A 57,671-nucleotide genomic window follows, 5' to 3' on the forward strand; every position below is an offset into this window, starting at 1 on the left:
GGTGCAGGTTCGGAAATGCGTCATGCGATGGGTGTGGCCGTGTTCGCAGGTATGTTGGGCGTGACCTTCTTCGGTCTGTTCCTGACCCCGGTGTTCTACGTGCTGCTGCGTACCCTGGCTGTGCGTCTTGAGAAGAAATCCCCGGCGGCTGATACGGCCGTCCAACTGGAAGGGACCCACTAATGAAAAACATGATTGCAAAAGGCGTGGCCCCGCTGCTGGCAGCATTGCTGCTGACGGCCTGCGGTGCCCCGACCTTCAAGCAGCCGACGATTGAGACTCCGGCTGTGTTCAAGGAATCGCAGTCGGCTACCGCACCTGCGGGCGTGGTGACGGCTGCGGACGGCAGCCGCTGGAAGCAGGCGCAGCCCGCCGAGCAGCAGTCGCGCGGCGAGTGGTGGCTGTCGCTCAACGACCCGGCTCTGAATGAGCTGATCGCTGAAGCCACCAAGGCCAACGCCAACCTGGCCGTGGCAGCGGCCCGCGTCAAGCAGGCCCGCGCCATCGCGGGCATCGCTGAAGCGGACCGCATTCCGCAGAGCGGCGTCGGCGTGGGCGCCCAGCGCGGCCAGCAGTCGCCGACCGAGCTGGGTCTGCCGGCCGGCACCAGTGTGTCGCCGTCGACCGCCTACTCGGCGCGCCTGACCGCCAGCTATGAAGTGGATCTGTTCGGCCGCGTATCGTCCGACGTTGCGGCAGCCCGCAACGATGCGGCGACCGTGGAAGCGAACTACCGCTCCGTGCTGCTGTCCCTGCAGGCTGACGTGGCGCAGACTTACTTCAAGCTGCGCGCAACCGACGCTGAACTGGACACTCTGGCCGAAACGGTGCGTCTGCGCGAAGAGAACGTGAAGATCAACCAGCGTCGCTTCGACTTGGGCGATATCGGTGAATTCGACTTGACCCGCGCCAAGACCGAGCTGTCGACCACGCGTGCCGAAGCCATCGGCCTGCAGCGCCAGCGTGTGACGACCGAGCATGCCCTGGCGGTCCTGCTGGGCAAACCGGCCGCTTCGTATTCGGCTGGTCCGAGCCCGCTGCTGGATTCGACCTTGCTGCCTGCGATCCCGGCCGGCATGCCGTCGTCGCTGCTGGAGCGCCGTCCTGATATCGCGGCAGCGCAGAAGACCATGGAAGCGTCCAACGCCCGCATCGGCTTGGCGCGCGCGGCCATGTTCCCGGCGCTGACCATCAGCGGCAACGGTGGCGGCGTGGCCGGCACTTTCGGTGATGTGTTCAAGCTGACCAGCCGTTCGTGGATGCTGGGCGCCCTGCTTTCCGCGCCGATCATCGACGGTGGCCGCAACAGTGCCAACATCCGTCGCAGTGAAGCCGCGCTGGAAGAGTCGGTCGCTTCCTACCGCCAGTCGGTGCTGGTGGCCTTCTCGGAAGTGGAAGACAACCTGGCCGGCTTGCGCATCCTGAGCGGCCAGACCGCGCAGATCGACGATGCCCTGGTGTCGGCGCGCCGTTCGGCCGACCTGGCGAAGAAGCTGTATGAAGCGGGCCGTTCGAGCTATCTCGACCTGCTCGACGCGCAGCGCAATCTGGCAGCGGTTGAGCGCACCGCGGTGCAGCTGCGCGGCAACCGCGCAGTGACCACCGTGGCGCTGATGCGCGCTTTGGGGGGAGGGTGGGACACTTAGGCTCTTAATTGAAGTGTTGAATGCAGCTCTACTCTAACTTTTCGGCGAAACGTCGCTTTTGTCATAACGTCGCTAACGCGACAGATTGGAGACGGTTACGTGAATCCTGCTCCCGGCTCAGGCGTACGCTTATCTTATTTATAGTCGTGTATGCTTGCTGGGCGTATTCACAGTTCTGAAGCCGCCGGAATAAATCGCTAGAGCATTTGACCGAGGCGCTTGCCTAGGCAAAGCAGGGTTAGAGTAGGCGGCAGGCCCCATGGCGCAGGCAACACTGACGCATCACAGACATATAGTCCGAGCGTCGGTGTTTGCAGACTAGTGTCAACGCCTGCGCCGGTAGGGATTGTTCCGCCTGGATGTGCGGCAAAATGCCAGCTTTTGAATATATGCTTCGCACCAGCCGCTTTAAGCACACGCCGCGCGATAGCAATGCCTTCATTGAACTTGCGGCGGTCCGGCAGACTTAGGGTCTTATTTGCCCAGCGCGGACCAACACCACCGCCGGCTTCATCTCGTATTTTCACCATGACGCTCAACGTACGTTGATGCATAAGCAGGCGATCTAGGCGGCCCATCTGCATGGCGAAGGCTTGGTACATTGGCTTAGGCAGTGTGAGGTCAGAGATAGTTAGGCCGTGTTCAGGCAACGCCATGCCAGCAGCCATCGGCACCTCAGCGCCACCAGAAATGTCGTTCGCGCTACCCATCACAGCAATCACCGGGTCACTGAAAAAGGGCACGTTGCGTGGGCCCAGGCCAGACCTGTGCAACAGGCGCGGACTGCCAATGCCACCACTTGCCAGCACCAGCTTATTCGCACGGGCTGCGTGCATTTTGCCGTTACGCGTGAACTCCAAGCCGACAGCGCGGCCATTCTGGGTTAGCACGCGAGTTACGAGCGCTTTGTCTTGCAACTGTGCGCCGTAGCTAAGTGCTTCGTCTAGCAAATCGCGCGCCGTCCACTTTGCTCCATAAGGGCAGCCATAAACGCAACGCCAGCAGCCGGTGCGGCAGATTTGCGGACGAATCATCTTGTCTAGTTTCAGCCATGGTAGGCCAGCAGCTTGGGCGCCCTGCATAATGCGAGTGGCCAGGGGGCCAATCAGATTGTCAGGGAGCGGCGAAATAGGCAGTTCCGCGCGCCATTCGGCTAAAGCCGGCGCGAGGTCAATTCCTAATGCATCAAAGCGTGCCAAGGGTGGTGTGGAAGCTGTAGCGAAGTTTAGAGTAGAGCTCCCGCCAACAGTCAGGCCGCGTACCAGCAGCGATGCGTCGCGATGGAGGAAGGCACCCTTACCGGGGATGGCTGCCATGGACGCCATTTGCGTAAGCGTGCCGCTCACAGGGGCGGCGCTGCCCCGTTCAAGCACCAGCACGCGCATGCCTCGGCGCGAAGTTTCGCGCGCCACGCTAGCGCCCCCGGGACCGCTACCAACGATGATGACATCGTATTGCATTAGTTCAGAAGTCGCATGTCGTAAGGAAATGGATTGCAGGACCGTGCCCTATGAGCAGGCTACTGTCGTAATCAAAAATAGATTCAGTTGAAAGCTCCGTTGGCCGCTTAACTGCTCATCGCTCACTACTTGCGGCTAAACTCCAGTTAATCGGACTGAAATGCCAGATGCGATTTTTCCCAAACGCTACTCTAGGCGAGAACGAGCAGGTGACAGAGTCGAGCGCCTCATCTCTTGCCAGAATGGGAGAATTCCCAGCGTAGCAGAGCGACATATCGCGCGACAACAAGTCGTTAAAGCGCTCCGAAACTATTGCTTTGAATGCGGTCACAATGCTTTCGTTTGCCACGCGAGTTACATGACATTGCGATTTCTGGCTCAATCTAAGCATCAGTCATACTTTAGAATGAAACGAAGGATGTCCTGATCTATCTCGCCTAATTCTTGAGCAATCCGGTCTACCCACCCAACGGCACGTGAAAAGAGATATTTACCACCGGAGAGTGCCTTTACATAGCGGGCTTCTGAATTATCGGGAACTGCTTCGCGAGAGATCAATCCCAGCTTCTCCATCGGAATCACAATCCTTGCAAGTTCGGTCTGTGTTAATGCTAGCCTGCGTGCAAGCTCATCACGCTGGAGTCTGTCGCCTTCAGCAGAGCATAGATGAAGAAGCACTACAAAGTTACGGAAGCTAAGACCGTGGTATGCGGCTAACTCGTCCTCAAGCCGCCTCACCATATGCGTGTGGGCGTAGTCAAGTTTTAAACAAAATTTGAGATCGTCGGAAATCATTGTGCATCCCAACTGTAAGCGTAAAAACTAGTTTGGGGCGAGGGTGGTTACATAGAGCTGGAAAACGTGTTTGGACGCTCATCGTGTCACCAATAAATCGATCTCGCACTGTTTCGAGTCCAAAGTGCTACAGTTCACGGAGCTCGGTCAATTCGCTGAAGAGCTGAGCTCATCGCAGCTTTTGGTTTTGCGGTATGGAAGTTATCCGACGCGAAATTGTCTTGAGCATGCTCTCAACAATCCGTCGGCAGTTGGCAGTTCTCGTGGCCCCCAATCAATCCATTCATGTCGTTGCTCGGTATTGGTACTCTTGTATTTTCGCTCACGCGGCGTGATTGGACAGACAAATACTATGCGTTCTCTGCCACGGAGATCGCTCTTAGCTGGACCAAAGAATGGTTTTGTGCGACACAAAAAAACGGCGCCACATGGCGCCGCGAAAACTTACTTTAGGAACTAAAGTATTGCTTAATCCGCAGTTCTTGCGCTGCCAACAATCAATACAAACCTGCCAACCAAAACGGTATTAGTTTGGGCAAGGGTAGGTGTACGTATACCGTCCCCGCTGATAGCACTTGCGCTTACCATTGTTGGGTCAGAGGGGAGGTAGAGTTCTCCGGCCTGGGAGAAGGGCTCAATAGCTGTGAGTTTTGAATCTATTAACGGTATATCATCGTCGTTGCATAAGTGATCGTTGCGGTAGTTGGGGAACCCGTGCGGCTTTGCACAGACGGGCATCTAGTACATATTCAATCCACAAGTTAAGTCTGGAGCCTGAGAGCTGTCAGGTCCTTTTGGAGTGGCGTTCGTCTCATTGAGCTGCACTTACACTTGCATCTGTTTGCGAAAGATACTTGAGTTCAATTAGTGCATCATTGGACCAGCTATCGTCGTTTAGAGGCGGCAAATATGACGACTCCCGAATTTTGAGTTCAGCCGTACGATCGCCTTCATGAAGCACTGCGCCTGCGAGCTGATGAGAGGCGTCGAACCAAAACTGAGCTTTCTTCTGCTTGCACCAGTTGCGGCCGAGCAGGAACGTGCTAACGACCGCGCTCTTTAGGAAACCCACCTCTTGCTTGCCGATGGCAATCATCACTTGACATTCGAGCCTCAGGTCTCCCAGGCGCCGAACAGAATCGGGTAAGCCTGGAGTTCGCACCAGCGCCACTCCTTCAACAAGGCCCTTTCTTCTGTTGAGCATCACGTCCGCGTCTTCTTCCACCAAGGACTGCATGCGAGGAACGGCAAAGGTGTTATCCGTTGCAACATGGATGACAACTGGATTTCCCTTACCTCTAATACGTACAGTCAGCGGTTCACCATTTTCCAATGGTGGCTGACCACGTCTTTGGAGTAAGCGAAAGCGCAACTCGGGTGCTTCTGGGGCGAGCTCGCGATGCTCGTCGAAAGCAGCTAAGCCCGCAAAGATATTTCGATACGAACGGAGCTCCGGATTTCTAACTTCTTTCACCTCGACACTAGGCTCATCTTGCACGGGGTGATCCTGGGCCAGTCCGGCGTTCGAGATCATAGCAATCTGAAATGCGAGGAGGATAGAGCGATATCTTTTCATCTTCTATAGTAGCGCGACCTTGCAGCCGCTTCTATTACTGAACAACCCCTCTCCCCGGCATCTACTAGTGGTCAAGACTCGAATAAACGTGGATTAATCGTAGCTGCTATGCTGAATTCGCTAGAGTAAATTGCGTAAGTCGAGGCAATTATTGATGAGCCCCGAGCTTGGGACCATAGACGCTAACCGAAGGGAAGGGCGAATCGAAGAGGTCGGTGGCCCCATATTTGCTTAGCCACCGACGTCGCGAATTTGTTTAGGCTACCAGGATTAATTGGCCGGGTTGACTGGGTTGACGCGGCTTTGACATAGGTACGCGAACATTAGTCGCGCTACCAACTTCTACCTTAAAGAACCCAACTGCTCCAGATAGAGCTGCTGCTTGTTCTTGCAAGGCCTGCGATGCTGCTGCCGCTTGTTCGACCATAGCGGCGTTGCTCTGAGTGGTGTTATCCATTTCCGCAATTGCATGGTTGACCTGACCAATGCCACTGTGTTGCTCCTGAATCGAAGCATTGATTTCGCTCATGATGTCGCTGACGCGCTTGGCGCTGGCCACGATCTCGACCATTGTGCCGCCGGCTTGGTCGGCCAATTTACTTCCATGCTCAACACGTTCTACAGATGCATTGATGAGCACTTTAATTTCCTTTGCCGCATTCGCCGAGCGTTGAGCCAAGTTACGAACTTCCGAAGCTACAACTGCAAATCCACGTCCCTGTTCGCCAGCGCGAGCTGCTTCAACTGCCGCGTTAAGCGCCAGGATATTTGTTTGAAAAGCGATCCCGTCAATTACGCCGATGATGTCTCGGATCTTGTTAGATGAATCGTTGATAGCCCCGATTGTCTGTACGACTTCTGCGACAATTTCTCCGCCTTTTGCTGCAACGGTAGACGCGGTCGCTGCCAAGTCGTCGGCTTGTCGCGCGTTGTCGCCACTTTGCTTCGCCGCTGAGGTTAGCTGCTCGATCGACGCCGCAGTCTCTTCCAATGCCGCTGCCTGCTGTTCTGTGCGACGAGACAAGTCGATGTTGCCACTCGCGATTTCGCTGGTCGCCGAACTGATAGTGGTAGTGCCTTCGCGTACCCGCGAAACAATGTTCTTCAAATTATTATTCATCGTACTGAGCGCAGTTAATAAATTGCCGAACTCGTTAGTCGTTTCGACGGTGACCTCTTCCCGAAGGTCGCCTTCTGCGACGCGGTTAGCAACATCAATTGCCTGACGGAGTGGCCGCATAATCATTCGGAGGGTAAACGTGCCGAGCACAAGTGCCATCAACAGGCCAAGCACGAGGAGACTGGTCAACGTGTAGGAAGCAATGTCGATTTCCCGGCGGATTCCTTGAACGTTACTCTCAGCTCGCGCAGTAAGAAAGGTCGCAAGCTTTTCGGCAGCTTCATTGCCAGTTCTGTAGGTTGGATTGATTGATCGGATAAGGGTCTTTTGGGCTTCTTCCCATTGACCCTCTTCGATCGCGCGCGTTGCTGCTCCAATGCTGTCCATCCCGAGTTTGCCGCTAGCCGCATACCAATTGTTGCCTAACTCCTTCTCTTCTTGAGCGGTGACCTGAGACTGGTATTGATCCCAAAGATTGGCAATTTCTTCTGAATTCTTTTTTATGTTGTTGAAATGAACAGACAGAGGATGGTCATGCATCCGCGACCATTCGAGCGTCGGATTGTGTTGCAACGCTTGCAGAATTTGACTGCGATTGGATTCCATAAGGAGTCTAATCTTTCCGACTGTGAAGTCCTGGACGGAGAAGTCTCGCATTTCGTCAGCGACATTGCGCGCTGTTAGGATGCCTCCAGCACTACATATGGCAAGAAGGGCTGCCAAGATAGTAATGACTCCGATGAGAAGTGATTTAATTTTGAGGTTCTGCAGCTTGAACATGATGATTCCTTTAAGCTTAGGCGCCGAGTAACTGCGGCCGGGAATAAGGCATTTCGCAAAACGCCGAAAGGGACGTACGACCTGATGCATTGTTGTATCAACCTGAGTACGCCCCATTCCTCAGTGCCGACTCATCTAGGGATTTTCTGATGGCCCTTACCATCCAGCCACTAAGCTGATAAAACTATTGCAATCGCAGATAAAGAAAACTTTTGCTAAACTCGATCGGTGCATCATTAGTCGAGATCGCTGGCTTGAACTCGACGCAATTTTCGGCGGGTGAAGCATCGAGGGTTTTTTGAGCGCCTGTTTTTCCGATTGTTACTGATCCGTTTTCCTCAGCGAAGCAAGCCAACGCGCTTTCGAGCTTTGGGAGTATTAGGCGTAAATACCACGGTAGTTTGCCAAGGGCGTCGTTACCGATTTCAAGTGCTTTTCTCACATCGCTCATCTGAACTTGCCCTAAGTCTTCCGTATGTAGAGCAAGGAGAATTTCCATCTTCAGCGACCCTTTGCGCATATTTGATACAAACTCTGCATCAGGGTTTTCGCTTACCGGTAGCTCATCCAAAAGGATCAGGCCCGACCGAACCGGAATTTCCGTTTGCTTACCGTCAGCTAGGAAATTAATTCGCAAGTTGCGTGGAGCTTTTCCAGTGCGTCGATTCGTCACTCTTAAGGCGACGCGAATCGGTGTCTTGTCCAGATGCGAGAAGGCATTTCGGATCGTCACGACATCTTTGTATTCCATAAGCTCAGGATCGCGGAAACCGGTAACTTCGATTTTCGGTAAATTTGGATCAATAGCCTCTAATGTCTGCGCGCTGGTATTGACGAAGACAAGTTGAAGTGTCATCGCTAAAGCGGTTGCGCAGTTGGCGAAAGGAATTTTCTTTCTCATTTGCAGCCCTCTTCATTTGCAGTCACAATCTGCACACCATCTGGAATACGATATGGCCAGTCATATTCCATATACGCTGCCGTGGCATCAGCTAGTGCTTGGCCCTGCTGCTTGGCTAATGTGTAAAGCGACGCTTCAATTCCCATGGCGATCCCAGCGGACACCACAAACTTTCCGTTGTCTACTACCCTCGCATTGGGATGCAATGTGCAACCTGGTGCATCGTCTGCGAGCTCTGCAAGCGCAAGTTTGTGTGTGGTCGCATGTAATCCACGCAAGAGACCAGCCTTTGCCAACAACAACGCCCCCGAACATACAGAAACGACTTGGGTTGCCGAGTGGCTCTGCTTTCGTACGAAGTCCAAGACTTTAGGGTTGTGCTTTTCACGCCTCGTTCCTGGTCCGCCGGGAATTACGAAGATGTCAGGCTGCGGCATATTGTCGAAAGTGTAGTGAGGGATAATCACCAACTGGTTTCGGGCCAAAATCGGTCGCATAGACTCTGCAACCGTATAGACCTTGTAGAAGGGTGTATTGCCTCCTGCCACGCTGAAGACTTCGAACGGGCCGGCCATGTCCATGACTTCAACGTCATCGAAGATGTAGATTGCGACAGTTTTCACATTGGGCTCTTTGGTCAAGTTCTGAACTCTGGTGCTGGACGGCATCGCCGTTTTCTTATTTACGGAGGCACGAAGCAGAGTGCATTTCGCTGGGCAGTTCCGCGATATGTCATAAATTCCAAGGACGCATCATTGCGCAAACCCTGGGTACTCAAATTGAAGCGCGACACCGGCTGCTGTCTTTCGTCCATATTTGTCGGAAATCCCAATCAGTGCGTCGTCGAGCGCACGTGAGCCTGCGCCTTCTTCGAATGGTTGCAATGACGGCAAGGTGAAGTCGATGCCTCCAGTCAAAGTGGTGCTGTCCGGAATAATCAGAAGTCCGTTGCGAGTTCGCACGACGGCTTTGTTATCAGCGACGGAGTAGGCTTGACTGCGGCCTGTCCGCGAGTAAGCGTCTGCAGTGAAAGCTAAGGCGATATCATCAATACCGGCTGAAATCGGGACGCCGATACTATCGGTCTGATACAACCAAGCGTTGGTGTAGCGATAGGTAATGAAGGCAACCATGTTCACGCCAAGTTTCGGGAGGAATACTTCGCTATTGTGTTTTGTTCCCCATTCCGTAACTCCGAGCGATTTCGCGACGAACTCCGCACGATCGCGACCAGCGATTGCCTCAACCAAAGCAATGGAAGTCGGGAGCGCAGCGCTTATGCCTGCGCTCGAAATGATTTTTCCGTCTGCGACATACCGGACATTTTTCTGCCATTTGATATCCGTGTACTTGGAGAATCGCAGTTCTTCGGTGTCCCAATGCGCGGTTGCTCGGCGTCCTTTCATCAAACCGCTTTCGGCGACAACCAAAGCCCCATCACAGATGCTCACAATAGAAGACCCTTTGGTCGCTTGGGACTGGATCCACTTCAATAGGTCCGGATTGGTAAATTTTGTGACTGCTGGAACGATGACGTAGTCCGCTCCCTCGGGGTAGCGTTCGTCAAATTGTGTAATGGTCGCGTGAGGCTGGATCTGCAAGGCTCTGCGCATTTTTAATGGCCCCGTGTGAGTCGCGAGTGCTATGGTTTCGGCCACGCCGGCCTGTGTCAGCACGGCGTACGGAATAACAAAATCGGTGATCTCGGTGGTGCTATCGGGAGCGCTGTTTTCCCCGATAACTGCTACGACTGGACGGGGCCTCCCGAATCTCGCTTGATATCTATCAATCTTTCCATCTTTGCTCTGGGACACGCCGCCCAGAGAAGCCTGTGCGCCCGCAAAGTCGGATTCAGCAGCGAGCACTGGATGCAGAGTTGTAAGTAAGAGGGACAGGCAGAATAGGCCCGAAATAGATTTTTCATTTAAGCGATACATTAATTTCTCCGGTACTGGTACCTGCATGCATAACGCAGATATGGCCATGTTTAAAATTCTTCTAAAAAATTTGAGCCAATAATGTGGTGCGACGGTGTGGATAAAACCTTACTGTTACTAGCACAATCAGCATAAGCATGGCGACTGGCTTGCAGAAATCGTGAACGTCGAATTTGTTCGAAATTCGTCCTGATGTGTTGCAACATCACGCCGGCTCAATCCTTCTTGTGGCGGTGCTGGGTCCTGACCTTCGCAGCCACCCCCGCATGTCGCCGTCTTTAATAACAAAGCCTATTTCTTGGGAAGGGCAATTGCTTGTAGTTCGTGTCTACATGCAGGTGTTACTGCAGGCCACTTGGGGCGCCGAACTTCCGCCGATGATCCAGTCTGGTAATTTCTTTTCATTGCCAACTCCTTGTCGGGGGCTTGTGCTAAGAAGCTTCCAATCCTTGTCAACGCATGTCGCTAATTTAGGTGGCGCGCGAGGGGAAGGAGGGACAAATTCGTCCGAAATGCGGACAGGTGTTGGTTCGTTGCATTTCGGTCTGAGACTTCTGTTCAACTGATTGTCAGTCCATTGAGGAATGTTGTCCGTGTTCTATATGACCAAGCGCCACAATGTTGCCTGGCAAGTAGAGTTCAGAGCGGAACGGTCCGAACAATGCCGTTTGATGAGTTGTTTAGATGAGCTACTGTGTTGCGTTGGTGTCCAGCGCTATGAAGTAGCGGGAGACCGGGGAAAATGGATATATTGATTGGATTGTTTGTTTTTGTAATTTTGTTTGGGCTCTACTTTATCCCCGCAGGCGTGGCGCTCAACAAAAAAAGCCCCCAATTTGGCGCGATTTTTGCGTTAAACCTTTTGCTTGGTTGGACTTTCCTCGGTTGGGTTGTTTCACTAGTCTGGGCTATGGCATTGCACGACCATTCGAGTTGAGGTGCGCGACGAGGCGCCACGCGCTTGCATGGAAGCTGCCTCGCTCGGATGCATGAACTTGTGAGTGACCTTCTGATGATGCATGCAGGAGAGTGCGTCGGACTTGTATTCCTGCAACATGAGCCTCATGAGGGGCAACGCGCGACGATGGCGTGTTCTCTGGCTGGTAACAAGTCTAAGGGACGTCTTCGGACTAGTTCGTTGTGCTGCAGGGTGAGTGATTTGAGGGAGTGAGCAGCTAAGCGCCCAAACATTTGGCAGAGTTGCTGCAATTGCTGTCCGTAGGGCGATTCTTCCGCCGTCGATAATGGTTCATGTTGGTGCCATTGACCTTTCATCGAAATTTAAGGAGCAGCTCATGTTTAGCAAAATTCGTCATTCTCTTTTTGTTCTCGGCGCGCTGCTGGGCTTGCTCACAGGTTGTTCGATGATGTCGCCCCCGGAGAACTTGGATCTTCGGTTGTCGAAGGCAAGTGCGGCCAGCGCATATTCCGTGACGGTGCGACCATTGGTCGAACCTGTTGAGATTAATAAGATCCATTCCTGGGAGCTTCAAGTCGCCAATGCTTCAGGCGATCCGGTCAAGGGCGCGAAGATCTCAGTGGATGGGGGCATGCCTCAACATGGTCATGGGTTGCCAACGAAGCCGCGCGTAACGGCTGAGCTTGCCGATGGTCGATATCGCGTGGATGGTGTTAAATTCAGCATGACCGGCTGGTGGGAGTTGAAATTCAAGATTGACGCCGATAAGGGTAGTGACCAGATTACTTTCAATCTTGTGCTGCCCCAAGCGAGCGACAAGCTGAGCGCGCGATGAAAACGGCCTTGAAGGTACTTGGAGTGCTCGCGATAGTCGCATCAGCTGCGGCTGCGCACATCGTATTGGGTACCGAGCTCTCTTCTCCTATTAGTCGTGACGATTGGACTGCAAAGGAGATCGAGATCCTGCGTAGTTTGCGTCTCGATGAGCTACCTAAGGCGCCGGCTGATCCGTCCAACAAATATGAAGGCCTGCCTCAGGCAGCAGCGCTTGGCAAAAAGATCTTTTTCGACCAGCGCTTCAGCTCAAATGGGAAGATTGCCTGTGCGAGCTGTCATTCGCCGGAACTCAAATTTCAAGACAACCGTGCGTTAGGCCAGGGAATTGGCACCGGACTGCGACGAACTATGTCGATTGTGGAAAGCGGCCGCGGCGTTTGGCAATTTTGGGATGGGCGAAAGGATAGCCTTTGGTCTCAAGCACTGGGACCAATGGAGGATCCTCTTGAGCATGGAGGCAACCGGACAGCTTTTGCGAAACTTATGATGCTGCACTATCGAAGCGAGTACGAAGCGATATTCAAGCGTTTGCCTAGCGTTGATGGCTTACCGGACGCCGCTAGTCCCAACGGTTCTCCGCAAGAGCGTGCTGCCTGGGAAAAGATGAGTCTGGAGGAACGTAAGAGTGTTTCGGAAGTGTATGCAAACATCGGTAAGGCGATTGCTGCCTATGAGAAGAATATTCACTACGGCCCTTCCAAATTAGACACCTATGTCGCGGCAACGTTGCAGGGGGAACCGGACGCACCGGGGAGATTGAGCCAGGCCGAGAAGCGAGGCTTGCGGATCTTTATCGGTAAGGGTCAATGCGTCACATGCCATGCCGGCCCCCTCTTCACCGACCAGCATTTCCATAATACCGGTGTGGCACCTCGTAACCCGGGCTCTGTCGAGAAGGGCCGTAGCGCTGCAATAGCAAAAGTGCTTCAGGATGAGTTCAATTGCCTTGGCCCTTTTAGCGATGCGAAGCAGGGCGCGTGTCAAGAATTGGAGTTCATTGCTAGCGATGACCCGCATATGGAAGGAGCGTTCAAGACTCCCGGTTTGCGCAATGTAGTCGAGCGAGCCCCATATATGCATGCAGGACAGATTCCTACAATCGTTGATGTTATCCGCCATTATTCTGCTGCCCCGAAAGCGAAAGCAGGAAAAAATGAAAGACAGCCCTTAGCGCTTAGCGAAAGTGAAGTAACTGACCTTGCGAAATTCCTTGGAACATTGTCTGGGCCAGTTCTGGACAGTACAGGCAGGTGAAGAGCTTTGTTGGCGTTCGGCTAGTCAAGTGACGACCTGAGCAGGCTTCGCGGTTGACTAATCTCGTGCGCTGGTTGCTAGTGTCGGCGCCCAGGATTCGCCGTTATGCCGGTAAGGGCAGCTGAATACATAGCGCAGTACCGAAAGAGCTAATTGGAGTGTGAGGCATCATGTTGCGAATTAAGAGAGGACATCGCCGACCGCTAGCTCTAGGGATCTTGGCTTCTGTAATCACGGTTACTGCTTGGTTGGCAATCAATGCGTTGCAGGCGGCGGACGAGGAGTGGGGAGGGCTCCATCGGCAGACCCAAGTCAAGAACAGCGCTATCGTGCGTGCCCATTCGGCGCTGGACAACAGTGGAAGAAGGTTAGTCGAAGGCGACGCAGTGCAAGAAGAGAGTGCGATCGCCCAGGAACAGTTGGCGCGGGCAATGTCGAGTCTATTTCAGGCATACAGCGAACTCGGTGCATTGTCGCGCGAGGAATATGAATACTTGGCAGAGTTGCGCGTCGCGGGGGCCGCTTATCGATCAGCTGCAATGCGTGCGATGGCTCAGGGAGGCAGCGGCGAAGCTGCTGAGGTGCGATCCCTGCTGATTCGTAGCGCGATGGATGCCAGTTATCCGTTTGCAGAGTCACTACACAAGCTTCATGAGGCCAGCACTGCTGCCATGCAGAGGATTGACTCCTCTGTGGCGCAACGAAGCCGGCAGGCTCGAGTTATCGTCGGAGGTACGATCACTGCAGCTCTGCTCCTTTTGCTGCTTTCGACCGCAAGAATTTGGCGGTCCCCATTGCTGTAAGCAAGGGAGCTTCACTGGGTCCGTAGTTTAATCAATATCGCCCGTTATCACCTAGCGTTTATTGCTCAAAGTAGGAAACGCAATGTTCTCTGGTGCCGAAATCAAACTCGATTCAACAGATACCTCACCTTTGTATATGCAGATCGCTCGCAAGTTGAATGAGGACATAGGAGTGGGGCGGTATCAGGTCAAGCAGGCGCTTCCATCAGAGCGCATACTTTCAGAGCAATTCAACGTATCCCGTGTGACGATACGCAAGGCAGTTGAAGAGCTAGTTAAGCTTGGGGTGGTTGTGTGCATTCAGGGCTCGGGCACTTTCATCACGCGACAACTTAAGCGGCCCTTGTCCAAGCTGTCGAGCTTCACGGAGCAGATGCGGTTGCGTGGGTACGATTCAAGTTCACGGTGGCTAAAACGCGCCATCGTCACTTCTTGTCCTAAAGAGCAAATGAGTCTTGGCTTATCGCCTAACGACAAAGTAGTGCGCCTGGAACGCCTGCGATTGGCTAATAGCAAGGTCATAGCCTATGACCTTAGCATACTGCCCCTGAGCGCTGTGCCGAACCCCAATGTGATCGGGGACTCGCTGTATCAATATCTTGAATCCGTCGGTAATGCGCCAGCTCGCGCCCTGCAGCACATCCGGGCCACGAACGCCCCGGAGGATGTATCCGAGTACTTAGGATTGGCGGCAGGCCAAGCGGTTCTACTTATTACCCGAATCGGCTATTTCAATTCAGGCAAGGCCCTAGAGCTGACACATTCCTATTTCCGGAGCGACTATTATGATTTTGTCGTCGAAATGCGACGTTAGGCGGGATTGGCCAGCTATTTTGCATGGCCCGTAAAGGATAAATTTGAGTCATCACCCTTAAAGTGACATGGATAATTACTGAGTGCGAATGGTTTCTATTTGTGTTTTTGCATTACCTAGGTATGAAATTTCGCCGATCGATCACCTGCGAAAGCCATGTACTTTCGGTTTCGGTAGTATTTTAAAAAGCTCCGTCCAGGCTAATTGCTTAAATTATAACTAGCGAAGTACGAGCAAAAAAACCGGTGCGCAAATGCACACCGGTAGACCGAAAACAATTGGAGTGGTTCAGTCTGACCTAAGGTGGGATGCTCGTGCTGCCAATTTTGTTGGATTTGCGGCCATTGCTGATAGAGGGAGAAGGTGCGTACGTGTAATCAATAGAGGAGAGTTTGCAAAATAGGATTGGATATTGTCTTCTCAGAATTTACAATCTCTCTTCTGGTGATAGGGTGAATGTACCTAAATTCACAGGTTCTGAGGTACTGAAAGTGGCGGTGTCGCCAAATATAGATTCTGTTGTTTTGGATTTTTTTTCGTGGTAGCGTTGTAATGACGGTTAACTGCTGGTGGTATACTCACTAACTTAGTTTATGCAAGTATGGCAGCGTGAATCATAAGTTTTGAGGGTCATTGAACAGACAGGTCATTACAATGTCAAATCCACGTCGTGTAGTAATTGTCGCGTTTCCACCAGTCCAGATGCTCGATGTCGCTGGGCCGCTTGATGCATTGGCAGCAGCGAATTCCGCGCTTATGGAATCGGGCAAACCTGCAGCTTACCAGGTCTTACTGGCTGCACCCAATGGCGGAGTTGTGGAGACCACTTCTGGCATATCTATAAACGCCACAGTTGATCTTTTTGAGCCAAGTTTAGCGGCCGATATCCTAATTGTCGCGGGCGGACCCGGTGCCCGCGCGATGATCAATTCCCCAAAACTTGTCAGTGCTATGCAGGCCCTTTGTCAGAGATCGAGACATGTAGCGTCAGTCTGCACAGGCGCGTTTGCGCTAGCGTCAACGGGTGTGCTAAACAAGTCCCGTGCTACGACACATTGGGCTCATTTTGACGAGTTCGCGGAAGCGTTTCCTGAGATCGACGTTGAGCGTGACGCTTTATATTTGAGCGAAGGGAAGTACCACACTGCAGCTGGTGTATCGGCTGGGATTGATTACACGCTGGCCCTCATTCAGCACGATTTAGGCAGGCAAATGGCGTTGAGGACCGCACGTGATTTGGTTGTCTTCCTAAAACGACCAGGTGGGCAAAGTCAATTTAGTGCTCACCTTGCGGCAGAGGTCCGGGCCGAGGACCCCGATAAGTTCGGGGAGCTGAGCAGATGGATGGAAGCAAACATTGCGGATGACATCTCGGTAAGCATCATGGCAGACCGAATGGCGATGAGCCCGCGTAACTTTGCGCGTAGATTTAAACAGGCGATGAATGTCACTCCCACGGCACATTTGCAAATGTTGCGGGTCGATGCAGCCAGGCGGCTGCTCAGTGAAAGTACCTTGTCTATCGCTAGAATTGCGAAACGATGTGGTTTCGCGTCCGCAGCCGCGATGCGTTCAGAATTCTTATCGCATGTTCACGTAACACCAGAGGACTTCCGTGCTCGCTTCCAGACCGCCGGCAGAAAATTTGTCGACGTAAGTAACAATCCGGGACTTGCTAACGAAGCGCTTGAAGAAGAGTTGATGTGACCATTAAATTTGAGTCACGAATCGCTGCTGGGCTTGCGTACTGAACCCGAGAGGAAAGCCAAATTTCTGCTCAGTCATATTTGCCGCGAGGATCAGGTTTGCTCTAGCAAACGCGGCCACCTATTTGGGCGGTACCCAAATAGGCATCTCGTGCATATAACATGGAACTCGTGTTGCTGTCGTGATGACCACTTGGCGAGCAAACCTATTGCTCCTGTGATCAAAGCGCCTGTAGCGCTCAGAAGTCAACGCTCCCCCGTAGATAGAGCGCGCGTCCTCCCGGATCGGTAAAACGCGGGTCGTAGCCTTGCTGGAATGTCGAACCCTGGTTGGTAAACGGCGGATCCCTGTCGAATAGGTTTTTGATGCCGGCTGTCAGCGTTAGGCTTTTAGAGGCGGCATAAGTTCCAGACAAGTTCCACAGCTGGTAGGACGATACTCGGTTGAACAATATTGGATCGACTTGGTTCTGATCCACATACCCTGTTCGGAAGTTCTGTGACAACGTAGCGCTCCACGTCGTACTCCGCCAGGTCAGCGATAGATTATGCTTCCAGCGAAATATAGGGAATAGGTCCGCGTAACGTCCCACGTTTTGGATGTAGTCGCCGTCGCGCTCGTTCTGGTACTCGTACTTGTGCACCCAAGTGCCATCGATCTTCAACGAGAAGTCGCCGTAATCCATGTGGCGGGTGGTCCCGGTCAAGCTTAAGTCAACGCCATTGGTACGGACCTTGCCCAAGTTTTCGTACAAGTCCAAGACAGCGAAAGGCGATCCATCTGGATTACGCAGGAAGCGCGCTCTGTATCGCTCGAAGTTTCCAAAGAGGGTCAGTTCGGGCACATTACCTATCTTGTCCTTCAGGCTAATAGCCCAGTAGTCGATGGCTACTGTCAAATTGCTCGCAGGTTCGATTACTGCGCCTACCGAGAAGGTCTTCGATTTTTCTGGCGTTAAGTCAGGATTTCCGCCCTGTAGCTTAAACTGCTGAAGGCCGCAATCGCGCAACGGATTAGCCCCTGGCTGCGGGACACCACTGGGGCACAAGATTGGATCATTAAGGGAATTGTTAGTTTCGTTCCTTGATTGCGGCGCATTCCTCTCGAAGAGTGTCGGCGCGCGAAAACCGGTGCTGGCGGAGCCGCGTAGCATGATCCGCGGAGACGGCTGCCAGCGTACTCCGACTTTCGGATTGGCTGTCCTGCCCACGTCGTCGTAATCGTCATAGCGCATGGCAGCTTGGACATCGACCTTCTTCATGACGGGGATACTCAACTCGCCGAAGACCGCCTTGATATTGCGCGAACCATTCTTGGAAAGGGAGCCGGACAGGCCGGAGCTACCCGCCTGACCTGCAATATCGCGATTGACGTTGAAGTCGGACTTTTCGTGGCGGATCTCAGCTCCCAACGCCATCGCGAGCGGGCCGCCTGACAGACGTATCAATTCTCGGCTAGCCTTCAGGTCGAAGGCAGTAGTGGTGGCCTTCGCATCCTGTACCTTGCCGCGTAGGGCCACACTCTCTAAATAGGCCTTGCCGGCGGAGTTCTGCAAACCGAATGGATTGAGGATGCCGTTTAGCACACCAGCCGCGAATCCCGAGTCCTGAACATAACCGCCAGCGAACACTTCTTCAGACTTGTTGATTGAGTGACTGAGGCCGCCTTTGTAATCCCAACCCGCAACCAGGCCCTCTAATGCGGCGACGAGACGATCGCCCTCTCCCTCGGAGTTGATTTGACGCTGACCGGCTTCAAGCGGACGCCAGCTTACATTTAGCGGCTCCCCGGATAGATTCGGCTGGGCAGGTACACCACCTGAATTGCCAGGATAGTAGGGACTCGTTTTGGGCAGGAACAATGCAATCTGCGGCGGTGGCGCAGTATGCGAAATGACCTTATTACGCGAATGAAGATACTCAAGGCTGGCCGTGTGGTCGCCAAATTTCTTCGTCGCCCGGCCGAACAAGGCCAACTGCTCCTGTTCTGGCAAGTCGTCGATCTGGCGCGTGTAGTCCTGGCGACACGTGCCTCCACTGCCGATAGGCAGTGAGAATGGCGCGTTACAACCAGATGGATATCCTGGATTCCCAGTCGTTTTGGTGACTGGGTCAAAGTAGTTGCCTGGGAATGTTACGCCAGAAGTTCTGCTCAACCCGAGGTTGTTACGTACGCCGGTATTTGAAAATTCCCGCTGCTGCGAAGTTAGCGCGTCTTCGTTGTGGTAATCGAGCACGCCGAAGACACTCCAACCATCAGCATCAAGTTCCCCGATGCCGCTGATTATGTTGGCGCGCTTTTCCTTTCCGCCAGACTTCTTTGGAATCACCGATTCCGCCACGAGCGTAGTCCCTCTGACACTGCGGCGCGTGATGAAGTTGATGACACCGCCGATGGCGTCTGTACCATAAATCGCAGATGCGCCGTCGCGCAGCACTTCCACTCGCTCTAGTGCCGCGATTGGAATCAGATTCAGATCCACGCTGGCGCTGTCATACGGGTGGTTTGCGATGCGGCGACCGTTCAACAAAACTAGCGTCTTGTCGCCACCTAATCCACGCAGGTCAGCCACCGCTTGGCCTCCTGTGGGGAGGCTGCTAGCGTTGCCGCCGATGGTATTGCCGGCGCCCATGTTGGTTTGGTTGGAGGGGATCCGATCCAGGACTTCCCGTGCCGTGGTGAGGCCTTGCTTGGTGAATTCTTCCGCTTTAAAGACGGTGAGAGGCTGGGATGATTCGGAAACAAGCCTCTTGATCGAGGACCCAATGACTTCTACGCGGACCATGTCCTCTTCACCGGCCGTTACTTGAGCTACGGAAGGGCGCGCAACCAGAAGACTCCAGACGCAAAATACCCATACGCGAAAGTTCATCCACTGATTTCCTATTGAAGTGTGACTCGGCACCTTCGGGACATTAGCCGCTCGTCCGTGTAAGGTTAAATTAGTCTACTTGAACTTTAACGATTGGCAAGACAGTGTTGTAACTGCCTCACAAAAAGGAGTCCGGAGCTTCCGCCCCCGCCGTGTTGGGGGCGGAGGTGCTCAAGACGTATCGACCGCAGAACGAATAAAGGGCGTGACCTCGCCCAATTCAGCTAGGTTGTTCGTTGAATAGTGCTCTGAGGTTTAAGAAGACAGACGGCTGGCGGGCCTTGTAATCTGTCTTTCTCATTTAGAACGTCTCCCAATCGTCACCCAACTCCACAGCCTGCGGTGGGCGTCGGTTTGGCTTCGCGCTAGGCGCCGCAGTTTTCTGGGAAAGCGTAGGCTTCGTCGTCCAGATAAATACTGGCTCCTCAGATTTCGTGCTTTGCGGAGGCATCAAAGGTCTTGGAGACTTTGCCGGTATGTTTCTCGCGTCTTGTGGCATCTCGGTAGATTGCAAGCAAAATTCATCAATGATTTGGACGAGACTGCTCGCTTGCTCCTCGAGACTTTCAGTAGCTGCCGCGGCTTCCTCCACAAGTGCCGAATTTTGCAACGTCACACCATCTAACGCACAAATCGCCTCGTTTACCTGTTTGATTCCAGAGGCTTGCTCAGCACTTGCCATTGAGATCTCATCGACAATCTTTGCTAGTGTTGCCACTGAATTCACGACCTCATCCATAGTTCCTCTGGCATCTACCACAAGGCTCGCTCCGGACTCTGCATGCTCTACGGATTGATCTATCAGTACTTTGATTTCACCAGCAGCCACTGCACTGCGTTGCGCGAGGTTTCGAATTTCTGACGCGACAACGGCGAAGCCGCGCCCAGCTTCGCCGGCTCTTGCAGCTTCGACGGCGGCGTTCAGTGCCAAGATGTTCGTCTGGAATGAAATACTATCGATCACTGCAGTAATCTCTTTGACTCTTTGCGAAGAGTCATTTATCAGCCCCATCGTTTCCACGATGTTTGCTACGACTTTACCACTGTGAGTGGCTACCCTCGAAGCGTCAATCGCTACGGTACTGGCCTGTTGTGCTCTCTCTGCGTTTTGTGCAACCGTACCAGTCAGTTCTTCCATTGAGGCTGCGGTTTCTTCAATCGTGCCTGCTTGCTGTTCTGTACGCGTAGATAGGGCCTGGTTACCTTGGCTGATCTCTTTGCTTGCTGTGGCCACCACGGTCGCCGCTTCATGAACCCGGTCAAACGCCTGCTGAATTTTGCCAACAAAAAGGTTAAAGCTTTCTGCAATGACCGAGAGCTCGTCATTACCCACCTTAGGTAACCTTGCATTTAAATCCGCGCTGCCGTTTGCCAAGCCCTCCATGGCATGCGACAGGCTCTTTAGGGGGCGCAACAATCTTGAGAGCACGGACACCAGCACTATCGTTGCAATTAGTGCGCTGATAATCGAGGCCAATACTGCATTCGTAATCAAAGTTTTCACGGGTCTCATGGCAAGCGCACGAGGAAAACTCAACTCGATTGACCAAGGGGACACGTCGGCATGAATGTGTACAGGCTCGAGCAGATGTATCATTCCGTCGGCACTGGTGTATTCAAATTCCTTTCCAGCCCGAATAGCAGCAAGGCCCGCAGCAGGAATATCCTCTGCAGGTTTACCAACGAGTTCTTTATGTTGATTGCTCGCGTAGACTCCGCCATTAGACACCAGTGCTAGCGAGCCGTTCTCCATCGCTGGCAGCTCAGCCAACAGTTTGGACAATCCGCTCAACGGAAAGTCTGCGCTAGCAGTTGCTGCAAACTGTCCGTGTACCTGGACAGGCATCACCAATGACGCCATCGGCACTTGTTTGCCGTCTATCGCGTACTGAAATGGTTCCGTAAAGAGGACCTTCTTGTTCCGCTTCGGTGCGTTGTACCATTCGTTCTCTTCCGGCTTGTCTGAGAAGACAATCGGTTCAACCCGTACGTCCCCGTTGGCCTCCTTGACGAAATACGGCATATAACGCCCAGTAGAATCGTACTCTGGTCCTTTGTCGGCAAACTTAGCGTCGTTCCCGTCAAAGAGGTTCGGTTCAAACGCAATGGTCATCCCAACGAGGTGATCGCTACGCGCCATGAATTGCCGACTCATCGAAACTAGCTGCAATCGAGATAGGTTATTGTTCGATTCGATACTGCTTTCTACATTTCCTACAAGGGTGCTTAACGAAGCAAAATCAGACTGAATACGACTTCGAAGTGCCGTGCTGGCAACCTTTGCCGCCATGCGTGCTTGTTCCATTACGTCGGTTTCGACCATGGCTTTGCTTCGGACGCCGGTAACCGTAGCGGTAACACACAAGCCAATCACTGCGAGTACGGTCGCAGTACCACATATTTTTGCCGACAGCGACCATGAGGGGAGGTTAAGGATTCGCATGAATACTCCTAAAAAGCACGAGTGAGTGACAGGACTACGGTCCCTGCTCCCACATTGGAAACTAACGGGCTTCCTTCTTTGTCGAGCACAGAACTCATGTACTGTCTATAGGCATCGCTCATTCCGAAGCCATGAGTCCAAGCGATTGAAGTGCTCCAGCTAGGTGACCAGTTCCTCGTGAGTCCAATTTTTACATCGCTCCAATTCCAAATTTGATTCTTTGATCCTGCAACCTTTCCACTTCCGGCATGCAAATTAAGGACCCAACCTGGCGCAAGCTCTGGGTTGGCACCAAGGTCGACGTAGACAGTACCTCGAGCATCAGTAATGCCGAAAAAATCCTGCGTCACTGTGAAATAGGCCTTGGCGTAAAGAGTCTTCCATGTCGTACCCAGCATCAATTCTGTGTAGTCAAAACGCGTACCCGTTTCAGAGATGCGTGCGCCGGGATAGAGGTAATGGGTGAGGCCAGCGTTAAGGCCAAGGTCACCGACAGAACGTGCGTATGTAAGGTAGACATCGACTTCCGCTCGACCGCCTTCAATGAAGCGTCGATTAACATCTGACATCCATATCCCTAAGCTCCACCCGTCGGGATACGTCCAATCGAGTCCAATCTGTCGAGCGTCTCTCCCCCAAGTCTGGCGCACACCGCGGGAAACGTATTGGGATGTTTCTGCTATCGATCCACTAAAAACTGGCTCGGTGACAGATGTTGGCAATTCCTGAGCCCAGGCCATTGGCGTGGCTATCGCGCTGGCGACAATGAGTGTTCGTGTGAAGTGGTTCAAGGCAAAAGAGTATTAAGAAGTTAGGCGCGGTCGGTGGAGCATCTAAGAATTTCGCAGCAGAGGGAATTCGACCAGCTAGCGAGACTCCAAAGTAAGGGATCAGATTAGCATGAGAAATTCAAGGACTTCTGCCTATTTCTGCAGAATTGCTGCCATCGAAAATTGTTCATTAGGCGAGGCTGTCGTGCATCAGTCCGAGCGCGTCGCTCCTCCTTGTGTTCGACGCTCTTGGACAGACGTTGTAGTTTCAAACGTACGTTGTGCATTGCGTTCTCGATTCAAATTAACGACCGATGCGCCAGCACCAACAACGGTCACTAAAAGATCGTAGTACGTCACGCTTGATGCTCATCTCACAGTTCGGATTTGGCAGTTGATAGCAATGTTTGGCCGTCAGGCCTTTCAGCATGGGGCTAGAATTGATTTGCTTTTCCAACCTCCTTTGGCCAGTCGTTGCGGACTGGCTTTTTTTTCTCGCCTGTAAAGCGTGTGTCTCGTGGATTGAAGTCAGCTAGAAATAGCCATACCTGGGACAGCTATGCTGAGCTCGATGGCGGTTTGTGAAAGTTGTGCGGAAAGGCTTCTGTACTGATGCGCGTATAACAGGCTACCGTTTCGATTAGCGCTTAGAAGAATTCGAGGATGTTCTGCGTCCAATCATCATCACAGAATGCGCTGACGATATGCCACCGAAGATACACTAGGCACGGTAGCAGGCAAACTGGAGAATCCATGACGATGCCCCGCCAGCGGTGGCGTTCAGTAGCTTCTGGTCCATCACCTCCAAGCCGCAATTACGTAGCAGCGTGGTCATTGAAAGTGCGCTGTAGAAGTTGATGTGCTCATGCCAGTGCCGCTTCGCTTGCAGTGGATCCGGCCGGAGCATGACGTCCTCAAACGGAACCTCAATGTAAAGTAAGGTTTCGGGACCCATTGCGTGGATCAAATCCTTAACCAAGTCGACAGGGTAGGGCACGTGTTCTAGCACGTTGCTGCACACAACCAGGTCATACTCTTGTGAGAAAGCGGTGGCGCGACACACCTTTTGCGCGTGGGGAATCACGATGCCTTTGTTGCTGATGTCGTAGATATGCAGCAGCTTGTTGGAATGCTTAAACGGCGTATTGGCGCCCGTGTCTCCGCCCCAGTCCAGTACCCGAGGCGTGTGTGGCAAATGCGGTGCCAGAAATGCTTCAATGTCGGCGAGATAGGGTACACCGGTATTTAGCAGCAAATTGCGCTTTCGGTAGCCAGGCTCGTAGTGTTCACGAAGCGCCGTATAGGCTTCTTCGCGGTACTCATGATATAGCCTTGTCATTTCCTGTTCATCGAAGCGAATATCCAAAAAGAGGTGGGAGCAATCGCGGCATTGAATCGAATTGCAGATGGCGTAGCTCGTACCCGTCTTCAGGGTTCGCAGTCCCCACTCTGAGGTGATCTCTACCGGAGCCCAGTTAAATACACGATGCGCTATGAACGGCATTAGTACAGCGGGCGATTTATCCAGTGTTTGGCTTCCGCAGCAAACGCAGTGCGTAGCAACGCGCTCTTTATTCAATTGGCTATCCTTGGAGTTGATTTAAGATGAAAATTACTGGGCTGCAGCCAGCAAGGCACTCAGAGCGTCATACCGTAAGCGCCGTCAACCTAGGCCGTTGGAGAGGAACGAGTCGTTACCGACCTTGCTGTATTTAGGCTAACGATAAACTTCAGAACCGACGGGCATGCCCAGTGGAGTACCGACGTCGATTTCAGCTCGCATGCGAAAAGGTCAAACAGGTCATTTCGGCGTGGTTAATAACGGTCACTCGCCAAACGGTGCCGACTCGGCACGGGAGCGAAGTTGTAAAAATTTGACCATCAATGCGGCTCGGGTATTCGGCCATTTTTGAGCCTCATTTTCCATCAGTGATGAAAAATTCTTGCCCATATTGTGCCTAGGGTATCGAGCGATGACGGAGTAGATATCTTCACGCTTCATGTCGCGAGAACGGCTGCCTGCGACGTCGAATGCCGCGCCGGTTTGGAGTAGCCTCGCCTCATTGCTTGCGTCGCGAAGACCCGATGGCATGTTCATATGTAAGGCTATTGCATCGGCCACTTGGTCCGTTTTCGATGCGGACCATCCAGCTTGTAAGAGAAAGCGCTGCGCGGCATTTGCGCCTGAGACCGCAAAGCAGTGCTGAGAAGTGCAACTGCTATGCTCGGAGGTATGGCCCAAATCGTGCAGCATACTGGCCACAAACAAGATCTCGGGATCGTAAGCCAGCCCATCCACTTTAGAAAGTACGCTAGCCCATATGAAGCTGCGCCAGCAGTGATTCACCAGGAAATCTGGGCTCGCTACTCGGCAGAGCTCTTCAGCCTGTTTAGCGATCTGGGAGTCGGGAATTGAAAGCTGATCCCAGTCCAACACTGCGAGCTTTCGTCGTTGTGATGCTGTGAGGATCTGCGTCCAATCCTTTAGCTGATAACAGACGGCTTGGGTAAGGTAGCGAATTTTTTCATTCCGGCTTAGGTCGCCTTTTGTCCGATTTCCCCATGCTACGTTTCCGAATATTTCACTCATCTTTTGTTCCTCAATACTTGGGTTCGGTGAAGCACTAGCCTGAAATACGCGCGGCGCGATTGCCATGTACATGATTCCAGCCTGGGCGTTTCGCCCAGGAGCTTTGCTGCGGCTGCGGACCAGATCTGTTTCGCATCCGAAGCGGATCGTTCTCATGACACGCAGCAGTCCCTGCTCCAGAACGCAAAAAGACAAATTATTGGAGATCACGGGCTAACAAGAAGGCCAACTTTTCGTTAAACGCAGCCATAGTTCTGGTGCGCGATGTGGCAGCATATTCGCGAAAGCTGACTCTCGGAGGGTGTTCAAGCACCATACAATTTTTGTGTGTCGAACAGTCAGCTACGACGGTGCGTGCACCGTGGCACTTCAATTCATGCGTGCAATATTGGAATTTGCTTGGTCGTCTGGATGCCGCCGCGATGAGCTCTACTCATCAGCCTGTACTTATCCGACGGCTACACCGAATCGGTCGCGTCAATACATCTGGAGCATATTCCGTTCGACGAAGCTATGGTTCGTCTTGTTTTCCTTGCTTGCGTGCTTCAGTGAAGTTGCTGCGGCCAGCATCGCGGCAGGCTTACGTTTCGAACGACGTCCCGTCTTGGATCGCGATGAAATCGGAGTCCTTTCAATGCTTCAGGATCGATACGGTTTCATCTGGGTCGGCACGCCCATGTCGGGAATTTATCGCTACGATGGTGCGCAGGCACGCCACTTTGGGACAGAAGCCGGGATGCAGCCTCATGCGAGTGTTACTGCTCTATATGAAGCGCCGAATGGCGTCTTATGGGCTGGCACGCAGCAAGGCTTGTTCCGTTATGACGCAGAGACCGAAGCATTTATCAGCTATCGTCCACCTCAGGTTCGGTCGCCAAGTTCGCTGAACGTCAGGTCTATCATTGGCGATGGTAAAGGTGGTATGTGGATTGCCACCTGGGGTGGACTACAGCATTTCGATTCAGAGACCGGGCGGTTTCGGGAGTATATGCATGACAAGAGCAATCCGACCAGCATTGCATCCAACGACGTTAATGCGTTGGCCATCGATGCTCAAGGCGGGCTGTATGCAGGTACTTGGCCAGGCGGTCTTGAGTATCTTCCACATGGCGCTAATCAGTTTCGACACTTGCGCGTGGATCAGGAGAATGCACCTAATGCCAAGACAAATATTGTTCGAGCGTTACATGTCGTCGGCAGTGTGCTATGGATCGGCACTGAACAAGGGTTGCTAAGGTGGGAAATGCAAAAGCCGTGGGAAGCACGGGTACTTCTCAATGTACCGCTTGTCCGCTACACGGCGTTGTACGGTGACACGGACGGAACAATTTGGGCGGGAACACTAAGCGCCGGCGTGCAGCGTTGGCTGTCGGACGGTACGAGGACTGAAGAGTTTCTTTATCGCCCTAACGATCCGTACAGCTTGCCGTCCAACTACATACGCGCTGTCTTTCGTGACCGCGCCGGCTTGCTGTGGATAGGAACTTACGCAAACGGCATACGCGTAGCCAACTTGAATGCCAGCGGTATTGCTCGCATTTTGCCATTTGATAGAGAGTGCGGCCAAACCAGTAACACCGTTCAGACTTTGGAACGCGCAGGCAAGGGGAAGCTATGGCTCGGAAATAACCGTGGCGTTACCTTGTTCAATCCGGCCAATGGACAAGTTGAGCGATGCTTCAACGTTAGTTCTACGGCTTCGGACCGCTTGAGTAGTGACGTTGTCTACAAGATATATGTTGATCCGACGGAGGTCTTATGGATTGGCACCGCCTCAGGATTGCATCGATTGGATGGATCTCGTTCTAACATCCGCGTCTACCATTTCGGCGAGCTTCGGCGAGACTTCATCAACACTATAGCACCCTCATCGAGCGGGAAGCTGTGGGTCGGCACGGGCGGGGATGTCGTTCGGTTCGATCCAGGTGACGGCTCGTTTGAAGTGTTTGCACATAGCCAGGACGATCCTTCTAGTAGAAGCGTGACCGGTACTTCTGTAATCCTCGAAGATCGCCGCGGAAGAGTTTGGATGGGCTCCGAGCATCATGGTGGAGGTTTGGATCAATTTGACTCTATCGCAAAGACTTTCAAGCATTTCCGGCCAGAGCAAGGAAGCGAGACAGCGTTGCCGAGCGATGCAGTAACTGCGTTACATGAGGATCGAAACGGCCGTATTTGGGTGGGTACGGGAAGTGGTCTTGCCGAGTTGATTACATCTGACGAGGGCGTCGTTTCGTTTCGAGTCCGTCTCTTCTCCACTAGCGTAGGTACGGCAAAAATCCTCGCGATTACTAGTGACAGCGCATCTAAGATTTGGATCAGCACGGTAGGCGGTCTCTTGCGCATAGATCCTGACACCGGTCTTGCCCAGAGCTTTGGCCCCAGCGACGGATTGAGCGGAGCGTATGCAACCGGTGCTGTCTTAGCCGTCGAAGGCAACCTTTACTTTAGTGGATACAAAGGTATCACAAAAGTATGGCCTGAGTGTGCGGGTCGCATTCTGCGGGCTCCACAGGTGGCATTGACGCATGTTCGGATCGGACAAGAATCAATCGTGCAAAGTATTTATGCCAACGGTTCTCAATTAATGGGGCCACCTGTTCATCCTCGCTCGTTGATTGTGGCAGCCGGGGCTAAAACGGTTTCCTTCGGCTTTGCAGCGCTTCATGATTTAGATCCAGATCGAAATTCATTCAAGTTCGCACTTGATGGCCTGGACAACGAGTGGGTGAACACACAGCCAGGGCAAAGAACTGTTAGCTACACCAACTTGGACCCGGGCGAATATCGGTTTCGCATCCGCGCCTGGCAACCGGACAGTGGCTGGAGTGACGAATTGACTTTTCCTGTCACAGTACTTCCTCAGTTTTGGCAAACCAGTTGGTTCCGTATTGTGGCGATGTTGGTCTTGCTGCTTCTATTGGCAGTCTTATACCAGTGGCGGGTCCGTCATTTGAGGAAACTGAGCGCTACTCTCCGCAAGAAAGTCGCTGAGCGCACTGCTGCCCTTGAGAAGAGTAATGCCAAGCTAGCGGAGTTGAGCAACACCGACATGCTAACCGGAATAGGAAACAGACGCGCTTTTGAATCTTCGCTTGAATCTGAGATGCGCCGGGCCAGGCGTACAGGGAAGGAGATTGCGCTTATCCTGTTTGATATTGATCACTTCAAAAGCTTCAATGACACGTATGGTCACCAGGCCGGTGATGGAGCGCTTAATGTGTTCGGGCAAATGCTTGCTCAATACGCTCAACGGCCAGGCGACCTCGCAGCCCGTTATGGTGGAGAGGAGTTCGCCTTATTACTACCCGAAGCTACTGAAGATTTTGCGTTAAACCTCGCAGAACAAATCTGCGTTCACCTCCAAGAAAAAGGTGTGGCGCACTCCTCTTCACCTCACAAAGTTATGACAGTGAGTGCTGGCGCTGCTGTGTTGGTTCCAACGGATGCGCAAAGCTGTTCTGCGAGTCTAATTGCTCTGGCCGACCGTGCCCTGTATAAAGCAAAGCATTTCGGCCGCAACAGAGCTGTCCTCGCGTCGTCTAGTCTAGATGGCGAAGCTTCTATGCCAAAAATGGATCGGCAAACGACAGCGTGAGAACTATTTGGTTGCGGCGGCCTGCAAGCGCAAGAGCATCGCACTTTATCGCGCACACGACGACGTTCGATGCGCGAAGTGCTGCGCGCGCTCATGGCTAAGGTTGGACTATCGTCATTGGTGATGTGTATCCTTTAGTCCACCTTGGCTGCATTCTTCACTACTTTGGCAATCGAAAGGTTCTTCGCTCGGTAAGCTGAAAGCTTTTCAGATTCTTGGATAAGCCGATGGAAGCCGTTTTGGAAAGCGCCGAAGGGTATGACTACAGGCCAGATAATCTATTCAACGCATTGCACTACATGATGGGTGCACGCAACGACGCAGCCCTTTCAGTGATTATAGGCGTCCCCCACTCAACCATTTCAAGAATGCGTCGCCGTCTGACTCCTGTAACGGCCGAAATGGTTATGAAAATTCATGACGTGTCTCACTTGAGCATAAGCCATATCCGTTGGCTGATGGGGGACAGGGAGGGCTATTTCGATCCGGAGCGTCAGCGGAGAGTCGTCTCGAGTCCGTACTGCCGGTCGCTGGCTGCTGCCGAAACTCGTGATTTGGTGAAGCGAACTTCTTCAGCGAACTCGCCATAATTTTGCAGTCCAAGAATTACACGCGCTGCGATTAGACGTGGGTTAATTGTTTGTACGGTTTCTCGAGATCTGCGCGGCGCGAGCACTCCATTGACACGTAGCGAAACTGATCGGAGCAAAACAATGACTTCAGTAAACCTTCCGAATTTCGACCCAAAGACAACTGCGACACAGTTGGCTCAGAAGTACATCCAAGGTGCGCAAGATAGTTTGAATGTGCAAACCAAGGCTACCTCAGATATGGCATCGGCACTGAGCATGCTCGGAACGTCATTGACCGCATTTTACAATGTACTCGGCTCTATGAGCGACAAGAAATCTGTGTTGGCAAACTCCGCCACATTCAGCTCGGACGTGGGCATCGCATCTGCTACTTCTACCGCAGATGCCGGCACTTATCAGTTTTACGTTCAGCAAATCGCTACCGCCAACCAGGTTTCTTATGCCGGTGTGCAGAATAATACCCAAGCAGCCGGTGCTGGAACTTTGGGTGTAACGTTCGCTGACAATACAAGCTTTTCAGTGGATCTTTCTGCTGCGGACAGAAGTGGTGACGGCGTTCTGACAGCAAAAGAGATCGCGACGGCTATTAACGTGTCAGCGGACAACAAGTCTCGAGTTAGCGCCTCCACGATGACAATCAATGGCGCAACGACCCTTGTACTTACGTCCAGTTTGACCGGGACTGAGCATGCCGTAACGCTTGATGTTAGTCAGCTTTCGGACGCTAACTTGGCTATGCAACTTGACAATGGAAACAAGAAAGTTCGAGTGGCAGCCAAGGACGCCATTGTCTGGGTAGGAGACCCCGCAGATCCTGGTGGGGACGCCGTACAGCTGGCGACTCAAGCGTCCAACACGTTTAACGTGATAGATGGTGTTTCCATGACTTTCACCAAGGCGCATGAAGTCGGTGCCCCCCCAGTTACCGTGACTGTAGATAGGGACTACTCTGGTACCGCAGATAACGTTCAGGCATTTGTCGACGGCTGGAACGCTCTCATTGGAACCATCAATACTGTCTCAGATCACGGTGATCCAAACAATGGGAAAGCCCCGTCGGCCTTTGCGAGTGATAGCGCGCTGACTCTTCTGCACTCCAACATGGTCGCGATGCTTCGGACAACATCTAATGGATTGAGCTTTGCCAACTATGGGATCGCCCTTCAACACGATGGCACGCTGTCGTTAGACAAAAAGCGGTTGAAGGTCACTCTCGATAACGACCCGGTCGCGCTAGATGAAATCTTTGGCAGCGCCACGCCGGGTTCTGAATCCGGTGCATTAGGAGGCTTACACGCATTTACGTACGGCTGGGTGACTCCTTCGCGCAAGGTTGGGGTAGATCCCATTACCAACAAAGACATTTTTGCCCCTGGCACTTTGGCGTTGCGCAAGGATGTGAATAGCAGCAGGCAAAAGGCTTTGGCGAACCGACAGGCCTTGATTAGTGCGAGTTACGACAGCGCTTACAACCGCTATCTAGCTGAGTTCACTCAACTGCAGGCTCTTCAGTCGCAAATGACCACTACAAGTAGTATTTTCGATGCGCTGTTCGCAAAAGACGGTTGAAGTCTTTTGGAATTCACCAGTACTTGTTAGTAGATTTCGCATAGCTCAGAGATGAGCAAAATCTGCGGAATGAGTATGGACCGTCAGCCAGTCTTATTGTCGTGAACTGTTGTCCTTGTCCCCTGGATCTCTGCTTGGCTCACAGACCAGTTTTTGTTCAAGTCTGAGCCTTACGATGAAAGCAAAATCTGGCCAATTTTTCTGGGTCATTGTTCACCCTTAGTTTAGGAATCGCTGTGCCGAAATTCATTGTTGTCAAAACAATTCAATACACCGAAGAGGTCCAGGTTGAGGATGCTCCAACAGCGGAGGTAGCTAAGGAAGTGGCTTTGGCAACAGAAGGTAAACGCATCCAAAACGACGTTGTGATTGATGCCTACGTACGTCGGCTCATTGAGTAAGAATTGTGAGCACCGCAGTTCTTGAGGCGGCACCAGATCAGCGAGTAGTCCTTGTAAGACAAAACGGTTGGCTTCGAGATCGGGCGATTCGTGGAGTGTTGTAGATGCGTTTACTTCGAAACGCGTTCAAATACTGACGAAGTCTGTTCGGGCTATCTCGCTGCTAGAGTGAATTCCATTAGATGTAGCCTCAGTATCGAGCGAATGCTCTGCAGTTAATCTCCTCTGGAGGCCATATATGTGGAATCTAGCCAGCATTGCCGAAACTGCGGCGCCGTCGCGACAGAGAAATTTTGCCCGATGTGTGGCCAGGAAGCCCGGCTGCATCCGCTGAGTTTGCTTGAATTTCTACATGAATTTGTTGGACATTATGTCGCGTTGGAGGGCAAGCTTTGGGGCAGCATCACCCGCTTGTTGTTCCATCCTGGCCTGCTTACTAATGAGTACTTGGCGGGCCGCCGCAAGCGATATGTCGAGCCGCTTCGGCTCTATCTTTTCGTTTAGTCTGATTTTTTTCGCGGTGAGAAGCTCAACCACATTGAAGTGGTTATTGCTGATGATATTTCATTGCCTTTCGCTCCTGCTTGGTGTGTTGATCGTACTTGGCCTGGGCGTAGTGAGTTCGCATTAGAACTCAGGACAGAATGGGCCAAGGCAGCATGCCGACCAGCTCCAGACGGACTTATGACGGTTGACGTATCAAAACTAAAGTACGAAAAAAAACGGCATCGATTGATGCCGTGAAGGATCGCCACAATGCATTGGAGACTACATAGATAACGCTTGGGACGCAGCAATCATATTGCTGCGCTACTACCCGGTGCTGCCAATTTGGGCCTCTTTGCTGCCAATCGTTACTTAGGCCTTTGTGCCCTCTCCGAATTCTAAGGATGGTCCATAGCTTGCCGCTCAAATTAAAGTTGGCGGCATTTTGCAATTGTTTGGCAATTTTGCCGACGTAACCTTCTCTAGAATCTCTTTGTCTTGAAGGCTCGTGGCTCTGAGACTGGCGGTGTGGAGAATAATTAACTTCTACACATAGCATAGGGCTGTGACTCACCCACGAATATCCGCAACCTCGACCAGTGAAATTGAATGCACGCCATAGATAGAGAAGCGCTAAACTTTGTGAGAAAAGCTCGACTGGAATACAATCCAAATCGATTGCTGGATACGGTAGCGGAAATTCTTCAGGTGAAAACAGACTCTGCCTTAGCGACTGCATTGCGGGTCGGTCAGCCTATCTTGAGCAAAATGCGGCACGGAAAAGCGAACGTTAGTTCCGGAATGCTTATTCGCATGCATGAGATTACAGGCCTGACGATTGGCGAGCTGAAGTATCTGTTGGGCGGCAATTCCTTTGAAATCCGGAGATCCGAATGTTGAGTGTGCTTATCGGGATCGCTCTAGCAATTGGCGTCGGGCTCTTAGGTACGTACATCAAGCTAGATCGCGAGCGCGGCTTTTACCCGGTTATTTTAATCGTAGTGGCAGCTATTTACGTGCTATTCGCGTGCTGCGCAAACGAACCACGAGTCGTCTTCATCGAGATCCTGCCGTTGGCAGTATTTGGTATCGCGGCCGTAGTCGGTTTTCGAAAGAGCCAGTGGATTGTGGTTGTGGGGTTGGCGGGTCACGGATGTTTTGATGCGGTTCATAACCTATTGATCCTAAATAAAGGTGTCCCTCCATGGTGGCCAGAATTTTGCGGCACGTTTGACGTGGTCTTCGCACTTTATTTCGGCGTGAGACTGGTGTGGTCGAAGAGGAAGCTTTCTTCATCGTCATCGGAACCACACCTCTTTCGTAACAATGGCTGATATCGACATCAAAACGCACAACGATTCCAGCCTATAGGTCGGTTCCGGCGCGCTAAGAAGCCCCCTCAGGACGAAGTGGTAATAGGGCCAAAGTGACAACAAGATTGTTATCTCGAGATTTGCGTTCTGGCTCGATGGCACTTCTATGTCCCCCGGGTCGTGCGTTCGCGCAAGCGAGCGACGCGTGCTGCGTCAACTGCTCTACTTTTCGGATTGTTGAATTCGTCTCGCTGTGCTGGCGAGATTGGTCAGAACTCCGCTAGGCTTCTCGTCCATTTGCTTCCGCTTCGGCCCTTATTGAAAGCTTAGAACAATGGATCGTGGCCGAGATTGTCAATGAATTGTCAGTGCCGCGTTTGTGACGCTTCCATAATGGTATGTCGCCGGATGCGGTGACGGTGGTCTAAACGCGAGGGAAATATGGAAAAAATAATTAGCGAGAATTCGGGGCCAAGAGAGTCGTTGGTATTCAAACTTGGCAATGAGGAGTACGGCATTGATCTGCATAAGGTTCAGGAGATTAGAAGCTATCCTGCCGTGACTCGGATTGCAAATGCGCCAGACTTCATCAAGGGGCTTATAAATCTGCGCGGTACTATTGTTCCTGTTGCCGATATGAGGATTAAGTTCCGGTTGGGCTCCGCCGACGTTGGTCCATTCACGGCGGTCATCATCCTGAGTGTGCGACAGCGCCTGATTGGCCTCGTCGTTGATAGTGTCTCTGATGTCATGACCCTCCTCGCGGACCAGGTAAAGCCTGCACCAAGTATGAGCTCGATGATGAGTGTAGACTTCATCACCGGTATTGGAACAATCGATGACCGAATGCTGATTCTTCTCGACATTGATGCCTTAATTTCGTCTGCAGAGATGCAATTGATGGACACTGCTTCAGCTTAACCATGCTATCCGTTTTCTGATTGGCATGTACCTCTCAACGACGCACTGACGCGTTTGTCCGTGGTCTTCTAGGAGAATTCGTACCTCCCCCGACTTGCCTGGGGGAGTGCTACCCAAGTTCCCACACATTCCGTTGAGTAGCCATACGTTGCGTCGCATTCTATTCTGTGGCAGCAACTAACAGGTATTTGTCTCTTCAGCCTGGTAAGCCCTTCGGATAATCATGTCGCGATGATCGCATGTGCGGTCATTCGACGATCCATTCATACTTACATCCAGGACTGAAAGCAATTATGAAAGAAACGATCCTGTCGCGATCCATGCGCCTGATTTTCTCCAGCGGTATGGCCGTAACAACCGGGCTTATCGCCCAAAGCGCAATGGCCCAAGATGCCAAACCAGAAATCCAGCGTGTGGAAATTACGGGTTCGGCAGTTAAACGCATCGCAGTTGAGGGAGCGTTGCCGGTACAAACGCTGTCTAAATTGCAGATCGAGCAAACGGGCGCCACCACGGTCGCGGATCTCGTTGCAACGCTGCCTTCGATGCAGGGCCTCATTACTTCATCCGCGTCGGTAAATGGCGGAGGCGGCGGTGTTCAGACTGCATCTGTGCATGGCATCGGAACAAAATACACGCTCGTGCTTCTGAACGGTCATCGCATTGCGCCATATACCGCTGGCTCTTCGGTCAACCTAGCTAGTATTCCGCTGTCCGCGGTGGAGCGCGTGGAAATTCTGACTGATGGTGCATCTGCGCTGTATGGCTCGGACGCCATCGCCGGTGTCGTGAACTTCATCCTGAAGAAAGATCAAAAAGACCTTAATGTAGAACTGACCTATAACCGGCCTAGCAAAGGTACCAATGGAACCACCAGCAACGTAGCCATTTCTAAAGGTTTTGGTGATTTTGACACTGAGGGATATAACGTCCTGCTGGCTTATAGCCACGACACCCAAAAGGAACTGAACGCAGAGGATCGCCGATTCAGCGCGCCCGGTGGCGTCCATAACTTTGTTGAGGGCGGTAAGACTTACTCTCTTTATCAGCTCTCCAGTAACTCAATTCCTGGAAACGTAACCGCCACGCTAAGCGACGGGAGCAAAACGAGCTTTAATCCTGGCTTGATCAATACCGGAACCTGCGGCGCTGCAAATACCTTCAAGGTGGGCAACCGATGCCTCTTCAATTATGCAACCACGGTAGAGTTGCTGCCAGAGTTGAAACGTGACGGCTTCTTCGCCTCCGCCAGTGTGAAAATCAATAGCAGTCTAAAATTCTTCGCAGAGGGGTTGTATTCGAAATTCACGAGCACGGCGCGCTTCGCTGCGCCTGCACAACCCCTAAGTCTCGACATCAGTACACCGATGTTCCAGTCTAACGTCATGCCGGCTCTCGTAAAGTTGGGTGTCGACCCTTCCAAAGTGGCTAGCGCTACTATGAATCTTCGTTTGGTAGACGCTGGTGGTCGTACCGATGATTGGGAAACCAAGGCCAAGCATGTCGTGTTCGGTCTTGAAGGTAACGCTTTCGGATGGGACTTTAATACCGGCTATACGCATTCGCAAAACGATTCGCTTGACCATGCGGCTGCGGGCTACACTTCTGGCGACAAGCTTGATGCATTGATGCGCGCAGGTACCTACAATCCATTTATTGTGCCGAATGCTGACACCAAAGTAGCGCTGGCCCCTGCCGTGCTTCATCAGCTCCTCGACGAAACCATTTCGAAGATTGACGTGCTCAGCATTCGTGGCTCCCGCGAAGTGTTCGGCGCTCCTGGTGGTGCCGTCATGCTTGCCGTTGGGAGTGACTATACACGTCAGAAATACGTTGACCAGCCAAGCCCAATTGCAATGGGGCCGAATAGCCTGCAACCAAATTGGACGGATACTAACGTAGGCGGCGGCACTGGGGCATTGCCAGTTGATGCCAAGCGCAACAACTGGGGCGCCTTTGCGGAGCTTGTCGTGCCTGTCATGAAAGACTTGGAGCTGACAGGCGATGTTCGTTATGACAGCTACGATGCGGTGAAGAATGCGATGAACTTTGATTCAGCCACTGGTCAGCTTGCGGCCCCTGCGACTCAAGGCAACAAAGCTAGTAAGTCTACCTATAAAGTTGCTGCAGCATGGCGTCCTATCGACAATACCCTGCTGCGCGCGTCTTACGGCACAGGTTTCAAAGCACCTAGCTTGAGTGATATCACGGCACCTCTTGCCAATTTCGGATCTTCGAACTTCCATCCGTGCCCGATTACATCTGGACCATTGCTCCCGCTTTGCAATGGCACGGCGGAATACACCCTGCTCCAAGGGGGGAATGCCGCGAGCGGAGCTCAAGGACTGCGGCCCGAAACATCGAAGCAGGCAACTGTTGGATTCCGAGTTGAGCCAGTCAAGAGTCTGTCTATTGGTCTCGATCTTTGGGACGTAAAGCTGAAAGACCAGATCAAGACGCTGCCGGAAAGTGAAGTATTTGGTAATCCGGCCAGGTACATGAACTTGTTCTCTGCTTACTACGATCCGATCGTGAAGGCAAAGGTGCTTGCAGCATCGCTGTCGCCGATGAACCTGTCTAGCTCGCACTACCGTGGCTTAGACTGGGATAGTACGCTTAGCACCGGTACTCCTGTCGGGAAAGTGACCGTCAACTGGACGGGCACTTATATGCTTAAAGCCGACCTGCAGGCCTTGCCTGGTGACGAGGCGGAGCATAGCGTCGGTCGCTTTAATTCATATAATGACGTCACCTTCCGTGTGATTAGTAAGCTGACTGCATCACTGAAGCAATCCGACGCGTTCACTCATTCTCTTACCGCTGTGTATCACTCCGGTTACCAAGACATGCCTTTGACCGCAGATGATCAAGCTGTACGTCCTGTCAATGCAGATGGCACGTTGGGAGACTATGTCGATATGCAGCGTGAAGTACGTTCTTACACCGTGTGGGATTGGCAGACCAAATACCGCTTCAATAAGAATCTGACCATTACGGGCGGAGTAAAGAACCTGTTCAATACCGAGCCACCGTTCTCGCAAAAGATCGCGGGTGGTGGCAACCAAGCGGGTTACGATGGCCGATATACAGATCCATTGGGACGCCAGTTTTATGTTGTGGGCAACTACAAATTCTAAGACAGATATACACGAACTAACTTCATCATGTGTTCCTTCACCGCCATCTTCGATGGCGGTTTTTTTGCCATTGATTCTCTGCCTGCAAGTGCGTTGGTTCGTCAGTTAGTGTACGTCGGCATGCCGACGTCGGTGTTGCATGAGTGGATTGCGCGGTATTCTGCTTCGTAAAGCGCTGAGTTCAACAGTCATGGTCGTGAATTTGATCGGGATTCAGTCAACTGCAGGCATTCCGTGAGTTCGCGCTTCGGAGTTTCGTTGGCGCCGAATAGACTTTGCTTAAAAAGCTGCTATGACCGTTTGGCCGGGAAAGGCACTATGTTGGTAGTTCAGGTGGGACATTAACTGTGAATATGATTCCCGCAGGTGGTTAATGTAGGGGTGTTTCTGCTAACACAATTGTCGAATTGAATGCCACTCCCGCTAGCTTGGCAGTTGTGCTAAATGGAGGATAAATGATATGAAGAACGAGCTGCTCACCGAAGGGGGCAAGACGTCGCGGTTTGACCGTGGCGCAGCAGAATTTGCGGAAGTGCCAGATATTGAATTGCAGGCCATTCATGTGGCCTTGAGTCGAGTACAGGCACTCATTGAATTCCAGCTGGATGGGACCATCCTGCATGCCAACGAAAACTTCCTGAACGCGGTGGGCTACACGCTGGAAGAAGTGCAGGGCAAACATCACTCCATGTTCTGCGAACCCTCGCTGGCCGCGAGCGAAGCCTATGGCCAATTCTGGGAGCGATTGCGCGGCGGCCACTTCGACCAGGGCGATTACAAGCGTGTCGGCAAAGGCGGCCGCGAGATCTGGATCAACGCTTCCTACAATCCCGTGTTCGATGCCGAAGGCCGTCCTTACAAGGTCATCAAGTTCGCTACCGATATCACCGCAAGTAAGCTGCGCAACGCCGAATATGAAGGCAAGGTTAGCGCTATAGACAAGGCCCAGGCCGTGATCGAGTTCGACATGAATGGCCATGTGCTGACCGCCAACAGCAACTTCCTCGACGCCATGGGCTACTCGATGGAAGACATCAAAGGCGAACATCACCGCATGTTCTGCGAAGCGGAATACGCCAACAGTATCGACTACAAACGCTTTTGGCAAAAACTTAACCGCGGCGAATTCGACAGCGGCCGCTATAAGCGCATCGGCAACGACGGCAAAGAGATCTGGATCCAGGCCACCTATAACCCCATCGTCGACCTGAACGGCAAGCCCTGCAAGATTGTGAAGTACGCCATCGACATCACCGAGCAGGTGAAGCTGGAGCAAAGCATCAAGGCCCAGGCCGAATCCGACGCGCGCAAGATCGAAGCGCTGCTGGACGCCGTGGCGCGCGCCGCGAAAGGCGACCTGACCGCCAAGTTGAATACGGAAGGCAATGAGCCGCTCGACCACCTCGGCGCCGGTATCGACAAGATGATGAACGACTTGCGCGGCGTGATCGGCCAGGTGGTGATGTCCGCCACGGCGTTGTCCGACGATGCCGAATCCATCGCCAGCCGTTCCAGCGTGGTGGCCAGCGGCACCCAGGCCCTGGGCGCAACGGTGGAAGAAATGAATGCTGCCGTGGACGGTCTGACCCGCTCCATCGACGCCATCGCCAACAACACCTCCGCCGCCAACGATCTGGCCAAGAGCACCCAGGATGAAGCGGAAGCCGGCGCCAAGGCCGTGGCGCGCTCGATCGAGGCCATGGATCTGATCAACCGTTCCTCCGAAGACATCGGCGAGATCGTCAAAGTTATCAGCGACATCGCCAACCAGACCAATATGCTGGCCTTCAACGCGGCCATCGAAGCGGCGCGCGCGGGCGAGCACGGCCTGGGCTTCTCGGTGGTGGCGGACGAGGTGCGCAAGCTGGCCGAGCGTTCCTCGCAGGCGACCAAGGAAATCTCTAAGCTCATCAACGAGTCGGTCAAGCGCGTGAACACCGGCAGCGAGATCTCCCGCCAGGCCAGCGAGGCCTTCGACAAGATCGTGCAGGGCGTGGGCAAGACCAGCCAGGCCATCGGCGTGATTTCCAGTGAAGCCCACGAACAGCTGCTGACGGCGCGCGAGGTAAGTTCGGCGATCCAGCACATCGCGGAAGCGGCCGAGCAGTCGGCTGGCAGCTGCGACAGCATCGCCGCCTCCACCGCGAACCTGAATCAGCGTGCGGGGGACCTGAACAAGATCGTCGCCGGCTTCGTGGTGTAAGCATGGAAGTCCTGCGCGTGGTGGCGGCGCCCGCCGCCGGAACAGTGACGCCTGCGCTGAAGTTGTTCGGCTCCTTTTTGCTGGGCAGCGACGAATTTGCCTTGCCCGCCATGTGCATTCGGGAGGTGGTCAATTTCCCGGAACGCATGACGACGGTGCCCCTGGCGCCCCATTATCTGGAGGGGATGTTCACGCTGCGCGGCAGCGTAATCCCGGTGGTGAACCTGGCCCGCCTGTTCGACCCGTCGGCACCGAAGGGCGAGCCTTGCCACAAGATCGCCATCATCGACCACCAGGATGTGCTGGTCGGTTTGCTGATGCACGGCATCGGCGAGGTGCTGCGCGTGCGTCCCGAGCAACGCAGCACCCTGCAATATGCGGGGGAGGCGGGTGTAGTGGCGGGTACCATCCTGCTCGACCAGGGACGGCGCCTTCTGCAGGTCCTGAACGTGGAGCGCCTGGTCTGCATCGAGAATGTGCCCCAGGTACTGGCCCTGCGCGCGGCGGGTGGCCAGGGACGCCAGCGCCAGTTGCACGCGGTTGGCGAGAAGCGCCATAGCATCACTTTCCGCGCCGCCGGTGCCCATTTCGCGCTGGAGATGAAGGCCATCCAGGAAATCGTGCAGGTGCCCGAACTGCAATCCTCAGTCCTGAATAGTCAATTGTGTTTGGGACGCATGCTGTTCCGCGGCAAGCAGATCGCGGTGGTGGACTTCGCGACCCTGGCCGGCGCCGTGCCGAGCGAGCCCCATCCCGGCCAGCGCGTGCTGGTGGCCCGCATCGGCGACGCCACCATCGGCTTCCTGGTCGATGCGGTGGAAAGCATCGACCACTTCCATACCGAGGACGTGATGCCGATTCCGCTGCTGAGTAAAGCGCGCAGTGGCATGTTCGCCGGCTGCGTGACGAGGGCAGGGCAGGACGATGTGATCCTGCTCGACCACGATGGCATCTTCTCGCGCAGCGAGATTGGCGAGCTGCATCAGGGGCACCAGAACCTGTTCCCCGAAGACGGCAAGGACAAGGCCGCGCGTGCTGCCGTCGGCCGCAAGGTCTATCTCACCTTTACCGTGGGCGACAAGTTTGCGCTCGAGCTGCGCCAGGTGCGCGAGATCATCGACTGCAGCGGCGACATCACCCGCGCGCCGGGTGTGCCGGACTACTTGAGGGGCGTTCTCAACTTGCGCGGCAATTTCGTCAGCCTGGTCGACCTGCGTGTGCTGTACGGCATGCGGCCCTCGGCGCAGCCGGACCTGTGCAAAGTGCTGGTCATCGAACGTGGTGACGAGCGCTTTGGTCTGATCGTTGATGGTGTAAATGACATCGTCACGGTGGCCGACTCGCACCGCTACCCAACGCCTAGCCTGATGCGCAAAGGCGAAGCCGATGGCCTGCAGGAAGAATCTCTAGAGGTTTTAGAGCTAGAAAGAAACGCCACTGTGTGTTTGCTACCGCTCAACTGCTTGACGGAAAAATTCTAGTATGACACTTAAAAATGTCAATCAGCCCCTTTTCAAGATTGGATGACGCCATTTGAATAAGAAGACAGACTTTAGCTAGGGAAGCGCTGATTTAGTCAGTTTTTGCACCACCGAGCTGCCGTGACGATGTGACGGAGCTGGGAAAAAAATAATCGAGTGTTGCAAGCCGATTGGAAGCGAAAAACGGCTGCTTTTTGCTTGCCGCTTCCCCCTTTTTCAAACTCTGGACGCAGCTTGGGTGTGCCAGCTGCCGAGGAACCTGCGCGCCAGCATCAGGTTGGCGAAGGCAAACAGCGAATACAGCTGCGTCGTATTCTTGGCCAGCCCACGATAACGCGTCTTACGATGGCGGAACCGGCATTTGACGACATGAAAGCAATGCTCGACCTTGGCGCGGACGCTGGCTTTGGTCTGCTCCAGCTTTTCGGTAATGCGCCCCAACTTGTCCTTCTTGAGTGCCTTGCGCAATCCAGGGCGCAGGGCAGTATGCCAGACCACCTTCGAGTCGGCGTTTTCTGCGCGCTTGGCAACACCCTGATAGCCGGCGTCAACGATCGCAATCACTTCCCCGCCGTGCAGCAGCGCATGCGCCTGTGTGACGTCAGCGACGTTGCCAGCCGTCCCAACAACGCTGTGCACCAGGCCCGTGGCCATGTCGACACCAACGTGCGCCTTCATCCCGAAGTGCCAGTCATTGCCTTTCTTCGATTGGTGCATCTCTGGGTCGCGCTCGCCATCACGGTTTTTGGTCGACGGTGGTGCCGCAATCAAGGTCGCGTCGACGATGGTCCCTTCGCGCATCGTCAGACCCTTGCTGGCCAGATGCGCATTGATCTCGTTGAAGATGCGCTTGGTCAGATCATGCTGTTCCAGCAGGCGCCGGAACTTCAGCAACGTGGTCGAGTCGGGCGCCGACTCATGCGTCAGGTCGATGCCGACAAAACCACGGATCGCCTGGCTATCGTAGATCGCATCCTCAACGCCTTCGTCCGACAAGCCAAAGCATTGCTGGGCGATGTACATGCGCAGCATGCGCTCCAGCCCAATCGGCGGACGGCCACGCCCATCGCCCTTCGGGTAATACGGCAGGATGACCGCCACCAAGGATGGCCACGGCGTGGCAGCCTCGATTTCAGCCAAGAAGCGGTCGCGCCGCGTCAGCTTTTTCTTGCTGGCGTATTCGGCATCCGAAAACTCGATTGCATCATCAGGACTCCATTGGAATGGAGGAGCCATTGTGACAGCTTGCCGGTCAGTTGCGCCGCAGCGCCGCGATTAAATCAGCGCTTCCCTAGTAGCCGTTCCGCCATCTTTGCGTCAACTCGGCCAATGTGAAAGCCGTAGTTTTGATGAGGCGGGGCACGAGTAGGACTTTTATCGCGTATGCCCGTCCCAGCATGGACCGTCATTAGGGCCGAAAGGTAACAGTTATTGAACGAAATGAGAGTCTGTTCGCGTCTGTTTGAAGTCTAGTTCCCCGGACATCACTTTTTTGAGTTTTTGGCGGCGTATCACCAATTATTGGCAGCTTTTTTCCGGGGGGGGGGGATAATTGCTTCTCCAAGATTAGGTTTGAGGAGAGATTGCCTGAGTCTTAGACGCTTGGTATCAGCCCTAAAAAAGTCGACGCTTAGCTGTTCCAATAAGTAAAAATTAGGTTCAAAAACTTGGGCTGAAGCAATTTGAGGAAAATATAATATTAGTGAAATACATTATTTCCTCCGAAATTAATAATAGTGGCTTGCCCATAAGTTATGCAATAACTGATCAATGTAATCTCATAATGCGCGTGGGGAATAATGGTATTTTTATCTTTTTTCGGCCGGTTGAAACTGCTGTATAAGTTTTTAGTCTTGGCTGGGCTTTGGATTATTGTTGCGCTCGTACCAGTGACGCTTTACATGCAAGAAACCGGTAAATATATGCATTCGGTTGAGATTGAGCGGGATGGAGTGTCATCAGTTTTGATGGGATTAAAAGTAGTACAGCTCACGCAGCAGCACCGCGGCCTGTCATCCCTCTTACTGGGCGGCGTGCAAGCGGTGCGGGAACCGTGCCGCGCCAAACGGCAGGAGGTGGATGCCGCGTACTCCGAGCTGGAAAAACTGGTCACAGGCCTGCATGACTCGGCCATCAGCGAATCCTTCGCCTCCGCTAAGCGCGACTGGGAAACCCTAAGAGATCGCGTGACCAGTGGCCGCATTAGCGTTCCGGAAAGCTACGCCGCGCACACGGCCTTAGTGCCCAAGCTGCTCAAGACCAGCGACCTGATCGGCGACGCCTACGGCCTCAGCCTCGATCCCGACAAGGACAGCTACCTACTGGTACAGGCGATGTTTTACCAGCTGCCTTACCTGGCCGAAGAAGTCGGCAAGATGCGCGCCAAAGGTGCTGGCCTTCTAGCGAAGAAAGAGGCCAGTGAAGAAGATCGTCAAGTACTGAGCGCGATAATCGGCCTGGTCGACAGCCGACTCGATCAGACAACGACGACTTTCGGTAAGGCGGCGGCTGCCAATTCCCATATTGAGAGCGAGCTCGGCGACGCGATGCGCGAAGTGGCGGAGGCTGCGCGAAAGGTGAGCTCGCTGGCTCAGGAGCAAATTGTGAAGCCAGAATTCCTGACTTACTCGGGGGAGCAATATGTCGCCATTAGCACTTCGGCTATCGACCGCCAGTTCAAACTGAGCGGGGCAGCTGCCAGAGAACTCACGGAGCTACTTGACGAAAAAATCCGTCATTTTCAAAAACGCCGCTGGATCATTGTCGTGTCTCTGGCCGGCTTATTAGCAGTTACGGGTTGGATTAGCCTTCTCATTTCGAAATCTGTGACAACGCCGTTAGCCAACGCAGTAATCGTGGCAGAACGGATTGCAGAGGGTAAGCTGATTGGCAATTTTGATGTTAGCCATCCGAACGAAGTAGGGCAACTGCTTCGAGCATTAGATGCGATGAGCAATAGCTTGAGAGGAATCGTATCTGACGTAAGTGTGAGCATAGACAGCATTAACGCGGCGAGCGGCGATATCGCTAGTGGGAATGCTGACGTGTCTGCACGGATTGAGGCTCAGGCTTCCAGCTTAGAGGAAACAGCCTCCGCCATGGACGAACTGACGTCCACAGTGAAGCAAAACGCAGACAACGCCGGCAGGGCCAACGAACTTGTGCAGAGTGCGTCTGGTGTAGCAGCTCGCGGAGGCGAAGTAGTCTCGAGGGTAATTCGCACCATGGCTGAAATCAATGATAGCTCACGACGAATCGTAGAGATCATTGCAGTTATCGATGGAATTGCATTCCAGACGAACATATTGGCACTGAATGCCGCAGTAGAAGCGGCGCGTGCAGGAGAGCAAGGCCGAGGGTTTGCCGTAGTGGCCGCTGAGGTGCGCAACCTTGCGCAGCGTTCGGCTTCAGCCGCAAAGGAAATCAAAGATTTGATAACGCTCAGTGTTGAGCGGGTCGAGTCTGGCAATAAGCTTGCGAGCCAGGCCGGCACAGCGATGCAAGACATAGTGAAAAGTGTCGAGGGAATCACCAATATCATGGCCGAAATCGCCATGGCGTCTAGGGAGCAGGGCATGGGCATCGAGCAAGTGAATCTTGCGGTGAGCCAGATGGACGATACGACTCAACAGAATGCAGCTTTGGTTGAACAAACCGCCTCTGCCTCTGAGAGCCTGAAGGAGCAGGCGCAATTACTGGTTAAGGCGATAAGCATTTTCCAGATTGAGGCAAATATGGAGGGATACTCGAGTTCGTCGGCGAAACATGTTCCGAAGTTAGGTAGACTTTCCGCGAAAATCTCGCGAGCGATTTAGATCGTATCTACAGAGACGTAATTTGCTCCATACATGCGCGCGCGAAATGATGAGGCAGCCATCTCTCGCGGCGCTGTTTTCGCTTGCGCCGAAGAATTAAGCATCTTTTTAGAGCAACATCGGCTGATTATTAGTCTTTATAAGTCTAACGATACTTGCAGACTGGGCCACTCGTCGCTAAGAATTCCATATCCGATGCAGTTGCGCATCTGTCCCCCGCAGATTCGCTTACGAGGAAAAGCTCCCTCGCGAGTAAATCCCAAGTTGGTTAGGATTCGCGCAGACCAAGAATCCTCGGCGTCAATCTCAGCGCTGATTCGATTGAAGCGCCACTCTTCAAAGATGTGGTGCATGACTTCTGCCAAGCCTTCGAACACCCAGCGATTGTTTTGATGGTGAGGGGCAAAGAAGAACTCAAAATCGCACCGGCGGTGACGTTGATCTATCGACTTCAGCCGGATGTGTCCGATGACGCGTCTTGGATCTTGAAGCGTAAAAATTAAGTGTAGTCCGGTTCCTCTCTCATATTCTTCCAATGAGGTGGCGACGTAAGCTCTTGCTTCGTCGGGAGTTTTCCAGACGCTCTCGTCAGCGTACATGGATGCTTGCGCACATCCGTATAAAGCAGAAAGTGCCGCCACATCACCACCAGATACGCGATGAATTTCGAATTTTTGTGTGCTGATAAAGATGGTCTTGGTGTTCAAAGTTCTGTCACTTCAGAGAGAAGACTAACAGCATAGATCTGTGAGATTTGTCGTCGAGACAGATTTGTCCGAATTACCGCCATTGCCTGTGAAATGTGTTGCTGTCCATTGCTGACATCCGAGCGATGTACAGGAAGCACTAAGCCGGCGCGTTATGGCAGTAACCGCGCGAAGATTGTCTGTTTCACTGAGGAAATAAAATTCACAATCATTGCAGACCAAGACATGTGCAGGAGATTCAAAGCCTTCAAGGGCGGAATTGCCTTCGTGTTCCTGGTATGAGCTGAGCGTATGCGTTGCAAGCATAAATTGGATTGCAGGCACCATTGATGAATGAAGTAGAGCAAGACAGAGCAACGGCTGTTTTCTTCATCGTTGAACAAACCGCTGGCTTAGCTCGAACTGCCAGTCTCAACCCTTAACGTACATGGACTGTTAGGTCCTCCGAACTTTGAGAAAGGTAGTAGGAAATGCGCTATGACAAAGTGGCCACTGAAAAGATCGTTAAGGCCGAGCCTTTGGACTACGATCCATGCCGTCTTTTGGATGCGATGAAAGAGATTCTGAGGCTAAAAAATGATGCCGCGTTAGCACGTACTCTGAAAATCAAGGCCTCTACTGTGAGCAAGATACGACATGGAAGAATTGGTATCAGCGCGGAGACCCTTATCAGGATGAATGAAGTGTCTGGCGCCCCTATCAGTGACCTGAAGTATCTGCTCGGTTCACGGGCCAACGCGGAAGACTTGACGCAAGAGCGTTAAATACATAGTTCGAGTGAGAGTCTCGGCTTGCCGATTGGCTCTAGATTCTCTTTGCATCTGAGGAGCTGGAGAGCGCAGCCCTCCCCATCGCCTTGCAACCCGGAGCCCCAATGAGCTTAAGACGAGCTTTCAGAAATGTTAGTACCTTCGATGTGTCCGTTGGGCTAATCGGTAATGATGAAGTATCCAATAGTGCAGTTGACGAAAGCGCTGTGCGTTTCTACGTGTCCATGCCGTTTAACCAAGTGCGTGTCGCTGATTTTTTAATGGGGCCTCTTTCGAGCTTTAGTGCTATTTCTGTGAGCACTAACCTGGCGAGCTACACTCTTGGCAATAATGAGGTGAATCTGGTCGCTACCGGAAGCGTTTCATTTACCGGTAAAGGAAACTCGCTTGACAATTGCATTGAGGGTGTCGCAACTGCTGGAAATAAGCTTGAAGGCGGAGCTGGCAACGACACTTTGATAGGCGGCAGTGGCAACGACAGCTTGCTTGGCGGCGATGGCAGCGATAGCCTGGCTGCTGGCACCGGCAACGACACGGTAGATGGAGGGAGCGGTAATGATGTCGTTCGGTTGGCTGGCAGCCTGTCTGATTACCATATCGCTCGCCTGAACCCTGCGGACACGCAGCTGGTGAGTGAGGCGCGGGGGATCTCGCTCACGGTACGCAACGTTGAGAGCTTCAGCTTTGACGACGGCATACATTCGCTGGCGGAAGTACAGAAGGGTCTGTTCAGCAGCGGTAATGACCGCATTGTTGGCACAGCAGATGCCGATATCTTGGCTGGTGGCCTGGGCAACGACACCATGCTTGGCGGCGCTGGCGACGATATCTATATCGTGGAACAGAGCGGCGACGTCGTCATTGAGTCTGTTAACGAAGGTTTTGACACTGTTAGGACGGCCTTAGTCAGCTACATCCTCAAAGATAATTTCGAAGGCCTGGAATATAGAGGCGCTGGAGCGTTTACCGGCACTGGGAACTCGCTGGACAACGTTCTGACAGGTGGCGCGGGCAACGACAAGCTGAACGGCATGGCGGGTAACGATACGCTGTGCGGCAACGGCGGCGCAGACCGTCTAGATGGAGGCGCGGGGGACGATACCGCTGTCGTGCTCGGCAATTTCGCCGATTACAAGATTGTGCGCTTGAGCGCGACCGATACGCAGCTGGTCAACAACGTCACGCATGAGACGGTGACCCTGACTGGCATCGAGTCCGTGAAGTTCGCAGATATGGGCACGCTGGCGGTGAGTGCCGTGCTGACCAATGTGGTCAGCATATACGGCGATAACTTGGTTGGCGGCGCTGGCGCCGATACGCTGGATGGTCTGAAGGGCAATGACACTATGGCCGGCAAGGACGGCGATGATACCTATGTGGTCGACAGCACAGGCGACGTCATCGTTGAAACGGCAAACGGTGGCAACGATTTGGTTAAGGTGGCGATGTCGTCAGGTGTGTTCGCGCTTGGCGCCAATATCGAATCGGGAATCGTTATTGGCACCGGCACAGCAGGGATTACAGGCAATGAGCTGGACAACGCACTGACAGGTAACGGCGCAGCGAACGTGCTGAATGGTGGCGCAGGCAACGACACCATTGACGGCAAGGGCGGTGCGGACAAAATGGCGGGCGGCACCGGCGACGATACTTATTATGTCGACGTGGCCAGCGACACGGTTACTGAGCTGCTCGGCGATGGCTTAGACACAGTACTATCCGCAGCTACTTCTTACACGCTGTCGGCTAACGTCGAAAATCTGACATACACAGGCGCCTTGGCGTTTAAGGGCATCGGCAATGCGCTGGATAACACTCTGACCGGCAGCAGCGGTAACGACTCTCTGAGCGGCCTGGCAGGTAACGACAAACTGTTTGGCGGTGCTGGCAATGACACCCTGCTGGGTGGCGACGGCAACGACTTCCTGAACGTCGGTACTGGCGTCGATATCGCCGATGGCGGTACGGGAGACGACACCTTGGTGGTCCTTGGCAATTTCGCCGATTACACGCGCAGTCGCATCTCGCAGTCAGACACGCTGTTGGTCAACGCATCCACTGGCGAGAACATCACCTTGCGCGGCGTGGAAAAAGTACTGTTTGCTGATGGCGAGAAGACCCTGGCAGCCATTCAGTTTAACGTTAAGAGCACGCTCAATGACGTGCTGACCGGCTCCGACCTGGCAGACACCATGGATGGAGGCCTTGGAGCGGACACCCTGCAAGGTGGCTTCGGCGACGATATTTTTATCGTCGACCAGGCAGGCGATGTCGCTGTCGAAGCGCCATCCGGTGGGCACGACACCGTGCAGGTCGCCTTCACGAAAGCAGGCATCTACGCCCTAGGCGCCAACGTGGAAGACGGCGTAGTAACAGCAGCGAGTGCGCTGGCTGTCGGTATTACGGGGAATGAGCTCGATAACCACCTGACCGGCAATACGGGTGTCAACGCGCTGACAGGTGGTCTCGGCAACGATACGCTCGATGGCGGCGCAGGGGCTGACAAATTGGTCGGCGGCTCGGGCAATGACGTTTATTACGTGGACAATGCCGGCGATTCGGTCATCGAGTTAGCCAATGAAGGTGTGGATCGCGTAATCACAGCGCTCACCAAATACACGCTGACCGCCAACGTCGAAGATCTGGTGTACTCCGGCACTGCAGGTTTCGCAGCCATGGGCAACACGTTGGACAACACAATTACTGGCGGTAGCGGCAACGATACGCTGCTCGGTGGTGACGGCAACGACGTGCTGCGTGCGGGCGCTGGCCATGATATTGCTGACGGCGGCGCGGGCAACGACGTAGTCGAATTGAGCGGCAATATCGCCGACTATGCGACCACCCGCGTCAACAACACTGACCTGATGCTGACCAACACCCATACTGGCGACAGCGTTACCCTGCACAACATCGAGTCCGCCCACTTCAGTGATGGCGACCTGACCCCAGCACAGCTGGCGGTGAACGTCAGCAGCAATTACAACGACAACTTAATTGGCACAGCAGGCGATGACCTTCTCGATGGCGGTGTCGGAGCCGACACCATGGCTGGCCTCGGCGGCAATGACTTGTATTGGGCGGACAACAAAGGCGATGTGGTAGTTGAGCAGCCCGGCGGTGGCGACGATTTCGTGATGGTCAATTTGGGGAGCAATGGGGACACTTACCAGTTGCCCGCCAACGTCGAATGTGCCCAGGTAGCGAGCAACTCGGCTATTAACCTCACAGGCAACGATGCAGATAACAGCTTAATTGGTAACGCTGCGAACAATGTCCTTATTGGCGGCGTTGGAAACGATTATCTTGACGGCCGTGGAGGCAATGACACAGTGGACGGTGGTTCCGGTAACGACTCATATTATGTGGACTCCTCCGGCGATGTAGTAAAGGAAGCTTCGAATGGCGGCACGGATGTGATTTTTACCGCAATGCCAAGCTTCGCTCTGCCGAATAACGTGGAAGACCTTGTGATTACCAGCTCAAGGGGATCTCTGGGTATAGGTAATGATCTGGATAACTCCATGTGGGGTGGGGCCGGAAACGATACCCTCGTCGGCGGCGCTGGTAATGATTTCTTATCCGGCCAAGGTGGGAATGACATACTGACTGGCGGTACGGGAAGCGATGGTTTCGTCTTTTATTCTGTCGAGGGAATGGCCAAGATCACAGACTTCGAGACCAAAACGGACAAGCTATGGTTTTCTCACAGCGGCATTCCGCTGGGGAATGGCGGTAGTGCCATCGACTTAGCTGCAGTGATGCCGGGTGGCGTCAATTTCGAAAATAAATACCAGTATGTCATTTTTACAGCCCACTCCACTTCGTTGTCTGTAACAGATGCCGCACAAGTAATTGGTAATTCAACTCAAGCGTATGCCGTTGGCGATTGCCGTCTGTTTTTCGTCAATGACGGTAACTCGACAGGGGTATTTCTGTTCAAGTCAGCTGACCAGGATAGTCAGGTGACTCCAGCTGAGCTAACAAGACTAGCGGAGCTTGTTGGGGTCCCGAATATCAATCCAATTGATATCGGCGTCTTTGCCTAAGTCAACGAGCCGCTCCCTCTACTAATCGGTTCGCAATTTAACTGAGTCCTGAGGAGCTTTCCCTCCGTGACGGCTCATCCACTATGCATCTACAACCAGCATTCCACCAATTTATGAAGAGAAGATTTCTAATCGTTCCCATTCTTTGCCAGGCAGCTGCAATCGGGCTGGTGTTGCTTGTGTCAAGGGCGTATGCCCGTGATACTGCCGTTCAGTTAATCCCGAGGTCTGAAGAGATTGCCACTCCTTTTTTTGGAAGGCCGCACAGCCATCGTTCCGCCGTCGGAAGCAGCGTTATTGTTACAAAATCCTCGACTCCGCGTCAGGGGGCAATGCGCGCGGCCGCGGCTGTGCCAGACTGCGCTGCTGACCTGAATACCACTCTAAAGCTTAGCGGTGCAGAGCTGGTAACACGAATCAGTTCATTGAATGCGTCGTGTATGGACAGCCGCCATCAGTTTTTCGAGATTAATCCTGCCACATTGGGCTTCTATTCCAATCAAAATATGCTGTCTGTGGCAGAAGCGCTTCGACAGCAAGCTCCAGCCTACACTCCTGACAACCCGGGCGGGGTACGGCAGATGTTGATCTATTTGCGGGCCGGAGAATATGTTGCATGGTTCTCCGAAGGCGCATTGGTTTTTGACTCGCAAACGCGCTCAGCAGTTGAGAATGCACTGTTGACCTTCTCAGCAAACGCATACTTTACGGATGCATCGCCACAGCACTCATTAGTAATGTGGGATTACCTAGTTGCAGCGGATGGAGCAGATCGAAACGCGACATTGCTTCCGACGGGTATTCGTTACTTGGAAGGTGTGATGAGCAATTCAAGCCGATCAGAAGAGCAATACAAGGCCGTTTCAAATTTCTTCGAATGGGTCGCTCGCCGGGCCAACAACGGCGATGCTGATTGGATACAGATTGTAGGCGCGAATGCCACTCAGTATGAAGGCTTGTTGTTCCGCGCCGCGACCTTCATGAGCGAACCCATAACTGAGATGACTGGTACTAGCAAGCGATTAGCGTACAACTCTGCCTTAGCGTACGCGAACTTGTTAAGGTATCCAAGCACACGAGATTTGATGCGCGAGCATCTGCAAGACCTTCTTGGTCATTACGAACGGTTCTCAGGTCCCTTCATGGCTGTGGCCAGTACAGTGGATTTCCTTGGCGTCGATTGCTCACCGTATGGGCTTTGTCGCCAGGCACTTGAGCCGGAACTTCGAGCGTTGGCTTTCCCAAACACATATACGTTTGATGATGGCAAATTGGTGATGCAAACTGCTGTTGACTTGCCTAAAGCGCGACAGCTTTATCTCGCTATCAAACAAGTCAAAGCCCAGTACGTTCGGAAGACCGGCTTTGCTACGCCTTTGGCCGACGATACCAATGATGTACTGACTATGCGAATTTATGGTACACGGGCAGCATACGAAGATTGGCAGTGGTATCTCGAGGGCCTGGATACCGACAACGGGGGAATATACATTGAGCGCGGGGCTACGTTTTATACCTATGAGCGTACAGCCGCCGAGTCTACTTTAACGCTAGAGGAATTGCTAAGGCACGAATATACCCACTACCTGGAAGGCCGGTACACTGAACATGGGACGTTTGGCGACACCATTTATGATGGCAATCGCCTTACTTGGTTTGACGAAGGGGCAGCAGAATTTTTTGCGGGCGCAACCCAAGCGAGTGGCATTAAGCTTCGGCGGGCGACGCTTAACAAAATAAGAAACGATGCTGAACGGATGTCGGTATCGCAGTTCGTTGGTGCCAGCTACGACAGCGGCTTCAATTTTTATTACTACTCATCGGTTTTCTTTGCTTTCCTGGATGAGCAACGTCCGCTTCAGTTTCGTGCACTTTTCAGTACGCTTCGAAGTGGAGACATTGCAGCTTTTGATGACCTCGTAAGGACTTTCAAGGCTGATCCCCTGGTACAGCGCGACTATGACTCATATCTCGACAGGCAACTGGCCGCATTCGGTACAGTTCCTGAATTTCAAAATGGTGAGCAGTTTGATCCCGCGACTTATGCGTTAGGTACACCAGAAGAGGTACAGAGCAGCCTGCGAACATTTTTCCCCGCTGTAAATTGTGTTCTGGCGTTCCAGACGATGGATGCTCGCGCTGGATGCACTGGTACTCTCGACAAGCAATTAGCTGACAAGACTGTCGACTCTGCCATCAAGGCTGCGGTGGCGACAGGGCTGAATAATTGGCGCACCTTCGTATGCAATTACGATCTCAGTGTAGTAGGACCGAGTATTCCCTACTACTGTGAGGTAGGTGTGCGTGGAGTAGGGGTCCCGTTTCAGGATATCCCGGTAGCGCCTCACTCAGTTGTTGCAACTCCTGGGGATAAATCAGCGACCATCAATTTTGTACCGGGGCTCGACGCTTTCGGCCAGAACGTCACGACTATGTACACCGTTATGGCAAGTCCGGGAGGAGCCAATGCGAGTGGACTTGGGACCTCTCTAATAGTAAAAGGGCTTGAAAATGGAACTGCATACACCTTCTCTGTCGTGGCAACTCGCAGTGGCCTTGCCAGCCTAGCGTCTTCGCCTAGCAACAGCGTAACTCCAACGGCTCCCGCGCCACTGTTGGCTAGTTCTCAGTCCGGTGCGTCTGGCATTGGAGCTTGGTTCGAGGTTGTGAGTGGAGGAATCAATATTCGTTGGATTAATCCTGTTCACGGCTCGTACTCGCTCGAACTCGACAATGGAGCGCAGTCTTTGTATTACGGAGGGCACTTTATTGACCATGCCCCGGTGCTGTTTGACGCGTTCCATCTGACAGGCGCGGAGATGTTGGTGGGACGGTTTATGGAATACGATGACCAGCAACATTTCGTGCGAGAGCATGAAGCGTTCCGAATTGATCTAAGCCTATTATCCGTTGGGAAGTTGCCGGCGCCTCGCGTGGTGGCAGTCCGGGCGGCCGATCGTCGTGCATTCGTCGACTTCGCGCCTGTCGACGGCGCCGAGAGTTATACAGCCGTGGTCAATCCAGGCGGCAGGACTGTAAGCGGGACCGCAAGTTCGATTTTAATACCAGCGTTAACAAATGGAACGTCTTACTCAATCACCTTATTTGCTACACGCGGTGGTAAAAATGGTTTGGTCTCATCACAGGTAACTGTGAAACCACAAAGCATACCTGCATTGCCAACAAGCTTTGGCATTCAAGCTTGGGTTGAATTAGTGAGGGATGGGTTCGCAATCCGGTGGCGTAATCCGGTTGGTGGACAATATAAGTTGAACCTCGACAGTGGCTCACAATCTCTTTACGCTGGTCAGCACGATATAGACGGTGCTAAAGTAAATTATTCACAATTTCACTTTACTGGGCAGGAAATATTGACTGGTCATTTCATTTTGAATAACGCTGACGGAAGGTTTGTTCGGGACTACGCCCCATTTGTCATGGATTTGACAGGACTAATGCCGTTCGGCAGCGGTAGTGGTAACACGACTCCGCCTGGTAGGCCTCCATTGGCTAACCCTCTTCAACAACCTCGCCCCTGAAAGCGAAGTCTCGCACCGGAGACCAGCAGTGCGCTTTGGCTCGTTGGAGTTACTGCGACTGGTGCGATTTCGATTTAATGCCAAGCTTGCAGACCTCTGTGAGGAATGTTTTCTCAATTCGCAATCCTTGAGTAGGCGTTTGCGGGTTCTCAGCGGCGTAATGAAACGTCTTAGGGGCTCAAAGTTTCAAACGCTTCTCTACGTCGGTCCGCGCTACTGGTACCGCACGACCAAGTATTGGCCAATCAAGGTGCGATTGACACGCTTCTACACTATCGATTTTAGAGGACCTACATGAAACAAAAAGAAGACCGCAGACGCCTGTTACCAATCGACATTTCTCTTCCTGAGACCCTAGAAGTTGCCGGTGCAATGTTCGTTCGCCTTACGACGGCTACAGACCTGCGGTCTTTTTGGGAACTGCATAAATCACGCTTCTCGTTTGCGGCAAAAGGAATCGCGCTCACTAATGGGCAAACGTTCTTGCATGGGAGCGAATGGATCTTCGCGCGAACCAAAGCCGAACTTATTAAAGCCGTGACAAGATGGGACGAAATCGGAATTCAATGTATTTGGTATGACTGGGCTACAGCCGCGGCATCTGATCATGCAGGCTGGTTCCAGGATAGAGATCAATATCGAAATGAATGCTTGAAAAACCAGACTTGGAGCAGCCAAGATGAGCTGGAGTATCAAGCCGACTGTCTAACCCGGACGCCGGAGACTTATCGGGGCTGGTGGACGTTGCAAGTCGAATCGCAAGGCATTTCGGCTGATGACTGGCTGTCCGGCTCCGATGGTATCGAAGTCTTCGACAAGACATTGACGATTGACGAAGTGACGAGGCGAATGCAAGAGTTAGCTTATGAGTACTTCTATTGGGATGGTCACGACGTTGTGGTAATGGATGCCAATGAAGTGGATGATGAGATTCAGCATTTGTTGAGCGAAAAGTTTAGAGAAGACGGTTAAGGGGAGAGGCTCATCCATGGTTGATTTCGAGTTGGTGCTGATTTATCAGAACTGACCATCCCATGTACACAGTGGTTTAGCTCGTCATCTGTCGCTGGGGTCTTGGTTATTGGGCTTCCGCTGAATGAGTTCATGAAATGAAACGCTGCATTATGTCGGACTCTCAATAATCGTTTTGGTTGCTACCTGGCGCTAACATGGTGCTTCCATCTTTCTATACTCACAGGTCACCACGTCGATTGAGCACGTCGCCACTCGACGGTTGGGCCAACCCATCGCAAATGAATGGAGCCGAAGTGACCGCCTCGCTGGTCGGGTAGATACGGCAGCGGCGAGGGGATACCGGTCTCTGTGGGGCTAGGACTGAGATGACCGACACGCAGGCGAAGATAGTGCGTGGTCCGAATGACTGTCGAAGTTATCAGAAGTGCTCTGATGATGAAAGGCTTCTTGATTTGCGAATCAGGGGCCAGCGGCTATTCCTTGCAACCCTCTAGTAAAGATATCCTCCCTTAAGCATATGCTATGGGAGGTAAGTTTCTTTGAGCATGTCAAATGCTTGATGGTACGCATTTGGTTATTCCCGCTGTTCTAACTCGCGGATACCAATCTGGAATAACCTGGCGATTCTCAATTGAGGATATGCATTCGCCCGCTACGCGGTCGGGCAACCAGGCGATAACGATGAGGCCCTGGCTGCCGGTCGGGCGTTGCGAAATTGGCGTTGGTCTCCGTGGTGGGGCGACATCACCGCAACGCCTAGTGCAGATCGCTCATGCCAGTGCCCAATGCGGCTTTCATAACTTCGAAGTGTGAAGAGCGTTGCTTGCGTGCGATGCCACCTTGATGGTCAGTAAGTCACGAGAAAATTGGATCAGCAGCTGAGAACCTAGAGTCGTGGCTACAACGCGTCGGAGTAGAGGCTGGTGTCACTGAAATATTGCCGCCGGTTGAAAGAGCCTGTGCGCAACAAAAGAGTTCTAGGGTTGGTTCAACGAAGACGGCCGACGACAATAACGCGAACATGTTTGCAGCCGCTTATCACTGACGGCTCATCCAATGATTTCGCAAGCAATCACAAGAAAGGAAGTTCTCCGGGTAACGCCGACTTGAATTTCTTGGCTGTGTATCGTCAATTATTGGCAGCATTCGCGGGGGGGGGGGGGGTAGAGTTGCCTCGCCACGATTCAGATAGCCCACGGCAACGACGCCTTGTGAAATTCTTGTCTCTAGGTTGTGCGCAAATTGGCGTTCCCCGATTTCAATTAAGCGGAAGGAGATAATTGTGTTCGCATCTTTTCTTGGGCGCTTGAAACTGTCCCATAAATTTTCCGTCCTAGCTTCGCTTTTTATCGTGGCTGCACTAGTCCCAGTAACGCTTTACATGCTAGAGGCCGGGAAAAATTTGCGTGCAGTCGAAATTGAGCGGACGGGTTTGCCAACGGTGCTGACGGGCCTTAAAGTGATACAGTTGACTCAGCAACACCGAGCGCTTTCCGCGCTTGTGCTAGGCGAAAAGCATGGCGCACAAGAGTCGCGCAGAGTTAAACAAAAGGAAGTGGATGCGGCTTTAGCTCAGCTAAGCAAATTGTCAGACGCCTTGGCAAATCCAGCAATCAATGACTTGTTGATCTCAGCGACGCGCGACTGGGAAAAACTTTGGAATGGTGTTGCAACTGGTAGGCTCGACATAGCTCAAAGCTACACTTTGCACACGGAGTTAGTGTCCAAGTTTCTTAAGATTTACGACCTGATTGCAGAGGCTTACAGACTTAGTCTCGATCCCGACAATGATAGCTATCTCCTGATCCAGGCCGCCTTTTATCAGCTGCCTTACCTTGCTGAGGAGCTAGGTAAGGCGCGAGCGATCGGCGCGGGAATGTTGGCCCGTAAAGCGGCGAGCGCTGAAGACCGACTACGCCTCAACGCAGTCATCAGCAATTTGAGCTACCGCCTGAACCAGACTATCACGTTCTTCGACAAAGCTGGCGCTGCAAATCATAATATTCAGAGAGTAATTGGTAAGAACATGGATGCAATGTCGGAAGCTGCACACCAGGTGATAGAAATGGCGCAGGATCGAATCATCAAAACCGAAACGCTGAGCTATTCGAGTGAGCAATATGTAGCAATTGCCACTGCCGCTATCGATCAACAGTTTGCCATTAATGAGTCGTCGGCTAAAGAACTGACGGAGCTACTTGATGAAAAAATTCGTCATTTTCACAGACAGCGTTGGATCATGGCCTCGTCTTTGGCGGGTCTATTGGCAATCACGGGTTGGATTAGCCTCCTCATCGCAAGATCTGTCACAACGCCACTATCCAAAGCAATCGTTGTGGCAGAACAGGTTGCACAGGGCAAGCTGATTGGAAATATCGATGTTGGCCCTCCGAACGAAGTAGGGCAACTGCTGCGAGCCCTAGATGCGATGAGCAACAGCTTGAGAGCCATTGTGTCCGATGTAAGTACTAGCATTGACAGCATTAACGCAGTCAGCAGTGATATAGCCAGCGGAAATGCTGACGTGTCTGCACGTATTGAAGCCCAGGCTTCGAGCTTGGAGGAAACAGCATCCGCTATGGATGAGCTCACCTCCACAGTAAAGCGCAACGCTGACAATGCCGGCCGGGCCAACGAACTCGTGCAGAGCGCTTCCGGTGTCGCAGCCCGCGGAGGAGAAGTAGTCTCGCGGGTAATTCACACGATGGGTGAAATCGACGATAGTTCGCGCAAGATCGTAGAGATCATTGCCGTCATCGATGGCATTGCGTTCCAGACCAATATATTGGCGCTCAACGCCGCAGTGGAAGCGGCACGTGCGGGGGCGCAAGGACGTGGCTTCGCGGTCGTCGCCAGTGAAGTGCGCAATCTAGCGCATCGGTCGGCTTTG

38 protein-coding genes (1 of these 38 running past the window's edge) are annotated in these 57,671 nt (G+C 53.0%); 24 read left to right on the forward strand and 14 right to left on the reverse strand.

Annotated features, from left to right (window positions below):
• Together AB4Z19_RS27745 and AB4Z19_RS27750 are read left to right on the forward strand one after the other, a co-directional pair.
• Positions 1–183, forward strand: a 183-nt coding sequence (locus AB4Z19_RS27745; protein ID WP_442036760.1) for an efflux RND transporter permease subunit, incomplete at its 5' end; no start/stop codon positions are given.
• Positions 183–1,646 (forward strand): efflux transporter outer membrane subunit, encoded by a 1,464-nt coding sequence (locus tag AB4Z19_RS27750; protein ID WP_442028855.1) that lies wholly within the window; start codon positions 183–185, stop codon positions 1,644–1,646. The genes AB4Z19_RS27745 and AB4Z19_RS27750, both read left to right, overlap by 1 nt.
• A 197-nt stretch (positions 1,647–1,843) precedes the next feature.
• Here AB4Z19_RS27750 and AB4Z19_RS27755 read toward each other — a convergent pair whose 3' ends face one another.
• The 7 genes from AB4Z19_RS27755 to AB4Z19_RS27785 form a co-directional block, all read right to left on the reverse strand.
• Positions 1,844–3,106: a GMC family oxidoreductase N-terminal domain-containing protein gene (locus tag AB4Z19_RS27755; RefSeq protein WP_442028854.1), complete on the reverse strand. Its 1,263-nt coding sequence runs from the start codon at positions 3,104–3,106 to the stop codon at positions 1,844–1,846.
• Positions 3,107–3,496: 390 nt separating this feature from the next.
• Positions 3,497–3,901 (reverse strand): MarR family transcriptional regulator, encoded by a 405-nt coding sequence (locus tag AB4Z19_RS27760; RefSeq protein WP_442036762.1) that lies wholly within the window; start codon positions 3,899–3,901, stop codon positions 3,497–3,499.
• An 811-nt stretch (positions 3,902–4,712) separates the two neighbouring features.
• A complete protein-coding gene (locus AB4Z19_RS27765; protein ID WP_442028640.1) occupies positions 4,713–5,435 on the reverse strand; it encodes a hypothetical protein in 723 nt (240 codons plus the stop codon).
• A 298-nt stretch (positions 5,436–5,733) separates the two neighbouring features.
• Positions 5,734–7,377, reverse strand: a complete 1,644-nt coding sequence (locus AB4Z19_RS27770) for a methyl-accepting chemotaxis protein (RefSeq protein ID WP_442028641.1) — start codon at positions 7,375–7,377, stop codon at positions 5,734–5,736.
• Positions 7,378–7,561: 184 nt separating this feature from the next.
• Positions 7,562–8,278, reverse strand: a complete 717-nt coding sequence (locus tag AB4Z19_RS27775) for a hypothetical protein (RefSeq protein WP_442028642.1) — start codon at positions 8,276–8,278, stop codon at positions 7,562–7,564.
• A complete protein-coding gene (locus AB4Z19_RS27780; RefSeq protein ID WP_442036764.1) occupies positions 8,275–8,901 on the reverse strand; it encodes a DJ-1/PfpI family protein in 627 nt (208 codons plus the stop codon). The genes AB4Z19_RS27775 and AB4Z19_RS27780 overlap by 4 nt, the downstream gene beginning before the upstream one ends.
• A gap of 129 nt (positions 8,902–9,030) precedes the next feature.
• The gene (locus AB4Z19_RS27785) at positions 9,031–10,215 is read right to left on the reverse strand and encodes a DJ-1/PfpI family protein (RefSeq protein ID WP_442028629.1); all 1,185 of its coding nucleotides are present in this window, start codon (positions 10,213–10,215) and stop codon (positions 9,031–9,033) included.
• A gap of 742 nt (positions 10,216–10,957) precedes the next feature.
• Between AB4Z19_RS27785 and AB4Z19_RS27790 the strand changes: the two genes are divergently transcribed.
• The 6 genes from AB4Z19_RS27790 (at position 10,958) to AB4Z19_RS27815 (ending at position 16,549) form a co-directional block, all read left to right on the forward strand.
• Positions 10,958–11,152, forward strand: coding sequence for a superinfection immunity protein (locus tag AB4Z19_RS27790; RefSeq protein ID WP_442028630.1), 195 nt, complete (start codon positions 10,958–10,960; stop codon positions 11,150–11,152).
• Between the two features lie 358 nt (positions 11,153–11,510).
• Positions 11,511–11,969, forward strand: a complete 459-nt coding sequence (locus tag AB4Z19_RS27795) for a FixH family protein (RefSeq protein WP_442028631.1) — start codon at positions 11,511–11,513, stop codon at positions 11,967–11,969.
• Positions 11,966–13,225: a cytochrome-c peroxidase gene (locus tag AB4Z19_RS27800; protein WP_442036765.1), complete on the forward strand. Its 1,260-nt coding sequence runs from the start codon at positions 11,966–11,968 to the stop codon at positions 13,223–13,225. Before AB4Z19_RS27795 ends, AB4Z19_RS27800 begins: the two co-directional genes overlap by 4 nt.
• A 218-nt stretch (positions 13,226–13,443) precedes the next feature.
• Positions 13,444–14,028: a hypothetical protein gene (locus tag AB4Z19_RS27805; protein WP_442036767.1), complete on the forward strand. Its 585-nt coding sequence runs from the start codon at positions 13,444–13,446 to the stop codon at positions 14,026–14,028.
• Between the two features lie 82 nt (positions 14,029–14,110).
• Positions 14,111–14,842: a GntR family transcriptional regulator gene (locus AB4Z19_RS27810; protein WP_442028223.1), complete on the forward strand. Its 732-nt coding sequence runs from the start codon at positions 14,111–14,113 to the stop codon at positions 14,840–14,842.
• 654 nt (positions 14,843–15,496) lie between these two features.
• Positions 15,497–16,549, forward strand: a complete 1,053-nt coding sequence (locus tag AB4Z19_RS27815) for a GlxA family transcriptional regulator (RefSeq protein ID WP_442036769.1) — start codon at positions 15,497–15,499, stop codon at positions 16,547–16,549.
• A gap of 238 nt (positions 16,550–16,787) precedes the next feature.
• On the opposite strand, the gene AB4Z19_RS27820 is transcribed toward AB4Z19_RS27815, so the two are convergent.
• The 5 genes from AB4Z19_RS27820 to AB4Z19_RS27840 all read right to left on the reverse strand — a co-directional run bounded on the left by AB4Z19_RS27820 (position 16,788) and on the right by AB4Z19_RS27840 (position 25,296).
• Positions 16,788–19,421 carry a TonB-dependent receptor gene (locus AB4Z19_RS27820; RefSeq protein WP_442036771.1) on the reverse strand — a complete coding sequence of 878 codons (2,634 nt, stop codon included), beginning with the start codon at positions 19,419–19,421 and terminating at the stop codon, positions 16,788–16,790.
• 301 nt (positions 19,422–19,722) lie between these two features.
• Positions 19,723–21,864 carry a methyl-accepting chemotaxis protein gene (locus AB4Z19_RS27825; RefSeq protein WP_442028216.1) on the reverse strand — a complete coding sequence of 714 codons (2,142 nt, stop codon included), beginning with the start codon at positions 21,862–21,864 and terminating at the stop codon, positions 19,723–19,725.
• A gap of 8 nt (positions 21,865–21,872) precedes the next feature.
• Complete coding sequence (locus tag AB4Z19_RS27830) at positions 21,873–22,655, reverse strand: TorF family putative porin (RefSeq protein ID WP_442036773.1); 783 nt, start codon at positions 22,653–22,655, stop codon at positions 21,873–21,875.
• A 700-nt stretch (positions 22,656–23,355) separates the two neighbouring features.
• Positions 23,356–24,213 carry a class I SAM-dependent methyltransferase gene (locus tag AB4Z19_RS27835; protein ID WP_442027095.1) on the reverse strand — a complete coding sequence of 286 codons (858 nt, stop codon included), beginning with the start codon at positions 24,211–24,213 and terminating at the stop codon, positions 23,356–23,358.
• 246 nt (positions 24,214–24,459) lie between these two features.
• Positions 24,460–25,296 carry an HD domain-containing protein gene (locus AB4Z19_RS27840; RefSeq protein WP_442027096.1) on the reverse strand — a complete coding sequence of 279 codons (837 nt, stop codon included), beginning with the start codon at positions 25,294–25,296 and terminating at the stop codon, positions 24,460–24,462.
• A gap of 289 nt (positions 25,297–25,585) precedes the next feature.
• Here AB4Z19_RS27840 and AB4Z19_RS27845 point away from each other — a divergent pair, with 289 nt between their 5' ends.
• The 10 genes from AB4Z19_RS27845 (at position 25,586) to AB4Z19_RS27890 (ending at position 40,926) form a co-directional block, all read left to right on the forward strand.
• Positions 25,586–28,822, forward strand: a complete 3,237-nt coding sequence (locus tag AB4Z19_RS27845; RefSeq protein WP_442036775.1) for a ligand-binding sensor domain-containing diguanylate cyclase — start codon at positions 25,586–25,588, stop codon at positions 28,820–28,822.
• A gap of 227 nt (positions 28,823–29,049) precedes the next feature.
• Positions 29,050–29,412, forward strand: a complete 363-nt coding sequence (locus tag AB4Z19_RS27850; protein WP_442036777.1) for a hypothetical protein — start codon at positions 29,050–29,052, stop codon at positions 29,410–29,412.
• Positions 29,413–29,535: 123 nt separating this feature from the next.
• Positions 29,536–30,984, forward strand: a complete 1,449-nt coding sequence (fliD, locus tag AB4Z19_RS27855; RefSeq protein WP_442036779.1) for a flagellar filament capping protein FliD — start codon at positions 29,536–29,538, stop codon at positions 30,982–30,984.
• A 236-nt stretch (positions 30,985–31,220) separates the two neighbouring features.
• On the forward strand, positions 31,221–31,385 hold the full coding sequence (locus AB4Z19_RS27860) for a hypothetical protein (protein WP_442028882.1): 165 nt from the start codon (positions 31,221–31,223) through the stop codon (positions 31,383–31,385).
• Between the two features lie 300 nt (positions 31,386–31,685).
• Entirely contained in the window at positions 31,686–31,889 is a 204-nt protein-coding gene (locus AB4Z19_RS27865) for a DUF3667 domain-containing protein (protein ID WP_442028885.1), read from the forward strand.
• Between the two features lie 875 nt (positions 31,890–32,764).
• Positions 32,765–33,205 carry a hypothetical protein gene (locus AB4Z19_RS27870; protein WP_442028883.1) on the forward strand — a complete coding sequence of 147 codons (441 nt, stop codon included), beginning with the start codon at positions 32,765–32,767 and terminating at the stop codon, positions 33,203–33,205.
• 420 nt (positions 33,206–33,625) lie between these two features.
• On the forward strand, positions 33,626–34,105 hold the full coding sequence (locus AB4Z19_RS27875) for a chemotaxis protein CheW (RefSeq protein WP_442028884.1): 480 nt from the start codon (positions 33,626–33,628) through the stop codon (positions 34,103–34,105).
• A 293-nt stretch (positions 34,106–34,398) separates the two neighbouring features.
• Positions 34,399–37,242 carry a TonB-dependent receptor gene (locus AB4Z19_RS27880; RefSeq protein ID WP_442036781.1) on the forward strand — a complete coding sequence of 948 codons (2,844 nt, stop codon included), beginning with the start codon at positions 34,399–34,401 and terminating at the stop codon, positions 37,240–37,242.
• Positions 37,243–37,702: 460 nt separating this feature from the next.
• The gene (locus AB4Z19_RS27885) at positions 37,703–39,445 is read left to right on the forward strand and encodes a methyl-accepting chemotaxis protein (protein ID WP_442036783.1); all 1,743 of its coding nucleotides are present in this window, start codon (positions 37,703–37,705) and stop codon (positions 39,443–39,445) included.
• Positions 39,446–39,447: 2 nt separating this feature from the next.
• Complete coding sequence (locus tag AB4Z19_RS27890; RefSeq protein WP_442027041.1) at positions 39,448–40,926, forward strand: chemotaxis protein CheW; 1,479 nt, start codon at positions 39,448–39,450, stop codon at positions 40,924–40,926.
• A gap of 216 nt (positions 40,927–41,142) precedes the next feature.
• Here AB4Z19_RS27890 and AB4Z19_RS27895 read toward each other — a convergent pair whose 3' ends face one another.
• The gene (locus tag AB4Z19_RS27895; protein ID WP_442036785.1) at positions 41,143–42,162 is read right to left on the reverse strand and encodes an IS5 family transposase; all 1,020 of its coding nucleotides are present in this window, start codon (positions 42,160–42,162) and stop codon (positions 41,143–41,145) included.
• Between the two features lie 563 nt (positions 42,163–42,725).
• Here AB4Z19_RS27895 and AB4Z19_RS27900 point away from each other — a divergent pair.
• Positions 42,726–44,741: a methyl-accepting chemotaxis protein gene (locus AB4Z19_RS27900; protein WP_442036787.1), complete on the forward strand. Its 2,016-nt coding sequence runs from the start codon at positions 42,726–42,728 to the stop codon at positions 44,739–44,741.
• Between the two features lie 137 nt (positions 44,742–44,878).
• On the opposite strand, the gene AB4Z19_RS27905 is transcribed toward AB4Z19_RS27900, so the two are convergent.
• Entirely contained in the window at positions 44,879–45,448 is a 570-nt protein-coding gene (locus AB4Z19_RS27905; RefSeq protein ID WP_442027046.1) for a GNAT family N-acetyltransferase, read from the reverse strand.
• A gap of 470 nt (positions 45,449–45,918) precedes the next feature.
• Here AB4Z19_RS27905 and AB4Z19_RS27910 point away from each other — a divergent pair, with 470 nt between their 5' ends.
• The 5 genes from AB4Z19_RS27910 to AB4Z19_RS27930 form a co-directional block, all read left to right on the forward strand.
• A complete protein-coding gene (locus AB4Z19_RS27910; protein WP_442029952.1) occupies positions 45,919–46,212 on the forward strand; it encodes a helix-turn-helix domain-containing protein in 294 nt (97 codons plus the stop codon).
• A 110-nt stretch (positions 46,213–46,322) separates the two neighbouring features.
• Positions 46,323–50,267 (forward strand): hypothetical protein, encoded by a 3,945-nt coding sequence (locus tag AB4Z19_RS27915; RefSeq protein ID WP_442036789.1) that lies wholly within the window; start codon positions 46,323–46,325, stop codon positions 50,265–50,267.
• Between the two features lie 332 nt (positions 50,268–50,599).
• Complete coding sequence (locus AB4Z19_RS27920; protein WP_442036872.1) at positions 50,600–53,806, forward strand: collagenase; 3,207 nt, start codon at positions 50,600–50,602, stop codon at positions 53,804–53,806.
• Positions 53,807–54,100: 294 nt separating this feature from the next.
• Positions 54,101–54,778, forward strand: a complete 678-nt coding sequence (locus AB4Z19_RS27925) for a hypothetical protein (protein ID WP_442029285.1) — start codon at positions 54,101–54,103, stop codon at positions 54,776–54,778.
• A 1,285-nt stretch (positions 54,779–56,063) separates the two neighbouring features.
• Positions 56,064–57,671 carry the 5' portion of a methyl-accepting chemotaxis protein gene (locus AB4Z19_RS27930; protein WP_442029255.1) on the forward strand. 408 nt of this gene lie beyond the right edge of the window, so the window shows 1,608 of its 2,016 coding nt (coding positions 1–1,608); it begins with the start codon at positions 56,064–56,066; the stop codon falls past the right edge of the window.

The organism is Pseudoduganella sp. RAF19 (genome assembly GCF_052114165.1).
In the GTDB taxonomy this organism is placed as follows: domain Bacteria; phylum Pseudomonadota; class Gammaproteobacteria; order Burkholderiales; family Burkholderiaceae_D; genus Rugamonas.

Excerpts from the sequence above, each read along its gene's own strand:
- AB4Z19_RS27750 (WP_442028855.1), top strand. The coding sequence starts at position 183 with ATGAAAAACATGATTGCAAAAGGCGTGGCCCCGCTGCTGGCAGCATTG.
- AB4Z19_RS27755 (WP_442028854.1), bottom strand. The coding sequence starts at position 3,106 with ATGCAATACGATGTCATCATCGTTGGTAGCGGTCCCGGGGGCGCTAGC.
- AB4Z19_RS27760 (WP_442036762.1), bottom strand. The coding sequence starts at position 3,901 with ATGATTTCCGACGATCTCAAATTTTGTTTAAAACTTGACTACGCCCAC.
- AB4Z19_RS27765 (WP_442028640.1), bottom strand. The coding sequence starts at position 5,435 with ATGATCTCGAACGCCGGACTGGCCCAGGATCACCCCGTGCAAGATGAG.
- AB4Z19_RS27770 (WP_442028641.1), bottom strand. The coding sequence starts at position 7,377 with ATGTTCAAGCTGCAGAACCTCAAAATTAAATCACTTCTCATCGGAGTC.
- AB4Z19_RS27775 (WP_442028642.1), bottom strand. The coding sequence starts at position 8,278 with ATGAGAAAGAAAATTCCTTTCGCCAACTGCGCAACCGCTTTAGCGATG.
- AB4Z19_RS27785 (WP_442028629.1), bottom strand. The coding sequence starts at position 10,215 with ATGTATCGCTTAAATGAAAAATCTATTTCGGGCCTATTCTGCCTGTCC.
- AB4Z19_RS27790 (WP_442028630.1), top strand. The coding sequence starts at position 10,958 with ATGGATATATTGATTGGATTGTTTGTTTTTGTAATTTTGTTTGGGCTC.
- AB4Z19_RS27795 (WP_442028631.1), top strand. The coding sequence starts at position 11,511 with ATGTTTAGCAAAATTCGTCATTCTCTTTTTGTTCTCGGCGCGCTGCTG.
- AB4Z19_RS27800 (WP_442036765.1), top strand. The coding sequence starts at position 11,966 with ATGAAAACGGCCTTGAAGGTACTTGGAGTGCTCGCGATAGTCGCATCA.
- AB4Z19_RS27810 (WP_442028223.1), top strand. The coding sequence starts at position 14,111 with ATGTTCTCTGGTGCCGAAATCAAACTCGATTCAACAGATACCTCACCT.
- AB4Z19_RS27815 (WP_442036769.1), top strand. The coding sequence starts at position 15,497 with ATGTCAAATCCACGTCGTGTAGTAATTGTCGCGTTTCCACCAGTCCAG.
- AB4Z19_RS27820 (WP_442036771.1), bottom strand. The coding sequence starts at position 19,421 with ATGAACTTTCGCGTATGGGTATTTTGCGTCTGGAGTCTTCTGGTTGCG.
- AB4Z19_RS27825 (WP_442028216.1), bottom strand. The coding sequence starts at position 21,864 with ATGCGAATCCTTAACCTCCCCTCATGGTCGCTGTCGGCAAAAATATGT.
- AB4Z19_RS27840 (WP_442027096.1), bottom strand. The coding sequence starts at position 25,296 with ATGTACATGGCAATCGCGCCGCGCGTATTTCAGGCTAGTGCTTCACCG.
- AB4Z19_RS27850 (WP_442036777.1), top strand. The coding sequence starts at position 29,050 with ATGGAAGCCGTTTTGGAAAGCGCCGAAGGGTATGACTACAGGCCAGAT.
- fliD (WP_442036779.1), top strand. The coding sequence starts at position 29,536 with ATGACTTCAGTAAACCTTCCGAATTTCGACCCAAAGACAACTGCGACA.
- AB4Z19_RS27865 (WP_442028885.1), top strand. The coding sequence starts at position 31,686 with ATGTGTGGCCAGGAAGCCCGGCTGCATCCGCTGAGTTTGCTTGAATTT.
- AB4Z19_RS27870 (WP_442028883.1), top strand. The coding sequence starts at position 32,765 with ATGTTGAGTGTGCTTATCGGGATCGCTCTAGCAATTGGCGTCGGGCTC.
- AB4Z19_RS27875 (WP_442028884.1), top strand. The coding sequence starts at position 33,626 with ATGGAAAAAATAATTAGCGAGAATTCGGGGCCAAGAGAGTCGTTGGTA.
- AB4Z19_RS27880 (WP_442036781.1), top strand. The coding sequence starts at position 34,399 with ATGAAAGAAACGATCCTGTCGCGATCCATGCGCCTGATTTTCTCCAGC.
- AB4Z19_RS27885 (WP_442036783.1), top strand. The coding sequence starts at position 37,703 with ATGAAGAACGAGCTGCTCACCGAAGGGGGCAAGACGTCGCGGTTTGAC.
- AB4Z19_RS27890 (WP_442027041.1), top strand. The coding sequence starts at position 39,448 with ATGGAAGTCCTGCGCGTGGTGGCGGCGCCCGCCGCCGGAACAGTGACG.
- AB4Z19_RS27895 (WP_442036785.1), bottom strand. The coding sequence starts at position 42,162 with ATGGCTCCTCCATTCCAATGGAGTCCTGATGATGCAATCGAGTTTTCG.
- AB4Z19_RS27900 (WP_442036787.1), top strand. The coding sequence starts at position 42,726 with ATGGTATTTTTATCTTTTTTCGGCCGGTTGAAACTGCTGTATAAGTTT.
- AB4Z19_RS27910 (WP_442029952.1), top strand. The coding sequence starts at position 45,919 with ATGCGCTATGACAAAGTGGCCACTGAAAAGATCGTTAAGGCCGAGCCT.
- AB4Z19_RS27915 (WP_442036789.1), top strand. The coding sequence starts at position 46,323 with ATGAGCTTAAGACGAGCTTTCAGAAATGTTAGTACCTTCGATGTGTCC.
- AB4Z19_RS27920 (WP_442036872.1), top strand. The coding sequence starts at position 50,600 with ATGCGCGCGGCCGCGGCTGTGCCAGACTGCGCTGCTGACCTGAATACC.
- AB4Z19_RS27925 (WP_442029285.1), top strand. The coding sequence starts at position 54,101 with ATGAAACAAAAAGAAGACCGCAGACGCCTGTTACCAATCGACATTTCT.